58 protein-coding genes, 1 tRNA gene and 1 pseudogene (2 of these 60 only partly in view) are annotated in these 56,695 nt (G+C 61.9%); 9 read left to right on the top strand and 51 right to left on the bottom strand.

Translation table 11 applies throughout. The features are described 5' to 3' along the window. Window positions 1-1,790: the 3' portion of a PepSY domain-containing protein gene (locus SB756_RS10375; RefSeq protein WP_410910788.1), read on the top strand. The gene continues 766 nt to the left of window position 1, outside the view; 1,790 of the gene's 2,556 nt are visible here — the last part of the coding sequence; its start codon lies off the left edge, out of view; it ends in the stop codon at window positions 1,788-1,790. Window positions 1,791-1,919: 129 nt separating this feature from the next. On the opposite strand, the gene SB756_RS10370 is transcribed toward SB756_RS10375, so the two are convergent. From SB756_RS10370 to trmJ, 21 genes are all read right to left on the bottom strand, one after another. Continuing rightward, the gene (locus SB756_RS10370; RefSeq protein ID WP_410910787.1) at window positions 1,920-2,711 is read right to left on the bottom strand and encodes an amidohydrolase; all 792 of its coding nucleotides are present in this window, start codon (window positions 2,709-2,711) and stop codon (window positions 1,920-1,922) included. Then, a complete protein-coding gene (locus tag SB756_RS10365) occupies window positions 2,699-3,847 on the bottom strand; it encodes a pyridoxal phosphate-dependent aminotransferase (RefSeq protein ID WP_410910786.1) in 1,149 nt (382 codons plus the stop codon). The genes SB756_RS10370 and SB756_RS10365 overlap by 13 nt, the downstream gene beginning before the upstream one ends. A gap of 211 nt (window positions 3,848-4,058) precedes the next feature. Continuing rightward, window positions 4,059-5,522 (bottom strand): ribosome biogenesis GTPase Der, encoded by a 1,464-nt coding sequence (der, locus tag SB756_RS10360; protein ID WP_016501390.1) that lies wholly within the window; start codon window positions 5,520-5,522, stop codon window positions 4,059-4,061. Between the two features lie 116 nt (window positions 5,523-5,638). After that, complete coding sequence (bamB, locus tag SB756_RS10355) at window positions 5,639-6,781, bottom strand: outer membrane protein assembly factor BamB (protein ID WP_003248513.1); 1,143 nt, start codon at window positions 6,779-6,781, stop codon at window positions 5,639-5,641. Beyond that, window positions 6,782-7,423, bottom strand: coding sequence for a tetratricopeptide repeat protein (locus tag SB756_RS10350; protein ID WP_016501391.1), 642 nt, complete (start codon window positions 7,421-7,423; stop codon window positions 6,782-6,784). 39 nt (window positions 7,424-7,462) lie between these two features. Further along, window positions 7,463-8,752, bottom strand: a complete 1,290-nt coding sequence (hisS, locus tag SB756_RS10345) for a histidine--tRNA ligase (RefSeq protein WP_049274109.1) — start codon at window positions 8,750-8,752, stop codon at window positions 7,463-7,465. 25 nt (window positions 8,753-8,777) lie between these two features. Beyond that, window positions 8,778-9,887, bottom strand: a complete 1,110-nt coding sequence (ispG, locus tag SB756_RS10340) for a flavodoxin-dependent (E)-4-hydroxy-3-methylbut-2-enyl-diphosphate synthase (RefSeq protein WP_410910785.1) — start codon at window positions 9,885-9,887, stop codon at window positions 8,778-8,780. A 3-nt stretch (window positions 9,888-9,890) separates the two neighbouring features. Beyond that, window positions 9,891-10,916: a RodZ domain-containing protein gene (locus SB756_RS10335; protein ID WP_410910784.1), complete on the bottom strand. Its 1,026-nt coding sequence runs from the start codon at window positions 10,914-10,916 to the stop codon at window positions 9,891-9,893. Then, the gene (gene pilW / locus SB756_RS10330; protein ID WP_341797618.1) at window positions 10,913-11,674 is read right to left on the bottom strand and encodes a type IV pilus biogenesis/stability protein PilW; all 762 of its coding nucleotides are present in this window, start codon (window positions 11,672-11,674) and stop codon (window positions 10,913-10,915) included. Before pilW ends, SB756_RS10335 begins: the two co-directional genes overlap by 4 nt. Before the next feature lie 14 nt (window positions 11,675-11,688). Further along, window positions 11,689-12,834: a 23S rRNA (adenine(2503)-C(2))-methyltransferase RlmN gene (rlmN, locus tag SB756_RS10325; RefSeq protein ID WP_016484976.1), complete on the bottom strand. Its 1,146-nt coding sequence runs from the start codon at window positions 12,832-12,834 to the stop codon at window positions 11,689-11,691. Between the two features lie 28 nt (window positions 12,835-12,862). Next, window positions 12,863-13,288: a nucleoside-diphosphate kinase gene (ndk, locus tag SB756_RS10320; RefSeq protein ID WP_033701183.1), complete on the bottom strand. Its 426-nt coding sequence runs from the start codon at window positions 13,286-13,288 to the stop codon at window positions 12,863-12,865. An 88-nt stretch (window positions 13,289-13,376) separates the two neighbouring features. Next, on the bottom strand, window positions 13,377-13,577 hold the full coding sequence (iscX, locus tag SB756_RS10315; RefSeq protein WP_003248529.1) for a Fe-S cluster assembly protein IscX: 201 nt from the start codon (window positions 13,575-13,577) through the stop codon (window positions 13,377-13,379). Window positions 13,578-13,587: 10 nt separating this feature from the next. Then, complete coding sequence (fdx, locus tag SB756_RS10310; protein ID WP_016501396.1) at window positions 13,588-13,929, bottom strand: ISC system 2Fe-2S type ferredoxin; 342 nt, start codon at window positions 13,927-13,929, stop codon at window positions 13,588-13,590. A 3-nt stretch (window positions 13,930-13,932) separates the two neighbouring features. Further along, a complete protein-coding gene (gene hscA, locus SB756_RS10305) occupies window positions 13,933-15,795 on the bottom strand; it encodes a Fe-S protein assembly chaperone HscA (RefSeq protein ID WP_410910783.1) in 1,863 nt (620 codons plus the stop codon). A gap of 42 nt (window positions 15,796-15,837) precedes the next feature. Next, entirely contained in the window at window positions 15,838-16,359 is a 522-nt protein-coding gene (gene hscB / locus SB756_RS10300) for a co-chaperone HscB (RefSeq protein WP_016501398.1), read from the bottom strand. An 8-nt stretch (window positions 16,360-16,367) separates the two neighbouring features. Then, a complete protein-coding gene (gene iscA / locus SB756_RS10295; RefSeq protein WP_016501399.1) occupies window positions 16,368-16,691 on the bottom strand; it encodes an iron-sulfur cluster assembly protein IscA in 324 nt (107 codons plus the stop codon). 32 nt (window positions 16,692-16,723) lie between these two features. After that, window positions 16,724-17,110 carry a Fe-S cluster assembly scaffold IscU gene (gene iscU, locus SB756_RS10290; RefSeq protein ID WP_003248539.1) on the bottom strand — a complete coding sequence of 129 codons (387 nt, stop codon included), beginning with the start codon at window positions 17,108-17,110 and terminating at the stop codon, window positions 16,724-16,726. 46 nt (window positions 17,111-17,156) lie between these two features. After that, complete coding sequence (locus SB756_RS10285; RefSeq protein WP_016501400.1) at window positions 17,157-18,371, bottom strand: IscS subfamily cysteine desulfurase; 1,215 nt, start codon at window positions 18,369-18,371, stop codon at window positions 17,157-17,159. A gap of 46 nt (window positions 18,372-18,417) precedes the next feature. Continuing rightward, complete coding sequence (gene iscR / locus SB756_RS10280) at window positions 18,418-18,909, bottom strand: Fe-S cluster assembly transcriptional regulator IscR (protein WP_008092572.1); 492 nt, start codon at window positions 18,907-18,909, stop codon at window positions 18,418-18,420. A gap of 179 nt (window positions 18,910-19,088) precedes the next feature. Next, entirely contained in the window at window positions 19,089-19,874 is a 786-nt protein-coding gene (cysE, locus tag SB756_RS10275) for a serine O-acetyltransferase (RefSeq protein ID WP_016501401.1), read from the bottom strand. Window positions 19,875-19,877: 3 nt separating this feature from the next. Then, window positions 19,878-20,633: a tRNA (cytosine(32)/uridine(32)-2'-O)-methyltransferase TrmJ gene (gene trmJ, locus SB756_RS10270; RefSeq protein ID WP_043196986.1), complete on the bottom strand. Its 756-nt coding sequence runs from the start codon at window positions 20,631-20,633 to the stop codon at window positions 19,878-19,880. A gap of 151 nt (window positions 20,634-20,784) precedes the next feature. Between trmJ and suhB the strand changes: the two genes are divergently transcribed. Next, entirely contained in the window at window positions 20,785-21,603 is an 819-nt protein-coding gene (gene suhB, locus SB756_RS10265; RefSeq protein ID WP_012270588.1) for an inositol-phosphate phosphatase, read from the top strand. A 169-nt stretch (window positions 21,604-21,772) separates the two neighbouring features. Here suhB and SB756_RS10260 read toward each other — a convergent pair whose 3' ends face one another. The 6 genes from SB756_RS10260 to queA all read right to left on the bottom strand — a co-directional run bounded on the left by SB756_RS10260 (window position 21,773) and on the right by queA (window position 27,839). Then, entirely contained in the window at window positions 21,773-22,315 is a 543-nt protein-coding gene (locus SB756_RS10260) for a glycine zipper 2TM domain-containing protein (protein ID WP_026034597.1), read from the bottom strand. 121 nt (window positions 22,316-22,436) lie between these two features. Continuing rightward, window positions 22,437-23,345, bottom strand: coding sequence for a protein translocase subunit SecF (gene secF / locus SB756_RS10255; RefSeq protein ID WP_016484966.1), 909 nt, complete (start codon window positions 23,343-23,345; stop codon window positions 22,437-22,439). 10 nt (window positions 23,346-23,355) lie between these two features. Next, the gene (gene secD, locus SB756_RS10250; protein WP_410910782.1) at window positions 23,356-25,218 is read right to left on the bottom strand and encodes a protein translocase subunit SecD; all 1,863 of its coding nucleotides are present in this window, start codon (window positions 25,216-25,218) and stop codon (window positions 23,356-23,358) included. A 63-nt stretch (window positions 25,219-25,281) separates the two neighbouring features. After that, window positions 25,282-25,617 (bottom strand): preprotein translocase subunit YajC, encoded by a 336-nt coding sequence (gene yajC, locus SB756_RS10245; protein WP_016484964.1) that lies wholly within the window; start codon window positions 25,615-25,617, stop codon window positions 25,282-25,284. Window positions 25,618-25,659: 42 nt separating this feature from the next. Then, window positions 25,660-26,775 carry a tRNA guanosine(34) transglycosylase Tgt gene (tgt, locus tag SB756_RS10240; RefSeq protein WP_410910853.1) on the bottom strand — a complete coding sequence of 372 codons (1,116 nt, stop codon included), beginning with the start codon at window positions 26,773-26,775 and terminating at the stop codon, window positions 25,660-25,662. A 14-nt stretch (window positions 26,776-26,789) separates the two neighbouring features. Continuing rightward, window positions 26,790-27,839, bottom strand: a complete 1,050-nt coding sequence (queA, locus tag SB756_RS10235; protein WP_049274126.1) for a tRNA preQ1(34) S-adenosylmethionine ribosyltransferase-isomerase QueA — start codon at window positions 27,837-27,839, stop codon at window positions 26,790-26,792. A 107-nt stretch (window positions 27,840-27,946) separates the two neighbouring features. Between queA and SB756_RS10230 the strand changes: the two genes are divergently transcribed. After that, window positions 27,947-28,031: transfer RNA gene (locus tag SB756_RS10230), tRNA-Leu, on the top strand. 74 nt (window positions 28,032-28,105) lie between these two features. On the opposite strand, the gene SB756_RS10225 is transcribed toward SB756_RS10230, so the two are convergent. Continuing rightward, window positions 28,106-28,603 (bottom strand): RidA family protein, encoded by a 498-nt coding sequence (locus SB756_RS10225; RefSeq protein WP_063426328.1) that lies wholly within the window; start codon window positions 28,601-28,603, stop codon window positions 28,106-28,108. Between the two features lie 79 nt (window positions 28,604-28,682). Beyond that, window positions 28,683-30,098: an NAD(P)/FAD-dependent oxidoreductase gene (locus tag SB756_RS10220; RefSeq protein WP_016501409.1), complete on the bottom strand. Its 1,416-nt coding sequence runs from the start codon at window positions 30,096-30,098 to the stop codon at window positions 28,683-28,685. 434 nt (window positions 30,099-30,532) lie between these two features. Between SB756_RS10220 and SB756_RS10215 the strand changes: the two are divergent. Further along, a pseudogene (locus tag SB756_RS10215) lies at window positions 30,533-30,643 on the top strand (effector protein); the annotation flags it as partial. Between the two features lie 15 nt (window positions 30,644-30,658). Here the strand turns inward: SB756_RS10215 and SB756_RS10210 are convergent. Then, the gene (locus tag SB756_RS10210) at window positions 30,659-31,081 is read right to left on the bottom strand and encodes a bleomycin resistance protein (protein ID WP_096425602.1); all 423 of its coding nucleotides are present in this window, start codon (window positions 31,079-31,081) and stop codon (window positions 30,659-30,661) included. A 342-nt stretch (window positions 31,082-31,423) separates the two neighbouring features. On the opposite strand from SB756_RS10210, the gene SB756_RS10205 reads away from it, so the two are divergent. Then, complete coding sequence (locus SB756_RS10205) at window positions 31,424-32,071, top strand: trypsin-like peptidase domain-containing protein (protein ID WP_341798855.1); 648 nt, start codon at window positions 31,424-31,426, stop codon at window positions 32,069-32,071. A 152-nt stretch (window positions 32,072-32,223) separates the two neighbouring features. Beyond that, window positions 32,224-32,703: a GNAT family N-acetyltransferase gene (locus SB756_RS10200; protein WP_341797614.1), complete on the top strand. Its 480-nt coding sequence runs from the start codon at window positions 32,224-32,226 to the stop codon at window positions 32,701-32,703. Between the two features lie 10 nt (window positions 32,704-32,713). Here the strand turns inward: SB756_RS10200 and SB756_RS10195 are convergent, their stop codons facing one another. Continuing rightward, window positions 32,714-33,010: an addiction module antidote protein gene (locus SB756_RS10195; protein ID WP_341797613.1), complete on the bottom strand. Its 297-nt coding sequence runs from the start codon at window positions 33,008-33,010 to the stop codon at window positions 32,714-32,716. A 320-nt stretch (window positions 33,011-33,330) separates the two neighbouring features. Here SB756_RS10195 and SB756_RS10190 point away from each other — a divergent pair, with 320 nt between their 5' ends. Beyond that, the gene (locus tag SB756_RS10190) at window positions 33,331-34,224 is read left to right on the top strand and encodes a bestrophin family protein (protein WP_063426321.1); all 894 of its coding nucleotides are present in this window, start codon (window positions 33,331-33,333) and stop codon (window positions 34,222-34,224) included. Between the two features lie 36 nt (window positions 34,225-34,260). On the opposite strand, the gene phnE is transcribed toward SB756_RS10190, so the two are convergent. From phnE to SB756_RS10170, 4 genes are read right to left on the bottom strand one after another with little or no spacing between them, the layout of a single operon-like run. Then, on the bottom strand, window positions 34,261-35,028 hold the full coding sequence (gene phnE / locus SB756_RS10185; protein WP_410910781.1) for a phosphonate ABC transporter, permease protein PhnE: 768 nt from the start codon (window positions 35,026-35,028) through the stop codon (window positions 34,261-34,263). Next, entirely contained in the window at window positions 35,025-35,852 is an 828-nt protein-coding gene (locus SB756_RS10180; RefSeq protein ID WP_410910780.1) for a PhnE/PtxC family ABC transporter permease, read from the bottom strand. Before SB756_RS10180 ends, phnE begins: the two co-directional genes overlap by 4 nt. Continuing rightward, complete coding sequence (locus SB756_RS10175) at window positions 35,846-36,655, bottom strand: phosphonate ABC transporter ATP-binding protein (RefSeq protein WP_019438899.1); 810 nt, start codon at window positions 36,653-36,655, stop codon at window positions 35,846-35,848. The genes SB756_RS10180 and SB756_RS10175 overlap by 7 nt, the downstream gene beginning before the upstream one ends. After that, a complete protein-coding gene (locus SB756_RS10170; RefSeq protein WP_410910779.1) occupies window positions 36,652-37,506 on the bottom strand; it encodes a putative selenate ABC transporter substrate-binding protein in 855 nt (284 codons plus the stop codon). Before SB756_RS10170 ends, SB756_RS10175 begins: the two co-directional genes overlap by 4 nt. Window positions 37,507-37,632: 126 nt before the next feature. Between SB756_RS10170 and selD the strand changes: the two genes are divergently transcribed. Then, entirely contained in the window at window positions 37,633-38,667 is a 1,035-nt protein-coding gene (selD, locus tag SB756_RS10165) for a selenide, water dikinase SelD (RefSeq protein WP_341797609.1), read from the top strand. Then, window positions 38,667-39,779, top strand: coding sequence for a tRNA 2-selenouridine(34) synthase MnmH (gene mnmH, locus SB756_RS10160; protein ID WP_410910778.1), 1,113 nt, complete (start codon window positions 38,667-38,669; stop codon window positions 39,777-39,779). Before selD ends, mnmH begins: the two co-directional genes overlap by 1 nt. 123 nt (window positions 39,780-39,902) lie before the next feature. Here mnmH and SB756_RS10155 read toward each other — a convergent pair whose 3' ends face one another. The 16 genes from SB756_RS10155 to hmpA all read right to left on the bottom strand — a co-directional run. Beyond that, window positions 39,903-40,289 carry a lysozyme inhibitor LprI family protein gene (locus SB756_RS10155; RefSeq protein ID WP_049274139.1) on the bottom strand — a complete coding sequence of 129 codons (387 nt, stop codon included), beginning with the start codon at window positions 40,287-40,289 and terminating at the stop codon, window positions 39,903-39,905. 20 nt (window positions 40,290-40,309) lie between these two features. After that, window positions 40,310-40,849 carry a hypothetical protein gene (locus tag SB756_RS10150; RefSeq protein WP_341797606.1) on the bottom strand — a complete coding sequence of 180 codons (540 nt, stop codon included), beginning with the start codon at window positions 40,847-40,849 and terminating at the stop codon, window positions 40,310-40,312. 67 nt (window positions 40,850-40,916) lie between these two features. Next, window positions 40,917-43,442, bottom strand: coding sequence for a TonB-dependent siderophore receptor (locus SB756_RS10145; protein ID WP_410910777.1), 2,526 nt, complete (start codon window positions 43,440-43,442; stop codon window positions 40,917-40,919). A gap of 73 nt (window positions 43,443-43,515) precedes the next feature. Then, window positions 43,516-44,490 (bottom strand): FecR family protein, encoded by a 975-nt coding sequence (locus tag SB756_RS10140; RefSeq protein WP_410910776.1) that lies wholly within the window; start codon window positions 44,488-44,490, stop codon window positions 43,516-43,518. After that, a complete protein-coding gene (locus SB756_RS10135; RefSeq protein ID WP_341797603.1) occupies window positions 44,487-45,014 on the bottom strand; it encodes a sigma-70 family RNA polymerase sigma factor in 528 nt (175 codons plus the stop codon). Before SB756_RS10135 ends, SB756_RS10140 begins: the two co-directional genes overlap by 4 nt. 56 nt (window positions 45,015-45,070) lie before the next feature. Beyond that, a complete protein-coding gene (locus SB756_RS10130; RefSeq protein WP_016501424.1) occupies window positions 45,071-45,634 on the bottom strand; it encodes a GNAT family N-acetyltransferase in 564 nt (187 codons plus the stop codon). 194 nt (window positions 45,635-45,828) lie between these two features. Next, window positions 45,829-46,212, bottom strand: coding sequence for a YkgJ family cysteine cluster protein (locus SB756_RS10125; RefSeq protein ID WP_016501425.1), 384 nt, complete (start codon window positions 46,210-46,212; stop codon window positions 45,829-45,831). Window positions 46,213-46,338: 126 nt separating this feature from the next. After that, window positions 46,339-47,466: a hypothetical protein gene (locus tag SB756_RS10120; protein ID WP_410910775.1), complete on the bottom strand. Its 1,128-nt coding sequence runs from the start codon at window positions 47,464-47,466 to the stop codon at window positions 46,339-46,341. 118 nt (window positions 47,467-47,584) lie between these two features. Further along, a complete protein-coding gene (gene alaC, locus SB756_RS10115) occupies window positions 47,585-48,793 on the bottom strand; it encodes an alanine transaminase (RefSeq protein ID WP_063426301.1) in 1,209 nt (402 codons plus the stop codon). 335 nt (window positions 48,794-49,128) lie between these two features. Then, entirely contained in the window at window positions 49,129-50,016 is an 888-nt protein-coding gene (gene cyoE / locus SB756_RS10110; protein WP_016484944.1) for a heme o synthase, read from the bottom strand. Window positions 50,017-50,027: 11 nt separating this feature from the next. Next, on the bottom strand, window positions 50,028-50,360 hold the full coding sequence (cyoD, locus tag SB756_RS10105; RefSeq protein ID WP_410910774.1) for a cytochrome o ubiquinol oxidase subunit IV: 333 nt from the start codon (window positions 50,358-50,360) through the stop codon (window positions 50,028-50,030). Then, window positions 50,360-50,986, bottom strand: a complete 627-nt coding sequence (cyoC, locus tag SB756_RS10100) for a cytochrome o ubiquinol oxidase subunit III (protein ID WP_016484942.1) — start codon at window positions 50,984-50,986, stop codon at window positions 50,360-50,362. The genes cyoD and cyoC overlap by 1 nt, the downstream gene beginning before the upstream one ends. 3 nt (window positions 50,987-50,989) lie before the next feature. Further along, window positions 50,990-53,008 carry a cytochrome o ubiquinol oxidase subunit I gene (gene cyoB, locus SB756_RS10095; RefSeq protein WP_016501429.1) on the bottom strand — a complete coding sequence of 673 codons (2,019 nt, stop codon included), beginning with the start codon at window positions 53,006-53,008 and terminating at the stop codon, window positions 50,990-50,992. A 3-nt stretch (window positions 53,009-53,011) separates the two neighbouring features. Beyond that, complete coding sequence (cyoA, locus tag SB756_RS10090; RefSeq protein WP_016501430.1) at window positions 53,012-53,956, bottom strand: ubiquinol oxidase subunit II; 945 nt, start codon at window positions 53,954-53,956, stop codon at window positions 53,012-53,014. Between the two features lie 559 nt (window positions 53,957-54,515). Beyond that, window positions 54,516-55,022, bottom strand: coding sequence for a disulfide bond formation protein B (locus SB756_RS10085; RefSeq protein ID WP_341797601.1), 507 nt, complete (start codon window positions 55,020-55,022; stop codon window positions 54,516-54,518). 502 nt (window positions 55,023-55,524) lie between these two features. Then, on the bottom strand, window positions 55,525-56,695 hold the 3' portion of the coding sequence (gene hmpA, locus SB756_RS10080) for an NO-inducible flavohemoprotein (RefSeq protein WP_341797600.1). The gene runs 8 nt beyond the window's last position; 1,171 of the gene's 1,179 nt are visible here — the last part of the coding sequence; its start codon lies off the right edge, out of view; it ends in the stop codon at window positions 55,525-55,527.

Genomic DNA, 56,695 nt, shown 5'->3' with positions numbered 1-56,695 from the left:
ACGACGCCATCTGGGCCAACCTCAAAGACGCCGCAGGCCCAGGCCTTGCCGCCTACAACCTGCGCCTGCCACCGGTTGGCGGCCAGCCGGCCAACCTCTTCTACCTGCTGGACAGCGCCGATCACCCGCGCGCCTTCAACACCCTGGAACTGGACCCGGCAACCGGCCAGGTGAAAAGACACGACCGCTACTCCGACAAATCCTTCAAGGCCCAGCTGCTGCAGAGCGTCTACGCGCTGCACGTGGGCGAATACTTCGGCCTGCCGGGGCGCATCATCGTCACCATCGCCAGCTTGACCATGCCACTGTTCTTCGTCACGGGCTGGCTGCTATACCTCGACCGCCGCCGCAAGAAGCGCCAAGTCCGCGCAGCCCGTGGCAACGTCGCCACCGGCACCGGCAGCGGCGACAGCTGGCTGATCGGCTTTGCCAGCCAAAGCGGCTTTGCCGAACAACTGGCCTGGCAAAGTGCCGGCCAGTTGCAGGCAGCCGGCCTGCCGGTGCAGGTTCGCGCACTGGCCGCACTGCGTGAAGACGACCTGCGCCAGGCCCGCCGCGCGTTGTTCGTGGTCAGTACTTTCGGCGACGGCGAAGCACCCGACAGCGCCCGCGGGTTCGAGCGCAAGGTGCTCGGCCAGCCTTGGGCGCTGAACAACCTCAACTACGCCCTGCTCGCCCTCGGCGACCGACAGTACCCGCACTTCTGCGGCTTCGCCCGTCGCCTGCAGGCGTGGCTGGGGGAGCGCGGTGCCAGCAGCGCGTTCAGCCCGGTGGAAGTGGACAACGCCGACCAGGCCGCCCTGCAGCAGTGGCAGCAGGAGCTGGCGCAACTGACCGGCGCCCAGCCAGTGGCCGCCTGGCAGCCGCCAAGCTTTGGCAACTGGTCACTGGTGCGTCGCGAACTGCTCAACCCGGGCAGCCAGGGCCAGCCGGTGTACTTGCTTGGCCTGCTGGCTGAAGAGCCTGCCAGTTGGGAAGCCGGCGACCTGGTTGAAATACTGCCGCTCAATGGGCAGCCACGGATCGACGCGTTCCTCAAGGGCATGGCGCTGGACGCCAGCGCCCCGGTACAGGTGAATGGCCTGGGCGAAACACTTGCCCAAGCCCTCGCTGGCCGCCAGTTGCCGGCGCGCCGTGATCACCTGATCGGCTTGCAGCCGCAAGCGCTGGTAGACGCCCTGGTGCCGATCGGCAGCCGCGAATACTCCATCGCCTCAATCGCCAGTGACGGCGCGCTGGAGCTGATCGTGCGACAGGAGCGCCATACCGATGGCAACCTGGGCCTGGGCTCCGGCTGGCTCACCGAATACCTGCCACTGAACGGCACGCTGAGCTTGCGCCTGCGGCGCAACAGCGGCTTCCACCTGCCGGAGACCGCAGCACCGATGATCCTGATCGGTAACGGCACCGGCCTGGCCGGCCTGCGCAGCCTGATCCGCGCACGGGTGAATGCTGGCGAACAGCGCAACTGGCTGCTGTTTGGCGAGCGTAACCGGGCGCATGACCTGCTGTGTGGTGACGAGCTTCAAGGCTGGCTGCAGAGCGGCGACCTGGCACGCCTGGACCTGGCGTTCTCGCGGGATCAGGCCGAGAAAGTGTATGTGCAGGATGTGTTGCTGCAGCAAGCCGAGGAATTCAAACGCTGGGTGGCGGATGGCGCCTGTGTGTATGTCTGCGGCAGCCTGCAAGGGATGGCTGCGGGGGTGGATGCGGCGCTCAACGGCATGCTTGGTGAAGCCGCTGTGCAGCAGTTGATCGAGGATGGGCGGTATCGGCGGGATGTGTACTGATCATCCATTGATGTAGCCGGTGCTGGCCCTATCGCCGGCAAGCCGGCTCCCACAGGTACAGCACTGGGCCCGAGGGCAGTGGGTTACCTGTGGGAGCTGGCTTGCCGGCGACAGGGCCGGTACAAGCTGTCAGTGTAAATCGAAGGTATCGGCATCCAGGTTGGCCGGGAACTTGGCCCTGTACGCCGCCAGTTCCGACGCACTCAGCACGGCGGTAAACACCCCGTCTGCCTCGCCTGCACTGAGCAGGCTCTCGCCCTGGAAGTCCAGCACCTGGCTGTCGCCCGAATAGGCAAAGCCCTTGCCGTCCGTGCCCACCCGGTTCACCGCTGCCACATAGCACAGGTTCTCGATGCCCCGCGCCGGTAGCAGACGGTTCCAGTGCTGGCGGCGCGCAGCCGGCCAGTTGGCGGTGTACAGCAGCAGGTCAGTGTCCTGGGCGTCACGGCTCCACACCGGGAACCGCAGGTCGTAGCAGATCAGCGGGCGAATTCGCCACCCCTTGAGCTCGAACTGCACCTGGCGTTCACCGGGGGTGTAGTGCTTGTGCTCACCGGCCATGCGGAACAGGTGGCGCTTGTCGTAGTGCAATATCTCGCCGTCCGGCCGCGCCCATAGCAGGCGGTTGCGGTGGCTGCCATCGGCGGCCTGGATGATCACGCTGCCGGTGATCACCGCGTTGTACTTCTTCGCCTGGGCCTTCAGCCATTTGTAGGTCGGGCCATTCTCCGGTTCGGCCAGGCTTTCGGAGTCCATCGAAAAACCGGTGGTGAACATCTCTGGCAGGATCACCAGGTCCACCTCCCCTACCTGCTCCAGCAACACCTCGAAGTGTGCATAGTTGGCCTCGCGGTCGTGCCAGGCCAGGGTGGTTTGCACCAGGGCGACTTTCAGGTTGGGCAGTGTGCTCAGATCGCGCATAGTCGTTCCGCTGCCTGACGCAGCGTCTCCTCACGTTTGGCAAAGCACAGGCGTACCAGGCGTTGCTCGGGGATGGGTTGCTGGTAAAACACCGATACCGGGATGGTCGCCACACCGTGCTCACGGGTGAGCCATAGCGACATGTCGACATCGTTCAGGTCCGGGCGGATCTGCGAGTAGTCCACCAGCTGGAAATAAGTGCCCGCCGTGCGGGTAAAGTTGAAACGCGAGCCTTCCAGCAAGCCGCAGAACAGGTCGCGCTTGGCCTGGTAGAAGGCCGGCAGCTCATCGATATGCTCAGGGTGCTCGGCCATGAAATCAGCCAGGGCGCATTGCAATGGCGTCACGCCACAGAAGTTGACGTACTGGTGCACCTTGCGCAGCTCTGCGCTCAACGCCGGGGGCGCGATCACGTAGCCGGTCTTCCAGCCGGTAACGTGGTAGGTCTTGCCGAACGAACTGACCACAAAGGCACGTTGATACAACTGCTCGTAGGCCAGCACGCTGGCGTGGCGAACGCCGTCGTAAACCAGATGCTCGTAGACCTCATCGCTGATGAGGTAGATATCGCGGTCGGCAATCAGCGTTGCCAACTGCTCAAGGTCTTCGCGAGTGATCAGAGCGCCGCTGGGGTTGTGCGGCGAATTGAGGATGACCATGCGGGTGCGCGGGCTCAGGGCATCACTGAACTTCTGCCAGTCGATACGGAAGTCGCCGTCGCTCAGTTGCACATGCACACAGCGGCCACCGGCCAGTTCCACCGACGGCTCGTAGCTGTCGTAGCACGGGTCGAAGACAATCACCTCGTCACCGGCGTGGACCACCGCCTGGATGGCACAGAAGATCGCCTCGGTAGCCCCGGGGGTGATGGTCACTTCCTGGTCGGCATCCACCTGTGCGCCATACAGTCGCGCCACCTTCGCCGCCACTTGCTGGCGCAAGGCCGGCAGGCCGGTCATTGGCGAATACTGGTTGTGCCCGGCAGCCACATGCCGGCCCACTGCATCGAGCAGGGCCTGCGGGCCGTTGAAATCAGGGAAGCCCTGGGACAGGTTGAGCGCGCCGGTCTGCACGGCGAGCTGGGACATGGTGGTGAAGATGGTCGTGCCGACATTCGGCAGTTTGCTGCGGATCATGGAGCCCTCTTTCCTGGGGTGTATCCGGCACGGGGTGGAGACCGAGCATAGCGGATCAAGCAGTCAGGAAAAAGGTTGAAACAATAGGGGGATTGCTTTGGATCAAAGGGCCTCTTCATGGGTGAACCCGCTCCCATTGGTGCTGCACAATATTCAAAATCTGTGGAGGACCTGTGGGAGCGGGCAAGCCCGCGAAGAAGCTGACGCGGAATCAGCGCTTGTCGCGGCGCTTCTTCTCAGCCTTCTTGTGGTGCGACATCAAGCGGCGCTTCTTGTTGACCTGGCGGTCGGTGAGGGTGTTCTTCTTGCCCTCGAACGGGTTCTCACCACCCTTGTACTCGATGCGGATCGGCGTACCGACCAGCTTCAGCACCCGGCGGTAGGTGTTTTCCAGGTAACGCGAGTACGACTTGGGAATGCTCTCGGTCTGGTTGCCGTGGATCACGATCAGCGGCGGGTTGGCACCACCAAGGTGGGCATAGCGCAGCTTGATGCGGCGGCCGTTGACCAGCGGTGGCTGGTGCTCGCTGACAGCATCTTCGAGGATCTGCGTCAGGCGGCTGGTTGGCCAGCGGGTCACAGCCGAGGTGAATGCGGCCTGCACCGACTTGTACAGGTTGCCTACACCGGTGCCGTGCAAGGCGGAGATGAAGTGGATGTCGGCGAAGTCGACGAAGAACAGCCGGCGCTCCAGTTCGGTCTTCACGTAGGCGCGCTCACCCGGCTCCATGCCATCCCACTTGTTCAGCGCGATGACGATGGCGCGGCCGGCTTCGAGGGCGAAGCCCAGCAGGTTCAGGTCGTGGTCGACCACCCCTTCACGGGCGTCCATGACGAAGATGACGACGTTGGCGTCCTTGATCGCCTGCAGCGTCTTGACCACCGAGAACTTCTCGACCTCCTCGTGGATCTTGCCGCGCTTGCGCACCCCGGCGGTGTCGATGAAGGTGTACTTGTCACCATCACGCTCGAACGGGATGTAGATACTGTCTCGGGTAGTACCCGGCTCGTCGTAGACCACCACACGCTCTTCGCCGAGCATGCGGTTGACCAGGGTCGACTTGCCGACGTTCGGGCGGCCGATGATGGCGATCTTGATGCCATCCTTCTCGCTCGGGCCAGGAATGCGCACAGCCTCCTCGCCTTCGGCGACGTTCTGGTCGAGGGCTTCTTCCTCGGCATCACGTGGCAGGTGGCCGAGCACGGCTTCCATCAGGGCGCTGATACCACGGCCCTGGGAGCCCGCCACCGGAATGGCGTTGCCCATGCCCATCGGCGAGAACTCGGCGCGGGCAACATCGGGGTCGATGTTGTCGATCTTGTTGGCGACCAGAATCGCCGACTTGTTGCGCTTGCGCAGGTGCTCGGCAATCATCTGGTCAGCGGCGGTCATGCCGGCGCGGGCATCGACCAGGAACAGCACATAGTCGGCTTCTTCGATGGCCATGAGCGACTGCTCGGCCATTTTTTCGTCCATGCCTACTTCGTCACCGGTAATACCGCCGGTGTCGATCAGGATGAAGGAACGACCCTGCCAGCTGGCATCACCATACTGGCGGTCACGGGTCAGGCCCGACAGGTCACCCACGATGGCATCGCGGGTTTTGGTCAGGCGGTTGAACATGGTGGATTTGCCGACGTTCGGGCGGCCCACCAGGGCAATTACGGGAACCATCGGCTCTCCACTCTCGAATTCTTGAAAATGCAAAGGCCGCTGCAAGGCAGCGGCCGGAGTTTGGGCGGCGTGTCCTACGCCGCGGCTTGAAGCCCGCCAAGGCTTCAAGCATAGCTTCAGCGGATGGTCAGTGCCTCGAGCTTGCCGCTGTTGCCAAAGACATAGATGGTGTCGCCGACCACAAGTGGGCGGGCGCGCAGGCCATCGCTATCGATACGTTCACGGCCGACGAAGCGGCCATCCACCTGGCTCAGCAGGTGCAGGTAACCCTCAAAGTCACCCACAGCCACGTAGCTGCTGAACACTTCAGGGGCGGTCAGCTGGCGGCGAGCCATGCTGTCGTTGCTCCACAGGGCGCTGGAAGAGCGCTCATCCACGCCTTCCACGGTACCCGAAGCTTCGCTGACGTAGACGTTACCGAAGCCCTGGGCGACGCCCACATAGCTGGAAGCATCGCGCTGCCACAGCTCGCGGCCGCTTTCCAGGTCCAGGCCCGCTACACGGCCCTGGTAGGTGCTGACGTACAGGGTACCACCAGACAGCAGCAAGCCGCCGTCGATATCAACCACACGGTCCAGCTCGGAACGGCCCTTCGGGATGGCCACGCGGCTTTCCCACACCGGCACACCGTTGTTGATGTCCACCGCCACCACCTTGCCGGTGGACAGGCCGGCGACGGCCAGGCGGTTGGTGGCGATCGGAGCACCGGTACCACGCAGGGTCAGTACGGCCGGGGAGTTCTCGTAGATCCAGCGGCGGTCGCCAGTGGCGGCATCCAGGCCGATCAGGCGATCGTCCTGGGTCTGCACCACCACCACATCACCGTTGTTGGCAGGCGGGGCCAGCACTTCGCTGGTCACGCGCGAGCGCCAACGCTCTTCACCGGTGCTAGAGTCCAGGGCAATGACTTCGCCCTTGAGGGTGCCGAGCATGACCAGGCCGTAGCCCACGCCGACAGCGCCGGAAACCTGCAGCTCCAGGTCCTTCTTCCACACCACGTCACCGGTGATGCGGTCGAGGGCGAAGACTTCGCCATTGACGTCGGAGGCGTAGATACGGTCGTTTTCGATGGCCGGTACCAGGGTGTTGTAGGTCTCACCCTGGCCGTCACCGATCGAACGGCTCCACTGCTTCTTCAGCACCACTTCCTCGGTGAACTTGGTCAGCTCGGCCGGGGGCAGTTCCTTCTTGCTGTTGCTGCTGCAACCGGCGGCCAGTACGGCCAGGGTCAGCACTGCTGCATGTTTCCAACCGATCACTTACGCGTCCCCTTTAGCCAGGTCATCCAGCTTCAATTGCAGGCCACCGACCGCCGCCTCATCGGACAACGCAGCCTTGGCTTTTTCGTAAGCGCTGTGCGCGTCGTCGGCGCGACCCAGCTGTACCAGCAGGTCACCCTTCAACTCTTCACGGCTGGCCAGGAAGGCTTTGTCGGCGTCGCCGTCGAGCAGCTTGAGGGCATCCTCGGCCTTGTTCTGGGCGGCCAGCACGCGGGCCAGACGCTGGCGCGAAATCTCGCCCAGGGTCACGTCGGCCGGCTTGTCCAGCACGCCTTTGAGCTCGGCAGCGGCGTCGTCGAGCTTGCCGCTCTCGACCGCGACCTTGGCCACGAACAGGCTGCCGTACTGGGCATAGGCGGTACCGCCAAACTCGCTCTTGAGCTTGCCGGCCAGTTCCGCAACCTTGGTGGCGTCTGGCTGGCCAGTCGGCGTCAGGCTGGTTTCAAGCAACGCCTGATACAGCTGCGAGGCACCTTGCGACTGGTTGTTCTGGTACTTGTGCCAGGTATTCCAGCCCAACACCACCACGCCTGCCAGCAATGCGCCAGTCAGCAGCGGCTTGCCGTTGCGGTTCCACCAGTCCTTGACCCCTGCCAGGTCATCATCATCGGTACTCGACACCCCAATACTCCTTTTCGCCTATTCGCTTGTTGAACCGCGTTACGCTTGCGCGATCGCAGTTTCCAGGTGCTCTGCCAGAGCATCCCAGGCAATGTTCTGTTGTTCGCCCTGGCCACGCAGGGGCTTGAAGCCGATTTCTTGCCTGGCCAGTTCCTCGTCACCGAGGATCAGGGCGAACAGCGCCCCGCTCTTGTCGGCTTTCTTGAACTGGCTCTTGAAGCTGCCACCGCCCGCGTTCACCGCCAGGCGCAGGCCCGGCAAACGGTCGCGCAGGGTTTCGGACAGGCGCAGGCCAGCCAGCTCGGCCTGCTCGCCAAAGGCGCACAGGTAGACGTCGATCTGGCGGTTGATGGACTCCGGCACCTTGCCCAGGGTTTCCAGCAGCAGGATCAGGCGCTCGATACCCATGGCGAAACCGACGCCAGTGGTCGGCTTGCCGCCCATCTGCTCGACCAGGCCGTCGTAGCGGCCACCGGCGCACACGGTGCCCTGGGAGCCGAGCTTGTCGGTGACCCACTCGAATACGGTCTTGCTGTAGTAGTCCAGGCCACGCACCAGCTTGGTATTGATCACGAACGGAATGCCGGCGGCGTCCAGGCGGGCCTTGAGGCCCTCGAAGTGCACGCGCGAGGCTTCGTCCAGGTAATCTTCCAGCTTCGGCGCACCCACCAGCACCGCCTGGGTGTTCTGGTCCTTGCTGTCGAGGATGCGCAGCGGGTTGCTCTTCAAGCGGCGCTGGCTGTCTTCGTCCAGTTGCTCCAGGCGCGCCGAGAGGAACTCGACCAGCGCGTCACGGTAGCGCGCGCGGGCTTCGCTGGTACCCAGGCTGTTGAGCTCCAGCTTGACCGCGTCCTGGATGCCCAGCAGGCCCCAAAGGCGCCAGGTCAGCATGATCAGCTCGGCATCGATGTCCGGGCCATCCAGGTTGAACACTTCCACGCCAATCTGGTGGAACTGCCGGTAGCGACCCTTCTGCGGGCGCTCGTGGCGGAACATCTGGCCGATGTACCACAGTTTCTGCACCTGGCCGTTGCCGGTGATGCCATGCTCCAGCACGGCACGTACGCACGCGGCGGTGCCTTCGGGGCGCAGGGTCAGCGAATCGCCGTTGCGGTCCTCGAAGGTGTACATCTCTTTTTCGACGATGTCGGTCACTTCACCGATCGAGCGCTTGAACAGCTCGGTGAACTCGACGATCGGCGTACGGATCTGGCTGTACCCGTAGGTATCCAGCAGACCGGCCACGGTGCCTTCGAAGTAGCGCCACAGTGGCGACTGTTCTGGCAGGATGTCGTTCATGCCACGGATGGCTTGCAGCGATTTGCTCACGAAAAGTCCTTACGAATTCTGTGTGTCAGCCACGGGCGATCAGCGCCGCGTCGGCTTCGACCTTTTCGGCCGCTTTCTGACGGATGAGCCTTTCCAGCTCATCGACCAGGTTGTCATTGGTCAGTTTCTGCGCCGGCTTGCCGTCGATGTAGATCAGGTTCGGCGTGCCGCCGGTCAAGCCTACATGGGCTTCCTTGGCTTCACCCGGGCCGTTGACCACACAACCGATCACCGCCACGTCCAGCGGCACCAGCAGGTCTTCCAGGCGCCCTTCCAGCTCGTTCATGGTCTTGACCACATCGAAGTTCTGCCGCGAGCAGCTCGGGCAGGCGATGAAGTTGATGCCACGCGAACGCAGGTGCAGCGACTTGAGGATGTCGTAGCCGACTTTCACTTCTTCGACCGGGTCGGCCGCAAGCGAGATACGGATGGTATCGCCAATGCCCTCGGCCAGCAGCATACCGAGGCCGACGGCGGATTTCACCGTCCCTGAACGCAGGCCACCGGCTTCGGTGATGCCCAGGTGCAGCGGCTGCACGATCTGCCTGGCCAGCAGCCGGTAGGCTTCGACGGCCATGAACACATCGGATGCCTTGACGCTGACCTTGAAGTCCTGGAAGTCCAGGCGGTCGAGGTGCTCGACGTGGCGCAGGGCCGACTCCACCAGCGCCGCCGGGGTCGGTTCGCCGTACTTCTTCTGCAGGTCCTTTTCCAGGGACCCGGCGTTGACGCCGATGCGGATCGGGATGCCACGGTCGCGGGCAGCATCGACCACGGCGCGTACACGGTCTTCGCGGCCGATGTTACCCGGGTTGATACGCAGGCAATCGACGCCCAGTTCGGCCACGCGCAGGGCGATCTTGTAGTCGAAGTGGATGTCGGCGACCAGCGGCACGCTGACCAGTTGCTTGATCTTGCCAAACGCCTCGGCCGCGTCCATGTCCGGCACCGAAACCCGCACGATGTCCACGCCGGCATCGACCAGGCGCTGGATTTGCGCCACGGTGGCGGCGACATCGTTGGTGTCGGTGTTGGTCATGCTCTGCACCGCGATAGGTGCATCACCACCTACCGGCACATTGCCGACCCAGATTTTGCGGGATTCGCGACGTTTGATCGGAGATTCGCCGTGCATGACTTACTGTCCCAACTTCAGGCGAGCAGTCTCGCCACTGGTGAACGGGGCAACATCGACGGCCTGGCCGTTGTAGCTGACCTGGGCGCCACGGGCAAAGCCCAGGCGCACCGCGAACGGCGGCTTGCCGGTCAGCTCGAGGTTGTCCCCCTTGCGCTTGACGGCGCTGAACAGCACCTTGCCGTTGCCATCGGAGACCTGGGTCCAGCAATCGGCGGTGAACTGGATGGCGACCTTGGCGCTGCCTGCCGGTACTGCGGCGGGCTCGGCAGCGGCCACGGCGGCTGCAGGTGCTGCTGGCGCAACGGCGGCCGGTGCAGGGGTGGCCGGTGCGACCGGAGCAGGCGCTACGCTGGCTGCGGGTTGCGCAGGCACCTGCTGGGCGGGTGCGGGTGCAGCAGCCGTTGGCGCCGGGATTGCCGGGGCCTGTTCGGCGGTAGCGGCAGGCTGTTCGGCAGTGCCCTGCTCCAGTGCCAGCGGCGCGCTCTCAGGCTGCTGGCCAGCGGTAACAGCCTGATCTTCAGGCTCGTCAAGCGGGTGAATCTGAGTGGTGCCGTCGGCGCTTTCGACTTCGACGTGCTCCAGGGCCATCTTGGCCAGGTCCTTGCCACGCAGGCTGCCCTGGTCCTGCCACCAGACGAAGCCACCGCCGACCACGGCCACCAGCAACAACAGGCTGACGCCGCGCAGGATGTTGTGCGACAGGCGTACCGGCTCTTCGATGCGCCCCAGCGAGTGCACATCGCTGCCTTTGGCGTGGGTACCGGTGTAGCGGTCGAAGGCTTCTACCAGGGTGGCCTGGTCAAGGTCCATCAACTTGGCATAGGCGCGGATATAGCCACGGGCGAAGGTATGCCCGGGCAGCTTGTCGAAGGCGCCGGTTTCCACATGGTTCAACGAACTGACAGTGAGGTTGAGCTTGCGGGCCACCTCGGCTTGAGACCAGTCCCGTTTCTCACGGGCCAGGCGCAAAAGCTCACCGGGGTTCTGGCCAGGCGCTACTGCTACTTCGGGATGCGCGGCGTTCATCGTTGCTCCGACAGGTATTGCTGATATTCCGGCGTACCGGGATAAAGTCGTTGTAATTGCTGGCCCAGCTCGGCCAATGTGCCCTGCTCGTCGAACACCCTGGCAAGGCGGCTACCCAGCAGCAGGCTACGGGCATCGTGGTCGCTCAGCTGGCTGAAACGATCGTAGTAGTCCCGGGCCGGCACATAATGCCTGTTTTCGTAGGACAACTCAGCCATTTCCAGCAACGCTTTCGGTTGCCGCTGGTTGAGTTGCAACGCTTTGAGCAGATACGCGTGCGCCGCCTCGCGGCTATCGAGCTTGAGGGCGGTCAGGCCCAGGTTCTCGTACACGCGTGAGCGCTCAGGATACAGGGTATCGCTACTGGCCAGGCGAAACATCTGCTCGGCCTCGGCAAATCGCCCCTGAGCATAAAGGAAACTGCCGTAATTATTGCGAATTCGCGTGTCGCCCGTGCGGGCCTGCAAGGCTTTGCGAAAATGCGCCTCCGCCAGTGGCGGCTCACCTTCGGCCTGGAACACCAGCGCCAGGGCGGCATGTGCGTCGGCATCACGGCTGTCCAGGGCCAGGGCCTTGCCCAGCGGCGCCTTGGCCTGCTCGGTCAAACCCTGTTGCAAATAACCCAGGCCAAGCTGCACATAAGCACGCCCCGCATCCGCCCTGCCCTGGCGGCTGGCCAGGGGGTCGCCCGCGCCGCCCGACACGCAGCCGGCCAGCAGCAAAAGCGCAAGGATCGACAGCGCAGCGCGCAGGCTCATGGGCTAAGTCCCGGTCAGTGGCTGGCGGCGCTGTCTTGCAGCTCGACGTCCGCGGAAAGCTGGCGTACGGCGATGTAGCGCTCGCTGCGACGGGTGCGGTCGTTGACCTGGCCGACCAGCTGGCCACAGGCGGCATCGATGTCCTCACCACGGGTGGTACGGGTGGTGACGTTGAAACCACCGTGGTGCAGCAGGTCCTGGAAGCGACGAATGGCGTTGTTGCTCGGCCGCTCGTAGCCCGAATGCGGGAATGGGTTGAACGGGATCAGGTTGATCTTGCACGGCACATCGCGCAACAACTCGATCATCTGCGCGGCATGCTCGGGCTGGTCGTTGACGTCCTTGAGCAAGGTGTACTCGACGGTGAGCACGCGCTTGCCACCCAAGGTGGACATGTAGCCCATGCACGACTCCAGCAGCACTTTCAGCGGGTACTTCTTGTTGATAGGTACCAGTTTGTTGCGCAGCTCGTCGTTCGGTGCGTGCAGCGACAGGGCCAGCGACACGTCGATGTGCTTGGCCAGTTCGTCGATCATCGGCACCACGCCCGAGGTGGACAAAGTGACGCGACGCTTGGAAATGCCATAGCCCAGGTCATCCATCATGATTTTCATGGCAGCGATGACGTTGTCGAAGTTCAGCAAGGGCTCGCCCATGCCCATCATGACCACGTTGGTAATCGCGCGGTCGACTTTGGCAGGAACGGTCCCGAAGGATTTGTTGGCAAGCCACACCTGGCCGATGACTTCAGCGGCGGTGAGGTTGCTGTTGAAGCCTTGCTTGCCGGTGGAGCAGAAGCTGCAATCCAGGGCACAGCCGGCTTGCGACGATACGCACAGGGTGCCGCGGTCGTCGGTAGGAATGTAGACGGTCTCGACGCAGCTGCCGGAGGCAACGCGGATCACCCACTTACGGGTGCCGTCGGCGGAAATGTCTTCACTGACCACTTCCGGTGGGCGAATCTCGGCAACGGCCTCAAGCTTTTCGCGCAAGGCCTTGCCTACGTTGGTCATGGCCGCAAAGTCGGACACGCCAAAATGGTGAATCCATTTCATCACCTGGCCGGCACGGAAGCGCTTCTCCCCGATTGAGTCGAAGAATTGTTCCATTTCCGGCTGGGTCAGACCCAACAGGTTGATTTTGCCAGTAGATGTCGTCATGGATTCACCCTCACCCGTAAGCTTTCGCTTAGCGAGTGGTTACCTCGGTAGCAGCGAAGAAGTAAGCGATTTCGCGAGCAGCAGCAGCTTCGGAGTCCGAACCGTGAACGGCGTTGGCGTCGATCGACTCGGCGAAGTCAGCACGGATGGTACCGGCAGCAGCTTCTTTAGGGTTGGTAGCGCCCATCAGCTCGCGGTTCAGAGCGATGGCGTTTTCGCCTTCCAGAACCTGAACAACAACCGGGCCGGAAGTCATGAAGGCAACCAGGTCACCGAAGAAGCCGCGCTCGCTGTGCTCAGCGTAGAAGCCTTCGGCTTCGGCTTTGGACAGTTGCTTGATTTTCGAGGCAACGATTTTCAGGCCGGCGTCTTCAAAGCGAGTGGTGATCTTGCCGATGACGTTTTTGGCAACTGCGTCAGGCTTGATGATCGAGAAAGTACGTTGAACAGCCATGGAAAACTCCAGAATATGAGTGTTACGAAAAATTAAACCCGCGAATTATACGCGGGTTTCAGGGGATTGCCTAACCTGCACATGACGCTTAGTCGGCTTCGTCGATCCAGGCGGCCTGGATTGCCTCAAGCACTTTCTCACCGCCGCGTGACGGATCGTCGCTGAACTCTGGCAATGCCAGCACCCAGCGATGCAGGTCCACGAAATTCACATAACGAGGATCGACCTCAGGCTTGCTTTCTGCAAGCTGGATGGCGATCTCAAGTACATCAACCCATTTCAGACTCATGTACAAGACCTCAGTGCGGCGCTTCGGCAGCGTGGTTGAGCGAATACTTGGGGATCTCGATGGTCAGGTCGGTATCCCCCACGACCACCTGGCAACCAAGGCGCGACTGCGCTTCCAGGCCCCATGCCTTGTCCAGCATGTCCTCTTCCAGCTCGTCGGCTTCTTCGAGCGAATCGAAGCCCTTGCGCACGATGCAGTGGCAAGTGGTGCAGGCCTTGACGCCGCCGCAGGCGCTTTCCATCTCGATGTGATGGTCGTGGGCCAGCTCCAGGATGTTGGTCCCGGGCTCGACCTCCACGGTCAGCCCTTCTGGGCAGAACTTCTCATGCGGCAGGAATGTCACCAGCGGCATCGGTTACTCCTCGATCTCATTCAGGTTGCGCCCGGCCAGTGCGGCTTTGACCGTCGAATCAAGGCGACGGGCGGCAAATGCGTCGGTCACCTGCGACAGACGCTTGGTCTGTTGCTCGATGGCTGCGCCATCGGTGCCGGCCAGCAAATCACGTAGTTCTTGCATCTGGAATGCAATGGCGTCGCGCTCGTCGCTGCTAAGCAGGCGCTCACCGTCGGCGTCCAGGGCGCCCTGTACCGCTTCGAGCAAGCGCTCGCCGTCCACCTGGTGCTCACGCAACTGGCGGGCCTGCTTGTCGGAACCTGCGTGTTCGAAGGAATCCTTGAGCATGCGGGCGATTTCGCCGTCGGTCAGGCCGTAGGACGGCTTGACCTGGATGCTGGCTTCCACACCCGAACCCAGTTCCCGGGCGGCAACGCTGAGCAGACCGTCGGCATCCACCTGGAAGGTGACGCGAATTTTTGCAGCCCCGGCAACCATCGCTGGAATGCCGCGCAGCTCGAAGCGCGCCAACGAGCGGCAGTCGCTGATCAGCTCGCGCTCGCCCTGCAGCACGTGGATCATCATGGCCGACTGGCCATCTTTATAAGTAGTGAATTCCTGGGCACGCGCCACAGGAATGGTGGTGTTGCGCGGGATCACTTTCTCCATCAGCCCACCCATGGTCTCAAGACCCAGGGACAGCGGGATGACGTCAAGCAGCAGCAGTTCACCGCCTTCGCGGCGGTTCCCTGCCAGGGTATCGGCCTGGATGGCGGCACCGATGGCGACCACCTGATCAGGGTCGATCGAAGTCAGCGGCGTGCGGCCAAACAGTGTACCGACAGCCTCACGCACACGCGGTACGCGGGTCGAACCACCGACCATGACCACCGCACCTACCTCCTCAAGCTCGACACCGCTGTCGCGCACGGCGCGGCGGCAGGCCTTGAGGCTGCGGGCGATCAGCGGCTCGATCATGGCATCGAAGACCGCCCGGCTGAGCTCGCCCTGCCAGGCACCGTGACTGACGCTGACCACGTCAGCGTCGGTCAGGGCTTCCTTGGCGGCGCAGGCAGCCTGCAACAGTTGGCGCTGGGTACCCGGGGAGAGGTCGGAGGACAGGCCGGCCTGCTCGATGATCCAGCCAGCAATGGCGTGGTCGAAGTCGTCACCACCCAAAGCGGTATCACCGCCAGTGGCCAGCACTTCGAACACACCAGCAGTCAGGCGCAGGATCGAAATATCGAAAGTACCGCCCCCCAGGTCATAGATGGCCACCAGGCCTTCGGCATTCTGGTCCAGGCCGTAGGCAACGGCAGCGGCAGTTGGCTCGTTGAGCAGGCGCAGCACATTCAGGCCGGCTAGCTTGGCCGCATCCTTGGTCGCTTGGCGCTGAGCGTCGTCGAAATAAGCCGGCACGGTGATCACCGCGCCTACCAGGTCACCGCCCAGGGTCGCTTCGGCACGCTCACGCAGCACCTTGAGGATGTCAGCGGACACTTCCACAGGGCTCTTCGGCCCTTGGACGGTGTCGATGAACGGCATGTGCGATTCACCGCCAATGAAGCGGTACGGCAGCTGCTCACCCAATTGCTTGACGTCGGCCAGGCCGCGCCCCATCAGGCGCTTGACCGACAACACGGTGTTCAGCGGGTCACTGGCGGCCGCCTCACGCGCAGCCTGGCCGACCTCAGTGTGGTCAGCCAGGTAGCGTACCGCAGAGGGCAGAATGACGTTGCCCTGCGCATCGGGCAGGGGTTCGCTGCGACCGCTGCGTACGGCAGCGACCAGAGAATTGGTGGTACCCAGGTCGATACCAACCGCCAGGCGGCGCTGGTGCGGCTGAGGGCTTTGACCGGGTTCGGCGATCTGCAGTAGGGCCATGCTTATCTGAATACCTTAGGCGTCATCACGGGCAACGCCGGGTTAATCGTCGAGGCGCTCTTCCAGTTGGCGCACTTCTTGGGCGAGCTTGTCGAGGAACTGCATGCGGCGCATCAGGCGCTCGGCCTTGTCGCGCTCGGCAGGCACATCCCAGCAGGCGGCGAAATCCTCGTTCAGCGTGTCCTGTGCACCTTTGAGGCGCTTCTTGAACACGGCAACACCATCGAGGTCGGCTTCATCCTGCAGCTCTTCAAGCTCTTCGCGCCACTGCATTTGCTGCAGCAGGAAGTCGGGGTCGTGGACCGTGACCTCCTGGGGCACTTCGTGGCCGCCGATGGCCAGCAGATAGCGGGCACGGCGCGGCGCACTGCGCAGCGTCTGGTAGGCGTCGTTGAGGGCCGCGGACTTCTCCAGCGCTACCCGCTGCTCACGCTCGGAAGCGTCGGCAAAGCGGTCAGGATGGACCTCGCGGGCCAGCTCGCGGTAGCGAGTGGCCAGTTTGTCGAGGTCCAGCCGAAAGCACGGCTGGAGATCAAACAGAGCGTAATGACAAGGAGTACCCACAGCCAGCCTCAGACGTTGAAGCTTTCGCCGCAGCCACACTCACCGCGCACGTTGGGGTTGTTGAACTTGAAGCCTTCGTTCAACCCTTCCTTGACGAAGTCCAGTTCGGTGCCGTCAAGGTACACCAGGCTTTTAGGGTCGATGATGACCTTCACGCCGTGGTTCTCGAACACCTGGTCTTCGCCCGCCACTTCGTCGACGAACTCCAGCACGTAGGCCAGGCCCGAGCAGCCGGTGGTGCGCACGGCCAGGCGAATGCCTTCGCCCTTGCCGCGCCCCTGGAGGGAACGCCGCACGTGGTTGGCGGCGGCTTCTGTCATGCTGATAGCCATCAGAACTCCTTACCTCTTACCTTGCAGGCGACTTAGATCAAGCCTTTTTTCTGCTTGTAATCGCGAACGGCTGCCTTGATGGCATCCTCGGCGAGTACCGAGCAGTGGATCTTCACTGGCGGCAACGCCAGTTCTTCCGCCAGCTGGGTGTTCTTGATGGTTTCGGCTTCGTCCAGGGTCTTGCCCTTCATCCACTCGGTGGCGAGGGAGCTGGAAGCGATGGCCGAACCGCAGCCGTAGGTCTTGAACTTGGCGTCTTCAATGACGCCCTGCTCGTTGACCTTGATCTGCAGGCGCATCACGTCACCGCACGCTGGAGCACCGACCATGCCGGTACCGACATCCGGGTCCTCGGCATTCATCTTGCCGACGTTGCGTGGGTTTTCGTAGTGGTCGATGACCTTTTCACTGTATGCCATGGTGCAATTCCTTCCTCATCAGGGAGCCGCTCTTGCCGGCGACTGCTTAGTGGGCGGCCCACTCGATCTTGGAGATGTCAACGCCGTCTTTGTACATGTCCCACAGCGGCGACAGCTCACGCAGTTTGTTAACGGCCTCGCAGACTTTCTGCGCGGCGTAGTCGACTTCTTCTTCGGTGGTGAAGCGGCCGAAGGAGAAGCGGATCGAGCTGTGCGCCAGCTCGTCGTTGCGGCCCAGAGCGCGCAGTACGTACGACGGCTCGAGCGAAGCGGAGGTGCAGGCCGAACCGGACGATACGGCGATGTCTTTCAGCGACATCAGCAGCGACTCGCCTTCGACGTAGTTGAAGCTCAGGTTCAGGTTGTGCGGCACGCGAGCGGTGCTGCTGCCGTTGACGTACAGCTCTTCGAGGTCCGAGACCTGCTTGAAGAAGCGGTCGCTCAGGGCCTTGATGCGCACGTTTTCGGCGGCCATTTCCTGCTTGGCAATGGCGAACGCTTCGCCCATGCCGACAATCTGGTGGGTCGGCAGGGTGCCCGAACGCATGCCGCGCTCATGGCCACCGCCGTGAATGATGGCTTCAAGGCGTACACGCGGCTTGCGGCTGACGTACAGCGCGCCGATGCCTTTCGGGCCGTAGACCTTGTGCGCCGAGAACGACATCAGGTCGACTTTCAGCTTTTGCAGGTCGATTTCGACCTTGCCGGCCGACTGGGCGGCGTCGACATGGAACAGCACGCCGCGCGAACGGGTCAGTTCACCAATGGCGGCGATGTCGTTGATCGAGCCGACTTCGTTGTTCACGTGCATCAGCGAGACCAGAATGGTGTCATCGCGCAATGCTGCCTCGACCTGGGCCGGGGTGACGATGCCGTCTGCGCCTGGCTCGAGGTAGGTCACTTCGAAACCTTCACGCTCGAGCTGGCGAGCGGTATCCAGGACCGCCTTGTGCTCGATCTTGGAGGTGATGATGTGCTTGCCCTTGGTCTGATAGAAGTGCGCGACGCCTTTAAGTGCGAGGTTGTCGGACTCGGTGGCACCGCTGGTCCAGACGATTTCGCGCGGATCGGCGTTGATCAGTTCGGCAACCTGGCGACGACCGTTCTCGACCGCTTCCTCGGCCTTCCAGCCGAAAACGTGGGAGCGCGAGGCCGGGTTACCGAAGTTCCCGTCGACCAGCAGGCAGTCGGCCATTTTCTGGGCCACACGTGGGTCGACCGGGGTGGTCGCGGAGTAATCGAGGTAGATCGGCAACTTCATTTGTCTCTCCTATCAGGCGGTGGCGTCGCTCGTCGTCCCTGGGGGATCAATCGACGGCGGACGTCTCAATCTTGTCCAGCTGGGCGGTTCGGCCTGCGACACGACGCAGGTCCTGGCGCTGGGCAACTTCCTGCACCTCACGGCGCATGACGAGGTCGGCCAGGCTGATGCCGCTGAGGAATTCATGGATCTGCTGACTGAGGTCACACCACAGGTGGTGGGTCAGACAGGTATCACCGGCATGGCAGTCCCCGAGGCCCTGGCAACGGGTAGCATCGACCGATTCGTTGACCGCATCGATGACCTGGGCCACCTGGATGGTTTCCATGCCCCGCGACAGCTGGTAGCCACCACCTGGACCGCGCACGCTGGAGACCAGGCTGCTGCGGCGCAGCTTGGCGAACAGCTGTTCCAGATAAGAGAGGGAAATGCCCTGGCGCTCGGAAATGTCGGCCAAAGACACCGGCCCATGCTGCGCGTGCAACGCCAGGTCGAGCATGGCAGTCACGGCGTATCGGCCTTTGGTAGTCAGTCGCATGGCTATTGGGTACCACGGGAGTTTCGGGATGTGTGCGAGTATGCGATTCCCGAGCATTTAAGTCAACTATTAGACCTACTGCTTTAGTCGGGTTTGCGTCGGGGAGGCGGGCGCGATTGTAGCAGACGAGGGGCGTGAGCACACGCCCCGTATGTCACCAGGGTTTCAGCGCGGCGCAATCAATGCGACTGAGTGTCGCGCTGGGCCACCTGGGCAACCTCGGTGAAATCATCTTCCGGCAGAGCCGGCAGCTCCTTGGCGCAGTAGTCGCTACCCATCTTGGTCAGGGCGCCACACATGCCCTCCAACCGCTCGTCGACGGCCTGCAAGTGGTCGAGCATCTGGCCGATGGCTCGCGCCACCGGGTCAGGCATGTCGCCACTGACACCGTAGGCATCGAAGCCGATCTTCTCGGCCATGGCCTTGCGCTTGGCCTCGACTTCGGTGTCCTCGCTCTTGACGATGATCCGCCCCGGGATACCCACCGCCGTGGCGCCGGCCGGTACAGCCTTGGTCACCACCGCATTGGAGCCGATCTTGGCCCCGGCGCCGACGGTGAACGGGCCCAGCACCTTGGCCCCCGCCCCTACCACCACGCCGTTTTCCAGGGTGGGGTGGCGCTTGCCTTTGTTCCAGCTGGTGCCGCCCAGGGTCACACCCTGGTAAAGGGTGACGTCGTCGCCGATCTCGGCGGTTTCGCCAATGACGATGCCCATGCCGTGGTCAATGAAGAAGCGCCGGCCGATGGTGGCACCGGGATGGATCTCGATACCGGTCAGCCAGCGGCCGAAGTTCGACACCAGCCGGGCCAGCCACTTGAAATCACGTTTCCACAGGGCATTGCCCAGGCGGTGCAGCCAGATGGCATGCATGCCCGGGTAGCAGGTGAGCACCTCGAAGGCATTGCGCGCAGCTGGGTCACGGTGGAATACGCTTTGAATATCTTCACGCAGGCGTTCGAACATCTGTCAGTCCTTCCGTTTATGCGGCTCGCCACGGACCACTTTCTGGGTCTCGGTGAGGATGCCGCGCAAAATGCTCATTTCCGTACGCTCGACCGCCACCCGCCCATACAGCCGGCGCAGGCGCGGCATCAGGTGCTTGGGTTTTTCGGGGTCGAGGAAGCCGATGCCCACCAGGGTTTTCTCCAGGTGGTCGTAGAACAGCTCCATTTCGTCCATTGTCGCCAGCTCGCTGGCGTCAACCTTCTCGACTTTGCCCGGCGCCTCACCGGCAGCCAGCGATGCCATGCGCACCTCGTAAGAGAGCACCTGCACAGCGGCCGCAAGGTTCAGCGAGCTGAAGTCGGGGTTGGAGGGAATGTGCACGTGGAAGTGACATCGCTGCAGTTCTTCGTTGGTCAGGCCGGCGTGTTCGCGTCCGAACACCAGGGCGATCTCTTCACCCCCCTTGGCGTGCTCCACCGCCTTGGCGCCGCACTCGCGCGGGCCAATCAACGGCCAGGGGATGCTGCGCTCGCGGGCGCTGGTACCCATCACCAGGTTACAGCCGACCAGCGCCTGTTCAAGGCTGTCGACCACCTGGGCGTTATCCAGCACATCGTCGGCGCCCGAGGCGCGGGCACTGGCTTCCAGGGCGGGGAATTCTTTCGGCTGCACCAGCACCAGGCGCGACAAGCCCATGTTTTTCATGGCACGCGCAGCGCCGCCGATGTTGCCGGGGTGGCTGGTATTGACCAGAACAACACGAATATTTTGCAGCAAGGTGTTGTGCTCACAGATGCAGGAATCAGGGCCTTCGATCTTACAGAACCGACAGACGTAACGCCATGAAAGCAAATGTGACACTTCTGCCGACAAACTTTTCTGCTAGAATAATCGGCTTTCTTCTTTAACATCTCCAGGTGACCCGCCCATGCAGCCTATGCTGAATATCGCCCTGCGCGCCGCTCGCAGCGCCAGTGAACTGATTTTCCGCTCCATCGAACGCCTGGATAGCATCAAGGTGGACGAGAAAGAGGCTAAGGACTACGTTTCCGAGGTTGATCGTGCCGCCGAGCAGAAGATCGTCGACGCGCTGCGCAAGGCCTACCCGAACCACTCCATCCAGGGTGAAGAGACGGGCATGCACGCGGGCACCGGCGAAGAAGGTAAAGACTACCTGTGGATCATCGACCCACTGGACGGTACCACCAACTTCCTGCGCGGTATCCCCCACTTCGCCGTCAGCATCGCCTGCAAATACCGTGGTCGCCTTGAGCACGCCGTGGTGCTCGACCCGGTACGCCAGGAAGAATTCACCGCCAGCCGTGGCCGTGGCGCCCAGCTCAATGGCCGTCGCCTGCGTGTCAGCTCGCGCACCAGCCTGGAAGGCGCCCTGCTGGGTACCGGCTTCCCGTTCCGTGATGGCCAGATGGCCGACATGGACAACTACCTGGGCATGTTCCGCGCCCTGACTGGCCAGACCGCCGGCATCCGCCGCGCCGGCTCCGCCAGCCTGGACCTCGCCTACGTAGCCGCCGGCCGCTTCGACGCCTTCTGGGAGTCGGGCCTGTCCGAATGGGACATGGCAGCTGGCGTGCTGCTGATCCAGGAAGCCGGTGGCCTGGTGAGCGACTTCAACGGTGGCCACGACTTCCTCGACAAAGGCCACATCGTTGCAGGCAACATCAAGTGCTTCAAGGCCGTGCTGACCGCAATCCAGCCGCACCTGCCAGAAAGCATGAAGCGCTAAGCGCGAATTGCCAGAAAGCAAAAAGCACCCCTCGGGGTGCTTTTTTTATACCTGACAGCTGTGTATTGCCTGGTCTGGCCTCTTCGCGGGTGAACCCGCTCCCCCAGCGATCGCATTACAGATGTGGGATCGGGTTCACCCGCGAAGAGGCCAAACTAGGCGACATTGATTACTGGGCAGCTTCGCTCAGGATCAGCTTGCCATTCTTGTCCAGCGGAATGGTGGACCCCGGCTCGCGGTCCATCTTCACCTTGCCTACCTGATCACCGATGGAATAGGTCACGTTGTAACCCACCACCTTCTCGCTGATGTCATTGACCGTATTGCAGCGGGTTTGCGTGGTGGTGTAGGTGTCACGCTGCTGCATGCCTTCCTGCACCTTGTTACCGGCATAACCACCACCGACCGCACCGGCTACGGTAGCGATCTTCTTGCCAGTACCACCACCAATCTGGTTACCCAACAAGCCACCTGCCAGCGCACCGACCACGGTACCGGCAATCTGGTGCTGGTCCTTGACCGGCGCCTGACGCGTCACGGCCACGTCCTTGCATACTTCACGCGGGGTTTTCACCTGCTGCTTGATCGGCTGCACGTCCGTCACCTGGGCGACTTCGGGGCCTTTGTTCACCAAGCTGTAGGTCGCCACAGCACCTCCGGCTGTTACACCGACAGCACCCAGTACCGCACCCACCAGCATTGATTTGTTCACGTGAACCTCCTGATCGTACCAGCGGGCATTAACCCGCGCTTCTCCCAGCCTTGGAGCAAAAAAAAAGGCGCGAGTTCAACACTCGCGCCTTTTGGTCGCCGCACGGCGTAGGGAAAAGGCCTTACGGGCGCTCGTCCACACCTTCAGCCTTGACTGGAGGGATCAGGTCTTCGCTGTTCAGGTTCAGCCAGATCAGTACCACGTTGGCGATGTAGATCGACGAGTAGGTACCGGCCATGACACCGATGAACAGGGCCAGCGAGAAGCCGAACAGGTTGTCGCCACCGAAGAACAGCAGTGCGGCAATGGCCAGCAAGGTCGAAACCGAGGTAGCGATGGTGCGCAGCAGGGTCTGGGTGGTCGAAACGTTGATGTTCTCGATCAGCGAAGCCTTGCGCATGACGCGGAAGTTTTCACGCACCCGGTCGAACACGACGATGGTGTCGTTCAGCGAGTAGCCGATGATCGCCAGCACCGCCGCCAGCACCGTCAGGTCGAAGGTAATCTGGAAGAACGACAGGATACCCAGGGTGACCACCACGTCGTGGATCAGCGAAACGATCGCACCCACGGCGAACTTCCACTGGAACCGGAAGGCCAGGTAGATAAGGATGCCGCCCAAGGCCATGAGCATGCCCATGCCGCCCTGGTCGCGCAGCTCTTCCCCCACCTGCGGGCCAACGAACTCGACACGCTTGAGCGTGGCCGGGTTGTCGCCGCCAGCCTTCTGCAGGGCAGCGGCTACCTTGTTACCCAGCTGCGGGTCATCGCCCGGCATACGCACCAGCAGGTCGGTGGTAGCGCCGAAGCTCTGCACCACGGCCTCGTGGAAGCCGGAGTCGACCAGCTCGGCACGCACCGCCTTGAGGTCAGCCGGGCGCTCGTATGTCAGCTCGATCAGCGTACCGCCGGTGAAGTCCAGGCCAAAGTTGAGGCCCTTCTGCCACCAGCTGAACAGCGCCAGCACGGTGAGGAGCACGGTAATGGCGAACGCAACATTGCGCACGCCCATGAAGTTGATGGTTTTCATCGCAGCTCCCTCAAACCCACAGCTTCTTGATGTCACGCCCGCCGCAGGTCAGGTTGACCATTGCGCGGGTCACCATGACGGCGGTGAACATCGAGGTGAAAATCCCGAGGGACATGGTAACCGCAAAGCCTTTGACCGGGCCGGTACCCATGGCGAACAGGATGCCGCCGACCAGCAGGCTGGTCAGGTTGGCGTCGATGATCGCGGTGTAGGCGCGGTTGAAGCCTTCGTGGATGGCGCGCTGTACCGACATGCCGGCTTTCAGCTCTTCGCGAATACGCGAGAAGATCAGCACGTTGGCGTCCACCGCCATACCCATGGTCAACACGATACCGGCAATACCCGGCAGGGTCAGGGTGGCACCGAGCAGCGACATCAGCGCCAGCAGCAGCACCATGTTGCCCGCCAGGGCGATGGTGGCGATCACGCCAAAGCCGCGGTAGATGGCGATGATGAACAGCGAGACGAACAGCATGCCCCACAGCGACGCATCGATACCCTTGGTGATGTTGTCGGCACCCAGGCTTGGGCCAATGGTACGTTCTTCAGCGAAGTACATCGGCGCGGCCAGACCACCGGCACGCAGCAGCAGGGCCAGCTCGGACGATTCGCCCTGGCCGTTCAGGCCGGTGATGCGGAACTGGCTGCCCAGTGGCGACTGGATGGTCGCCAGGCTGATGATCTTCTTCTCTTCCACGAAGCTTTGTACGGCAACGTCCTTCTCGACGCCGTCGACGGTCTGCTTCACGTAGCGGGTGACCGGCTTCTGCTCGATGAAGATCACTGCCATGCTGCGGCCGACGTTGCTACGGGTAGCACGGCTCATCAGCTCGCCACCGTGGCCATCCAGGCGGATGTTCACTTGTGGGCGACCGTGCTCGTCAAAGCTGGCCTGGGCGTCGGTAACCTGGTCACCGGTGATGATCAGGCCGCGCTCGACCGGCGCAGAACGGCCGCCTTCGCGGAACTCGAACACTTCGGTAGTGGCCTTGGACGCACCCGGCTCGGCACCAAAGCGGAACTCCAGGTTGGCGGTTTTACCGAGGATACGCTTGGCTTCGGCAGTGTCCTGCACGCCCGGCAGCTCGACCACGATACGGTTGGCGCCCTGGCGCTGTACCAGCGGCTCGGCCACGCCCAGCTCGTTGACACGGTTGCGGACGGTGGTGAGGTTCTGCTTGATCGAGTATTCGCGGATCTCGGCAACTTTTGCCTGAGTCAGCGCCAGACGCAGCACGGCGAGGTCGTTGCGCTCGGTGGTGGTCAGGTCGAAATCATTGAAATTCTTGCGGATCAGGGCACGTGCCTGTTCGCGGGTAGCATCGTCAGCGAAGCCCAGCATGATGCCGCCATCCTGCTGAGGCAGGCTGCGGTAGCGGACGCGCTCTTTGCGCAGCAAGGTCTTGACCTCGCCTTCGTAGACTTTCATGCGGGCCGTCATGGCCTTGTCCATGTCCACTTCCAGCAGGAAGTGCACACCACCGGACAGGTCCAGGCCCAGCTTCATCGGGCTTGCACCCAGGCTGCGCAGCCATTGCGGGGTAGTTTGTGCCAGGTTCAGGGCCACGACGTAATCATCGCCCAGTGCCTTGCGCACCACATCCTTGGCTGGCAGCTGGTCTTCCTGGTTGGTCAGGCGGATCAGCCCGCTGCCCTTCTCACCCAGGCTAACGCCCTTGACGGCGATCTTGGCATCGACCAGCGCCTTGCTGACGCGATCGAGGTCGGCCTGGTTCACCTGCAGCGCCGAACTGGCACCGCTGATCTGTACCGCCGGATCATCCGGGTAGAGGTTGGGAGCGGAATAAATGAAACCGACCACCAGTACCAGCACGATCAGTGCATATTTCCACAGAGGGTATTTGTTCAGCATCACGCCGCCCGTTCAAGACGCGGGGCGCTTTGCGCGCCCCGACTGGAAAATAAAACCGGTAACTCAGATAGCCTTGAGCGTACCTTTTGGCAGGGTTGCCGCGATGGCGCCCTTCTGGAACTTCAGCTCGACAGTGTCGGAAACTTCCAGCACCACGAAATCATCGGAAACCTTGACGATCTTGCCGGCGATACCGCCGTTGGTGACAACTTCGTCACCTTTCTGCAAGTTGCCGAGCAGGTTCTTCTGCTCTTTGGCACGTTTGGCCTGTGGACGCCAGATCATCAGGTAGAAGATGACCAGGAAACCGACCAGGAAAATCCACTCGAAACCGGTACCGGCTGGGCCAGCGGCAGGTGCTGCAGCGTCCGCGTATGCGGCGGGGATGAAGAAGCTCATTGGGCACTCCTAATGTAATTTTCTAATAATGGATGCAGACAGTCAGTCCAAAGGCGGTACAGGAAGCCCGCGCTTGGCGTAGAAGGCGTCGACGAAGGCGGCCAATTTACCCTGTTGAATAGCCTCGCGTAAACCGGCCATCAAGCGCTGGTAATGGCGCAAGTTGTGGATGGTATTCAGCATGCTGCTCAACATTTCGCCGCACTTGTCCAGGTGATGGAGATAGGCACGGGAGAAGTTGGTGCAGGTGTAGCAGTCACAGGTCGGATCCAGCGGCGATTCATCGTGGCGATGAAACGCATTGCGGATCTTGATCACCCCTGTATCGACGAACAGATGGCCGTTACGCGCGTTACGCGTAGGCATCACGCAGTCGAACATGTCGACGCCGCGGCGCACACCCTCAACGAGATCTTCCGGTTTGCCTACCCCCATAAGGTAACGAGGTTTGTCAGCAGGCATCATGCCCGGCAGGTAATCCAGCACCTTGATCATTTCGTGCTTGGGTTCGCCCACCGACAGGCCGCCGATGGCCAGGCCGTCGAAACCGATGTTTTCCAGGCCTGCCAGCGAGCGCATGCGCAGGTCCTGGTACATGCCGCCCTGGACGATGCCGAACAGCGCCGCCGTGTTGTCGGCGTGGGCGTTCTTCGAGCGCTGGGCCCAGCGCAGCGACAGCTCCATGGAAGTACGTGCCACGTCGTGCTCGGCCGGGTACGGGGTGCACTCGTCGAAGATCATCACCACGTCCGAGCCCAGGTCGCGTTGCACCTGCATCGACTCTTCAGGGCCCATGAACACCTTCGAGCCATCGACTGGCGAGGCGAAGGTCACGCCCTCTTCCTTGATCTTGCGCATGGCGCCCAGGCTGAACACCTGGAAGCCACCGGAGTCGGTGAGGATCGGGCCTTTCCACTGCATGAAATCGTGCAGGCCGTTGTGCTTCTTGATCACCTCGGTGCCCGGGCGCAGCCACAGGTGGAAGGTGTTGCCCAGGATCATCTCGGCGCCAATGGCCTCGATATCGCGTGGCAGCATGCCCTTGACCGTGCCATAGGTGCCCACCGGCATGAACGCCGGGGTTTCCACCGTGCCGCGTGGGAAGGTGATGCGACCACGACGGGCCTTGCCGTCGGTAGCCAGCAGTTCGAAGGACATTCGACAGGTGCGACTCATGCTTGATCCTCGGGGCCGCGTGGCGCCGGATTGCGGGTGATGAACATGGCATCACCGTAACTGAAGAAGCGGTACCCGTTCTCGACCGCCGCCGCGTAGGCAGCCATGGTCTCGGGGTAACCGGCGAACGCCGAGACCAGCATCAGCAGCGTGGACTCCGGCAGGTGGAAGTTGGTGACCAGGGCATCGACCACATGGAACGGCCGGCCCGGGTAGATGAAGATGTCGGTGTCGCCGCTGAAGGCCTTGAGCACGCCATCGCGCGCCGCGCTTTCCAGCGAACGCACGCTGGTGGTGCCGACCGCGACCACCCGGCCGCCACGTGCGCGGCAGGCCTCGATGGCATCGACCACATCCTGGCCCACTTCGAGCCATTCTTTATGCATGTGGTGGTCTTCGATCTTGTCGACCCGCACCGGCTGGAACGTGCCCGCGCCCACGTGCAGGGTAACGAAAGCCCGCTCCACACCTTTGGCAGCAATTTTTTCCAGCAGCGCTTCGTCAAAGTGCAGGCCCGCAGTGGGCGCGGCAACCGCACCGGCGCGCTGGGCGTACACGGTCTGGTAGCGCTCACGGTCGGCGCCCTCGTCGGGGCGGTCGATGTAGGGCGGCAGCGGCATATGGCCGACGCGGTCGAGCAATGGCAGCACCTCTTCGGTGAAACGCAGCTCGAACAGCGTGTCATGGCGCGCGACCATTTCGGCCTCGCCACCACCATCGATGAGGATCACCGCGCCCACTTTCGGCGCCTTGCTGGCACGCACATGGGCCAGCACCCGGTGGCTGTCGAGCACCCGCTCGACCAGCACTTCCAGCTTGCCCCCGGAGGCTTTCTGGCCAAACAACCGCGCCGGGATGACCCGGGTGTTGTTGAACACCATCAGGTCGCCGGGACGCAGGTACTCGAGCAGGTCGGGGAATTGCCGGTGCGCCAGCGCGCCGGTCGGCCCATCGAGCACCAGCAGACGGCTGCCATGGCGCTCGGCCAACGGGTGGCGGGCGATCAGGGAATCAGGGAGTTCGAAGGAAAAATCGGCGACGCGCATGATGATGTTCGGTTCGGCAGGGCCGGGAAGTTTAGCCCAATGTGTGAAAATTGACCATGAAAGCCGATTGACCGACTAGCGGCACCTCTCTATACTGCGCGCCACACGCCCTGATGGCGGAATTGGTAGACGCGGCGGATTCAAAATCCGTTTTCGAAAGGAGTGGGAGTTCGAGTCTCCCTCGGGGCACCAAAATCCGGAAAAAACCGACCTTATGGTCGGTTTTTTTGTGCCCGACGATTTTGTCGGGCTGGGCCAGGGTCCTCTCAGGGACGAACCGCTGTCACTTCGATCTCAACCCGCCAGGCGGGGTGCGCCAGGCCTGCAATCTGGAACGCCGAGCGCGCAGGTAGCACCGGCTGCTTGGCGGCTGGCCCGAAGAACTGGGTGTAGCCGGCCATGAAACCGTCGAAATCCATCTTGCCGCCGTTCTCCGGCCCGCCCACCAGGAATACCTGCATCTTCACCACGTCAGTCAGGCCAAGACCCAGCGCTTTCAGCTGCTGCTGGATGCTTTCAAGCACATTGATGGTTTGTGCCTTGGTATCACCGTAGGCTTCCAGCGAATCCTTGGGCGCGTCGGGATGGATCACCGACGGGACGGAACCGCTCAGATAGACGATCGACTTCCCGGCAGGAATCTCTACTGCCGAGGAGATAGGGAAACTACCTGCGCCATGGCGCACGATATCTTGTGCATGAACGCTGCCGGCACCGGCTAATCCCAACGCCAATGCAGCAACGGTCTTGAACGCGAATTTCATATTTCTCTCCTGATGGTTACACAAGAATGTACACGCACCGGTGATGCGTGTACGGGTCATTCCATTGCGGTATGTGTGCTTAGAATCGATACAAACTGAAGGGTTTAGGGTCCAGCACCGGCGCCTTTCCAAGCAGCAGGTCTGCCGTCAGCTCGGACGACACCGGGCTTTCCGTCATACCCCAACCGGTGGCGGTGTTGATGACCAGGCCAGGGTACTCATTGACCTGCGAAATGATCGGGTTCTCATCCGGGGCGATGGCCATGGCACCGCTCCACTGATCGATCAACTTCGCATCCTGGAAGGCAGGGAACTCGACCTTGAGCTTTTCCAGAGATGCATCCAGCTCTGGAATATCCGGGGCCGCCGTCATCAGCCTGTTTTTCTCGAAGGGCGATACCTCGTCCAGCCTCCACTGGGTGGGCTGAGTGAACGAATCAATCAGTTGCTTGTTGAGTGAGATGTGCACCGGGAAGTCGGGAATGGCCAGCAATGGCAGGTATTTATAGCCATACATGAACGATTCTTTGACCACCGGGGCAACGACGACGCGCGGTGAGGTGGCGTATGTACCGTCGGCCTGCTCGCGGAAGTAGATGTTCCCTGGCAATGCAACGTTGCCCCCCGGTGCACGGGGTGCCGCGCTGATGATTTGCTGGGACTGGTAGGCCGGCAAGGTAGGCACATCGACGCCCAGGTTCTGCATGAACAGCCTGGACCAGGCGCCGCCTGCCACGACCACGCGAGAAGTGCTGATGGCGCCCTTCTCGGTCACCACATCGGAGATGACGCCTGCCTGGGTTTCCAGACCCCTTGCGGCGCAGTGGGTGTAGATGCGCACACCCATTTTCTTGGCGTACTCCGCCATGACAAACGATGCGCGCTCGGCGTCCAGGCTACCGGAGTCTTCCTCGAAACCTGCAATTTTCCAGCTCGATGATGCACCGCGCAGCCGCTGTTCGAGTTCATTCCCCTGAATGATCCGAGTCTTGAAGGGGTTGTCCGCTGCTACTTCCCGGCTTTTGACATCAATCCACTTTCTGACGCTTTCCAGGTCTTCTTCATCGAAAGGAACTTCGACCCGGCCCTGTGTGCGATAGCTGGTATCTGCACCCACTTTGGCGTTCATCTCGCGCCACCGTTGTTTGGCAAGATGGTGCAACTGGAACGTCGCATCAGGCATCTTGTAGGTCATGACCTGACCATAGAACCTGCATGACTGCTCGCCGGCAATATCACCTTTTTCAACGACGACTACCGAGAGGCCACGCTCGACAAGATTGATCGCGGTCATGAGCCCCAGAATACCAGCGCCAACAACTACCACGTCCGCCTGCTTGGGAAGTGCACCTTCCGTGCCTTCTACAAAACCAAACCGCGGTTTGCCGGGGATCAACCGGCCTTCGCGGGTCAGCAAGGGGGTCAGAATGCCTGCGCCACCTGCAATGGCCACGACGCCGCCGCCGATCAAAAACTTACGCCTCGTCATTCCCATGACACTTTCCTTTCCTGGTAAACGGTGTGGGGTCATCAGTTCAGGCGGAGAGTCACCTACTTGGCCGCCAGCCGCCGCGGTCAACTTTCGGCCACCGCGTCAGGCTGATGGTTAAAATTGAAGGGCGGCTATTTTGTTGATGACCCGCTTCGGGAAAAAGCGCTGTGGGCAAATACTTAGTTCAGCCATTTTGAAACTATCGTGCAAGGGACATAAATAGTTGATATAGCGACACTCAACACTCGAAAGAGAGAAGTTAGTCCGGGCGAAGATACTGGATTAGTTCCGAAAGTGCGCGGAGGCAATAAGCGCCGCAAATTCAATAACTGTGTGGGTGTATAGCGATATGTGGCGACACTTCATTGCCACATATTCAGTGTGGACAAAGGCATCAGCATCTGACGGTGGTAGATCTGTCCAATGCACAGGGTGGCATCGAGCGGATCGGCACGGATTTGCAGAGCCTGTTCAGGTTCAGTGAGCACCAGACCCAGATGGATACCCTTTTCGAGACCATCGAGCGCAACCTGGGGTCAATTTTCCGTGGATCCGCCCTTGGCTCAGGCGCTCTTCACGCCGAGATCTTCAGCAAACCGAAGCAGGTAGCCGTCCGGGTCTTGCACCAGGAAATTGCGCTGGCCGACCAGCATGCCGCCCTGGCGGTACCAACACTCTTCAATCGGCTTTCTGATGCTATGCCCCGCAACCCCCAGCGACGCGACCAAGGACAGTGCATCAGCGCATTCGATCGACAGGTTGATGCCTCGACCATACGGCGGCTCCAGCGGGCCGACCCGCCAGGGTGACTCACTCTGCCAGTCCTGCTCCAGCATCAGCTGGCTGCCACCAAAGGACAGGAAGGCAAAATGCTCTTCTGGCCGGTCGTATTCAATCTTGAAGCCGAGTACGCCGCAGTAGAATGCCAGGCTGCGAGGTAGATCAGAAACGATCAGCTCGGGCACCAAGGGATTTAGCTTAAACAATGTTCTGATTCCTTTCAGGGTAAGTCGACTGGCAACTATGAACAGGTCGCCCTGAAAAAGGTAGCTTGTCAGTGTGATAGCCCAATGCAGCCCAATGCAGCTCACACCCATCAGATCCGCCCGAAAAAAATCCCTCCACTTTGACGCCGCCCCAATGGCTCTGGGACCTGTAGCCATACCTGCATTCTATTGGCCGCCGTCATGACTAACACTTAAGCTGTCATTCGTCGGGTATATGCCGAAAGTATTGCCAGCGTAATGGCACTTAGCCATAGTTGCGCTCCCATTTCTCCACACCCTGTGTGACACATGAAAACAATCGCGCCCTGCATGGCGGCAATGATGCTGCTCAGTGGGTGCAATGGAGTGCCAACGTCGTACGTTTCAGACCCCGTCTACAGCCAGGCTTTCGTGGTCACTTCCGGTGCACCGCTGCCGATGTTGCTGATGGCCAGCGCCATCCAGTGGAACGAGGATTACGCAGTAACCGCCAAACACACCCCCTTCCTGCGCAACGTGGTCCACGAGGGCCTCGGTGACGTAGTGTTCTTCAAGCACAAGGCCAGCAGCGTGCCGCACTGGCGCCAGTACGTGCCTGGGGAAGCCGTGACGGCGGTGGGTTTCAACAGTTTCATGATGCCAATGCAGGGCAAGGGCCATGCCCTGTCGTCACTGGTACGGCTTGAAGGTACGCCTGGCAGCGTCTTCTACTCAGTGCATGACGGCCCGATCACCAAGGGTATGTCGGGTGGGCCGGTGTTTGCCGATGACGGCAAGGTGGTGGGCATCAACGTGGCCATCATCCCCACCAGCGAGATCGACGCCGGCAAGCGGCCGGACCTGGCCGGCAAGGACCGCATCAGCGTGTTCATGTCGTTCAGCGAAATCGACAAGGAATGGCGGCGTTACCAGTACCTGCTGGCGCACAAGGCCAAGCCCCAGGCACCGGCTTCGGTCAAAGGCTACGTGGCGGTGGCCGCCAAGCCGTGAATCGGGTCGCGGTATTGGATGGAAAGCGGCCTATGATGTGAGGCTGATGGCCTCTTCGCGGGTAAACCCGCTCCCACAGGGCCTGCACAGGATTTGAGCCTTGTGCAGTACCCGCGAAGAGGCCGTGCCAACCAACGCGAGAAGGACCTGCCATGCACCTGACCCACCGCCCCATCCGGCCTGAAGACATCCCCGTCATCTGCAGCTTCCCGCAGAACCCGGACGAACTGTTCTACATGTTCCCCAAAGCCACCTACCCCCTCACCCCCAACCAGCTGAGCGACGCCATTGCCCAACGCAGCGGCTCCACGGTAGTGGAAGGTAACGGCGCTGTCCTGGCCTTCGCCAATTTCTACAAAGCCGAACATGGCGGCGTATGTGCCCTGGGCAACGTAGTGGTGGCCCCCAGCGCCCGCGGCCTTGGTGTAGCGCGTTATCTGGTAACGGCAATGATCGACCTCGCCCGTCAGCAGTACAGCGCTCGGGAGGTCTGGGTGTCATGCTTCAATCACAACACCGCCGGCCTGCTGCTTTATCCACAGCTGGGCTTCACACCGTTCGGCATCGAGGAGCGGCAGGCGTGGGACGGCACGCGGGTAGCGTTGGTGCAGATGAAGCAAATACTGACTTAACCGAGCTGGATCAGCGGGTCATTGCATGTGGCTGAACGAGAAGGTCCACCCCCAGAGCACGAATGACCCTCAATACAGTGTCAAAACGAGGCTTCGCGCCAGGGCTCAGCGCCTTGTACAGGCTTTCTCTACCCAGCCCACTCTCCGTAGCAATATTTGTCATGCCTCGTGCACGAGCGATATGTCCAAGTGCTCGAATGATTTCCTCGGTATCGCCATCTGATAGCACCTGGCTAAGGTATTCACTGATTGCCTCATCGCTGCTCAACAAGGCTGCCATATCAAACGGGATCAATTTTTCGCTCATTTCATCTCCTTCAGCAGCTTTCTGGCTTTGAGGATATCGGCGGCCTGGGTGGCAGTAGCCAAGCGGCAAAGCTTTTCGTCTGTTCAACGAGAAACATCAAGTGGTCACCCAATCGTATCCTTATGGATACACCTATTCAAGGATTGAAGCGACCCACTCTGTCGTTTTTGAGCTGAATCAGGAATTCAGGCACATCTGACAGGCTGGTCGGATTTTTCCCTTCGTTTCAGCTACAAAATCCCTTGCAACATTCAACCCTCGAACCTTCGACGAGCCTCGGCGTCCCATCCTGCATCCCCCGCGTTTCGAGGTGCCCCCGCGTGAAAGACATCATCACCCGCAAGTACCGCCTGGCCGTGAAGACCATCGGCTACATCGGCTGGTCGCTGTTCTGGCTGCTGATCTGGGATGTGCTGGTCACCATCGACTTCATGCTGTTCTTCAACAGCAAGTTCACCCTGCCGCTGATCCCATTGACCTTGCTGGGCTCGGCGCTGGTGGTGCTGGTGAGTTTTCGCAACAGTAGCGCCTACAACCGCTGGTGGGAGGCACGCACGTTGTGGGGGGCGCTGGTGAACGGGTCGCGCAGCTTCGCCCGGCAGACGCTGACCCTGATCGACGACCCGGATGATGGCCTGAACCCGGTCAAGGCCACCCTGCTGCGCAGGCATATCGCCTATGTGAACTGCCTGGCGGCGCACCTGAAGGGTGAACGCTGCCCGGACGAGCTGATGGCCTTCATCCCGCCTGCGGAGTTCGAGCGGCGCAACCGTTCGAATAACTTCGCCAATGACATTCTCGGCGGTTCAGCGGCCTTGCTGGCGCGGGAATACCAGGCCGGGCGGCTGGACAGCATCCGCCTCGCACGGCTGGAGTCGACGCTGGTGGACCTGTCCAATGCCCAGGGTGGCATGGAGCGGATCGCCAACACGCCGCTGCCCTACCCTTATGTGTATTTTCCGCGGCTGTTCATTACTTTGTTCTGTTTGATCGTGCCGGTGGGGCTGGTGGAATCGCTGGGTTGGTTCACGCCGCTGGCATCGACGGTGGTAGGGTTCATGCTGCTGGCCATCGAGCGGATCGGCACGGACTTGCAGAGCCCGTTCAGGTTCAGCGAGCATCAGATCCAGATGGATACCATATGCGAGACGATCGAGCGTAACCTGGAGTCGATGCAGCGGGAGGCGCAGTGTGCCGAGGCTGTAGACGCCTGAGAGATGTCGGGGCTGCATTGCAGCCCGGGCTTTCCGTCAGGCCCGCACATAGCGCTGGCGCAACACGTCACTCAACACATCCACCAGCAACACCAGCACCAGCATCCCGATGATCACCGTGCTGGCCTGGGCCTCCTGGAACAGGCTCAAGGTGGTGTACAGCATCTGCCCCAACCCGCCCGCCCCGACGAATCCAAGCACGCTGGCCATGCGGATGTTGTTCTCCCAGCGGTACAAGCTGTAGGCCAGCAACTGCGGCCACAGGTTGGGCAGGGTACCAAAGCAGAACGCCGCCACTTGGCTGCCCCCCTGCAAACGGATCGCCGCCGCCGGCTCTGGCGGTGCGTTCTCCAGCGCCTCGGCAAACAACCGCCCCAGCACGCCAGCGGTGTGCAACGCCAAAGCCAGGGTACCGGCATTCGGCCCCAGCCCAGCCGCCAGCACAGTCAGCGCAGCCCACACCAGTTCAGGGATGGCCCGCAGTGCATTCAGCAACAACCGCGCCGCGCCCTGCAACGGCCAGCCGAAGCGCCCCGCCGCCGGCAGCGCCAGCAACATCCCCAGTACCATCGCCAACAAGGTGCCCAGGCCAGACATGGCAAGGGTCTCCAGCGCCCCACGCCACACTGCCTTCAGGTGATCGGTAGACAGGTCCGGGTGCAGGAAGCGCCCGGCATACTCGCCCATCTGCCCCAGCCCGCCGTTGCCTACCAGTGCGCGCAGGTCCAGCTCCAGGTAAGCAAACGAGGCCACCACCGCCACCGCGATGGCGCCAAGCAGCAACAGGTTGATTGCGCGGTTCATGCCAGCCTCCAGCGCAGCAGGCGGCTGAGTAGGTCGGCCAGCATCACCAGCAGCAAGAACGTAAGCAGCATGCTCGCCACTTGCGCACCATCGAACATGCGCATCGACAGGTCGATCTGCTGGCCCAGCCCGCCGGCACCGACAAAGCCCATCACCACCGAAGCCCGCACCGCGCACTCCCAGCGGTACACGGTGTATGACACCACTTCCGATGCAGCATTGGGCAGGATGCCGTAGAAAAACGCCGCCAGCCGGCCACTGCCCGCCTGCAACAAGGCATGCGCCGGGCGCTGGTCGACCGACTCGAATATTTCGGCGTAAACCTTGCCGAGCATGCCACTGTAGGTGATGGCGATAGCCAGTACGCCCGCCGTCGGCCCCAGCCCCACGGCGCGCACGAACAGCAACGCCCAGACGATCTCCGGCACGCTACGCAGGAAAATCAGCAGCCCGCGCACCGGCAGACGCAACAGTCGCGACCAGAACCCGGCCCGCCCGCCGCGTGAAGCAGCACGCAAGGACAAGGCACGGCTGGCCAACAAGCCAGCCGGGATCGCCAACAACAACGCCAGCGCCATGCCGGCAGTCGCCACGGCCAGGGTCTGCAAGGTGGCTTCATAGAGCAGTGCAAGAAAATCGGCATCATGTGCCGGCGGCCAGAAGGCGCTGGTAAAGCTGGCAATCTGCTGACGGTTGTCCGCCTGCAACAGCACCCCGGGGTTCAGTTCGCTTGTCAGGATAGCCGGCCACAGTACCGCTACCGCCAACAGGGAAAGCAGCAACCGCGGCAGCAGCGCGGGGTCGCGGGCGTCGGCCTTCAGCATCGCGGAATCTGCACGGTCAGGGTCGGCCCCTGGGTTGGCGGCGGAGCCAGTTGTTCGTTGGCGTATAGCGCGTCCAGCAGTTGCTCGGTGACCGCTTCGGCCGGGCAGTCGAACACAACCTGCCCTTCCCGAATGCCAATCACCCGCGGAAAATGCGCCAGCGCCAACTCTACGGCGTGCAGGCTCGCCACCAACGTCACGCCAGTGGCCTGGGCATGGCGATTGAGCAAAGCCAGGCTGTGGTCGGCCAACACCGGATCCATGGCCGACACCGGTTCGTCGGTCAGCAGCACCTGCGGACGCTGGTACAACGCCCGAGCAATGCCCACCCGCTGCAACTGGCCACCGGACAACTGCCCACACTGCACGAATAGCTTGTCGGCCAGGCCCAGTTCAGCCAACACCTGGCGCGCCCCCGGCACATCGCTGGGATACAGCAGGTTGAGCAAGCCGCGCAGCGTACCCCACTGCCCCAGGCGACCCGCCAGCACGGCGGTCACCACCCGCTGACGCGGTGGCAAAGGCGGCGACTGATGCACCAGGCCAACCCGCGCACGCAGTCGCTGGCGTGCCCTTGCCGACAGTGCCCAAGGTTGCTCGCCAAGCAACTCCAGGCGCCCACTGCTGGGCTGGATGGCCGTGGCCATCAGGTGCAGCAAGCTGGACTTGCCCGCCCCCGACGGCCCGATGATGGCGACACGCTCGCCCTGCGCGATACGCAGGCTCACCGCGTCAAGCGCGCGTACCTGGCCATGGCGCAGGCTGGCACCGTGCAGATGAATTGCCGCATTCGAAGCTGTCACTTGAGCAGGCCGGCCTCGCGTGCAGCCTGTTCGGTGCCCTTGTAGTTCTCAGGCTTGGTCTCGATGAAGCGGCTGGCGGCCTGCAGGTCAAGGATCGCCTTGTGCTCCGGGTTGCTCGGGTCGAGGTCCAGGAAGGCTTTCTTGATTTTCTGTTTCAACGCCGGGTCCATGTTGCCGCGCACGGTCCAGTTGTAGTCGAAGTAGGTTGGGGTGGTGGCGAACACCTTCACCTTGGTGGTGTCGACCTTGCCTGCATCCACCAGCTTTTGCCACACGCTGGCGTTCAGCACGCCACCCTCGACCTTGCCAGCCTGCACCCAGGCCACGGTGGCATCATGGGCGCCAGAATAGGCCACGCGGCTGAAGTACTCTTCAGGCTTGATATTGTCCTGCTTGAGCATGAAGTAACGCGGCATCAAGCTGCCCGAAGTAGACGAGATGGAACCGAAGGCAAACGACTTGCCCTTCAGATCGCTCAGGCTCTTCACGTCGGGGTTGGCGGTGATGAACTTGGACGTGAATTGTGCGTCCTGCTCACGCTGTACCAGTGGCGTGGCGGTCGTGTCCTTCAGGTGCACCTGAACGAACGTGAAGCCCCCCAGCCAGGCCAGGTCGAGACGGTCTGCGGCCAGCGACTCCACCACCGCCGGGTAGTCCGCCACGGGTACGAACTTCACCTCCATGCCCAGTTGCTTGGCCAGGTACTCACCCAGTGGCTTGAATTTGCGCTGCAGCTCGGTCGGCGCTTCGTCGGGGATGGCGCTGACCCGCAGGGTTTCAGCGGCCTGTACGACAACGGCACAGCAAGACAGCACGAGGCCGGCGGCGAGCGCCAGGGGGCGTTTGAGCATGGGTGTTCTCCGGTTCAATAGCGGGGAAGTGCCGACAAATCCGCCGACATCGGGAATTATAAGAGGCAAGGGCCCAAAGGCCAGCTTTGCTACAATCGCGCAACAATTTGACCTGCTGAGGTACACATGAGCGAGCCGATTCGCCTGACCCAGTACAGCCATGGTGCCGGCTGTGGCTGCAAGATTTCCCCCAAGGTGCTGGACGTGATCCTCGCCGAAAGCGGCACCCAGGCCCTGGACCCTAAACTGTGGGTCGGCAACGCGTCACGTGACGATGCAGCAGTGTACGCGCTGGACGAAGAGCGCGGTGTGGTCTCGACCACCGACTTCTTCATGCCGATCGTCGATGACCCGTACGACTTCGGCCGCATCGCCGCCACCAACGCCATCAGCGACATCTACGCCATGGGCGGCGACCCTCTGATGGCCATCGCCATTCTTGGCTGGCCAGTCAACGTGCTGCCACCGGAAGTGGCCCGTGAAGTGATCCGTGGCGGCCGCGCCGTGTGCGCCGAAGCCGGTATCCCGCTGGCGGGTGGCCACTCCATCGACGCCCCCGAGCCAATCTTCGGCCTGGCCGTCACCGGTGTGGTCAGCAAGCGCCACCTCAAGCGCAACGACACCGCCACTGCAGGCTGCCAGCTGTACCTGACCAAGCCACTGGGCATCGGCATCCTCACCACCGCCGAGAAAAAGGCCAAGCTACGCCCGCAGGACCAGGGCCTCGCCCGCGACTGGATGTGCACCCTTAACACACCTGGCAGCCGCTTCGGCAAACTCGACGGGGTCAAGGCCATGACCGATGTCACCGGCTTCGGCCTGCTCGGCCACCTGGTCGAGCTGGCCGAAGGCAGCGGCCTCACCGCGCACCTGGACTACGCCGCGGTACCGCGCCTGCCCAGTGTCGACCACTACCTGGCCGAGGGCTGCATCCCCGGTGGGACCCTGCGCAACTACGACAGCTACGGGCACAAGATCGGCACCCTCACTGACGACCAGAAGCACCTGCTGTGCGACCCGCAGACCAGCGGGGGCCTGCTGGTGGCCGTTACCCCGGAGGGTGAAACCGACTTCCTCGCCGTGGCTGCCGAACTGGGCCTGCAACTGTCGCCTATCGGCAAGCTGGTCGAGCGACAGAGCCACGCGGTCGAGGTGATCTGATGCGCCCCGACTGCACCGACTTCCGTCAGCTGTTCCTCGACGACGTGCCGATGATGGACATGCGCGCGCCGCTCGAATTCGCCAAAGGCGCCTTCCCTGGCGTGGTCAACCTGCCGCTGATGAACGACCAGGAGCGGCAGAAGGTCGGCACCTGCTTCAAACAGCAAGGCCAGGCGGCCGCCATCGTCCTGGGTCACCAGCTGGTCAGCGGCGCCACCAAGCAGGCGCGGATGGATGCCTGGGTAGCGTTTGCCCAGATCCACCCGCAAGGTTACCTGTACTGCTTCCGGGGCGGCCTGCGTTCACAGATCGTGCAGGGTTGGCTGCGCGATGAAGCAGGCATCCAGTACCCGCGTGTCAAAGGTGGCTACAAGGCCATGCGCACCTTCCTGCTGGAAACCACCCAGCAGGCGGTGGCGCAATGCGATTTTGTGCTGGTGGGCGGTTTGACCGGTACCGGCAAGACCGATGTGCTGCACCAGCTGGACAACGTGCTCGACCTGGAAGGCCACGCCAACCATCGCGGTTCCAGCTTCGGCAAACGCGCCACCGCGCAGCCGGCGCAAATCGACTTCGAAAACCAGCTGGCCATCGATGTGCTGAAAAAGCGCGCCCGCGGCTGCGAGCAGTTCGTGCTGGAAGATGAAGGCCGCATCGTCGGCAGCTGCACGGTGCCACTGGAGTTGTATCAGGGTATGCAGCAGTACCCGCTGGTGTGGCTGGAAGACAGCTTCGCCAACCGCGTGGAGCGCATCTTGCGCGACTACGTGGTCAACTTGAGTGCCGAGTTTATCTCCGTGCATGGCGAAGAGGATGGCCGCCGGTTGTTTGCCGAGCGCATGCTGCAAAGCATGGCCAACATCTGCAAGCGCTTGGGTGGGGAGCGCTATCAGCGGCTTTCGCAGATCCTGCGCCTCGCCCTTGAAGCGCAACAGCGCAGCGGCGCGGTGGACCTGCACCGGGGCTGGATCGAAGGCTTGCTCAACGAGTATTACGACCCGATGTATGCCTACCAGCGTGCAGCCAAGGCAGAGCGTATCGAGTTTGCCGGGGATGCCGTGGAAGTGCGCGAATACCTCAAGGCCCGGGCGCTGCGCGAGCCTCGCCAGTAAAAGCGGGGCCGCTTCGCGCCCCATCGCCGGCAAGCCAGCTCCCACAGGTTGAGTGCCATCTTCTGCCTGTGAGCTGTACCTGTGGGAGCTGGCTTGCCGGCGATGGGGCCGGGACAGGCAACCTCACTGCCCGGGGCTGAGCACCCGTTCCAGCTCCGCCGCCCGGTCGCGGGTCATGTCCATCATGCATGACCCTCCCTCCAGCTGCGCCATCGTCCCGCCACTGGCCTGCACATGAAACTGGCAATTGCCATCGCGGTAGGCAAGCCATTTACGCTGCACATCCCGCAAGCTTTTCTGCTGCCCGGCATCCAGCTTGCCCATCAGCTGCTTGTACACCCGGTTCAGACGCTGGTCCTGCACGTGTGTCTCGGCCTGGATGCACTCGCTCATGGCCACGGTGCTGGAGGCCTTGTCCATGCACTTTCCGTAGGCCGGCGTGTAATCGTCCGCCACGGCCAGCGGCAAAACGCAGGCCAGTGCCAGGCCTGTCAGGCAATGCTTGATCATGCAAACCCTCCTTGCGGGTATCAAAACGACTGCGGTTGTTCCGGCGGCATCAGTACCTTGCCTGGGTGGAAGCGCAGCGATGGCATCTGCGTGGCTGAATAAAGCGCCACGCCCAGCGCCGCAATCAACGCCACATCCAGCCAGTTCCAGCCCGGCATGTCGTCGGCGCTACGTGCCTTCCAGCAATGCCAGGCCTGCCCCAGGCAGAACACCCCGATGGCCGCCAGCCACAGATAGAAACCAGCACCAAAACCGGTCAGGTCGTGAAACTCATAACTCTGGTTGTCGGGCAGGCGGGTGATGCCGAAGCTGCTGGCTGCCAGGTACACCGCCGCCAACCCGGCCAGCAATGCCAAGCGGCGGAACCGCCGATGGGCAAGGATGGCCAGGGCCAGCAGCGGGTTGGCAAACCATTGGTACAAACCGAAGGGCATGCCCCATGGCCCGTACAGCAACATCTGCAAGGCCGGCATATGACGCTCGCCGCTCATCAGCGCGCCATCGAAGAACAGGGCGAGCAAATACAGCAGCAGGCTGATACTCAGGTAGAAAGCGGGCAAAGGGGATTCCTGAGAGAAACGGGACAGCCTACGACCTTAACCCAGGCCCTGCCCCGCTTCCAAACCCTCAATAGGTGCCGCGCAGGGTCACCATGAAGTTGCGTGGTTCACCATAGTAGTTGCCATAGGTCGAAGTACCCACGGTTTCGTAGTACTTCTTGTCGAACAGGTTGTTGCCGTTGAGCGTGACGTTCCAGTGATCATCGACACGGTATTCGACCAACGCGTTCCAGATCGCATAGCCGCTCTGGTCGAAGTCGAACGGTACGTTTCGCTCAACCAGCGCGCCGCTGCTGTCGTAGCGATTCACTGTACCGCTCATGTACGTGGCGCTTTGCACCTGCACGCCGCCGCCAACCTTGAAGTCGCTGAGGATACCCGGCAGCCGGTAGGTGCTGTACAGCTTGAACAGGTGCTTTGGCATCACCGTGCTCAGCGGTGCATCGGCGCTGCGGTTACGGTTCAGGTTGAAGGTGTAGCCCCCCACCAGCATCCAGTCCGGCAGCAGCTCGCCAGACAGCTCCATGTCGATGCCCTTGCTCACCACCTTACCGTTGGACACATAGCAGCAGCTGCCCGAGAAGCCGGCATTGGTGGCCAGGAAGTTCGGGTCTTGCACCGCTTCGTTTTCGCGGGTGCTGTAGTACAGCGCCACGCTGGCGTTGAGTGCGCCATTGAACAACTCACCCTTGAGGCCGGTTTCGTAGGTTTTGCCGGTCATGGGCTCAAGCGGCGCACCGCTTTGCGCAGGGCCGCTGATTCGGCTGGACTGCGGTTTGTAGATTTCCGAATAGCTGACGTATGTCGACCATTGATCGTCAAGGTCGTAGACCAGGCCACCGAACGGGGTGACCTTCGTGCCTATACGCTGCTCCGGGCTGGAGATACTTGCTGGCGAGGTCAGGTTGTTGGTGTAGGTCTGCCAAAAGTGGAAACGCTGTGCACGCGCCCCGACAATCAGGTGCAGGGGTTCAGCCAGCTGCAAACGCAGGCTGCCGTACAGGCCGTACTGGCGTTGCGAGTTGGGGCTGTAGTCGCGCTTGTAGTCACGCCCGTTGCCGGGGTCGTCGAACGCTGAGCTGTCGGGGTCGAATACGTTGGCCGGCGCGCCCGAGGCGGCATAAGGCGCAGTGCCCAGCCACCGACTGTCGATCTTCTGGTAGTCGGCACCGAAGACCACTTCATGGTCCAGACCAAAGGCCTGGAAGTGGCCAGAGACGTTACCGTCATACAGGTGCTGCTCGTTCTCCTGGCGGGTCGAGGTGCCGTACCAGGTCGCCCCGCTATTGGTCACCGGGTCTACTGCATTCAGGGTGGTCGCCGTCTTGAACAACCCAAGGTCCCACGTGTTGGTGTAGCTGAGGTTGAGCTTCCAGTCGTCGTTGAATCGGTGGTCCACCTTGGCGAAGTACTCGCGCGCGGTGGCGTCGAGGTAGGCCCAATTCTTGGTCAGGCCGGTATGCCGTGGCAGGTTCAGGTCAGCACCATTGCTGTAGCGCGGCACCGCGCTATTGCTGCCGGTTTCGTGGGATTTGTTGTAGCGAGCACCGAAGGTGAGCATGGTGTCGTCCGTAACGTCCGCCTCCAGCACGCCATACACCAACGGCCGCTCGGTGGCGCGGTTGTCGGTGAAATACTGGCGATCGGTGTTGGACATCACCAGGCGTCCGCGCAGGCGGCCATCCCAGCCTAGCGGGCCGGAGAGGTCGAACTCCTGGCGGTAATTGTCCCAGGTGCCGGCCGACAGGGTCATCTTGAGCTGGTTGTAAGCAGTCGGCCGCTTGCGAACCATGTTGATGATGCCGCCCGGGTCGCCCGAGCCGCCATACAGCGCCGCGGTACCGCGCAGCACCTCGATATGGTCGAACTCGGCCAGCTCGAAGATGTTCGACGAATAGAACGAGCCCATCGCGGTCCCCAATGCCTGTGGCGCAGCGCCGTCGATCTGCAGGTTCTGGATGCTGAAGCCGCGTGAAAGGAAGTCTTGGGTGCGGAAGGTGGTGCTCTGGGTGACGATGCCCGGCGTTACTTTCATCGCCTGGTTGATGTCGGTCAGTTGCTGATCTTCGATCAGCTGTCGGGTCACCGTCGATACCGATTGCGGCGTCTGGCGCAAGCTGGTCGGGGTCTTGGAGCCGACGCTGATCAGGCCTGGGGCATACGAGCCGGTGTTCTCGGTACTTTCGCCCATGCCTTGGCCGGCCACGGTAGTAACGCCCAGTTCCATCGGGTCACCCGCCACGGCCACCTGCGGCTCGGCCACCAGCCGGTAGCCGTTGTCGCTGCGCTTCACCCGGTAACCACTGCCAGCCAGCAACACGGCAAAACCGCTGTCCACCGAATACAGACCGTGCAGGCCACTACTTTGCAGCCCGGTCAGCGCTTCGGGGGTGAAGGCCAGCGACACGGCGGCTTGCTGGGCATAGCTGCCAAGCGCCTCGGCCAGGTTGCCGGCGGGCACGTCGAAGCTACGGCGGGCGGCCTCCTCGGCCACGGCCGGCAGGGCTGCAATGGATAGGGCCAGCCCGGCGCAGGACAGGCGCAAGGCCAGGGCTAGCGGGCTGAGGACGGGGTGGCCAGGGAATCGGCGCATGGTGGATCGGCTCCTTGTTCTTGATCGGTTGGCCTCTTGTTTGACGGGCCACTGCGCAGAAGCGGAACCACCTTTATCGATTTTCTCGCGGGGCTGGCTCGACCGTGGTCCACCAGCGGCCAACACCGCCGATACGAATCGGCAACGCCTCGGCCAGCAGGCGCAGGGCGCGCTCGCTGTCATCCAGCGGCAGCACCGCCGAAACCTTGATGGCCTGCATGGCCTGGCGGTCGAAGCGCAGCACGCCGCGCCGCTGTTGCGACAACGCGTCCAGCACCTGATCGAGCGGCACGCCTTCGGCCACCAGTTGGTGGTGCTGCCAGGCCCGGTCTACCCGCGCCGGGTCGATGGCCGGCAGCGGTCCAAGCCCGTCACGTGCCACCCAGGCGCGTTCACCACGCCCGGCGACCAACTCATCACCGGACACCGCACTGCGCGCCTCGACCCTGGATTCGAGCATGGTCAGCTCGCTGCGTGCGTGACCTTGGCTGACCACGAAGCGCGTTCCCAGCGCCTTGAAGCTGCCCTCATCGGTTTGCACCACGAACGGCCGCGTCGGGTCATGGCTGACATCCACCAGCACCTGGCCATGCAGCAGGCGGATGCGCCGCTCGCCAGCGCTGAACTGCACATCCACGGCAGAATTGCCCGCCAACGTCAGCTGTGAGCCATCTGCCAGGGTTTCGCTATGCCACTCGGCCGGCGCGGTGTGCAGGTCGGCCAACCAGTCCGTTGGCGATACGCCGGCAAGCGGCAAGCCGCCCAGCAACGAGGCCGCCAGCACCAGGCCGAACAGGGTGCGCCGCGCACCCGAGCGTGGCGTCGAAGGCTGTAACCCGGCGCGCAACCCGGCGCCCACCGGCCCGCGTTGCTGGCGCAGCGCCTGGACCTGGCTGATCACCCCCTGCATGCGGCGCAAGGTGGCGCCGTGGCGCGGGTCGGCCTGCAGCCAGGCCTCAAGTTCGCACGCATCAGCGGCATCCAGTTCGCCTTCGCCCAGGCACAGGGCCCACTCGGCAGCCTCCTGTTCGATGCGGGACGGGTTCACGGTGCGGCAATGTCCAGCGTGCGGTGGCAGTGGATAAGCGCTTGGGCCAGGTACTTGCGCACCATGCGCGGGGAAATCTGCAGACGCTCGGCAATCTGCACCTGGGTCAGGTCGTCCAGGTAGTAACCCACGAACGCTTCACGTGCATTTACATGCAGGCCTTCGAGCAGGAAGGCGATCTGCTCCAGCGCCTCAAGGGTGATGAGGATGCTCTCGGGGGACTGGTGCCCTTCCAGTGCCTCGGCAGCCTGGGCCAGTTCGCTGAGGTAGGCCGCTTCGATCTGCTGCCGGCGTACCCGGTCGATCAGCAGGCGGCGCGCCGTAGTGCTGAGGTAGGCGCGTGGCTCGCGCATGCCCAGCAGGGCATCACGCGAAGCCAGGATGCGCACGAAGGTGTCCTGGGCCAGGTCGGCTGCGCTGTGAGAGCAGCGCAGCTTGCGGCGTAGCCAGCTGAACAGCCAGCCGTGGTGCTCGCTGTACAGCTGTTCAAGCGGGTACGGGCTGGTTGAGTCGGCTACGGGCATGGGGTACCGGGACACAAGTGAGAATTGTTCCCGAATAGTAGCTATTCGCCGTAAGACTATGCAACAGGTGGTTCAAGCAACAACCCGTAGATACCCGAGTCGGACAGCTCGCCGGCCACGCACCAGCGCGCCCGCAGGGTGCCTTCCAGCACAAAGCCCTGCCGCTCGAGTGTGCGCGCCGAGCCCTGGTTACGCGGGTCAATCTCCCCTTCAAGGCGGCGCATGTGCAGGGTGTGGGCGAGGTAGTCGATGAAGCAGGTCAATGCTTCGTCCATGTAGCCCCTGCCCTGCACGGCACTGGCCAGGCAGTAGCCGATTTCGCCGCGGCGGGACACATCGTCAATATTGAACAGCTGCACCATGCCGATGAGCTCGCCGTTATCACGGCGATACATGCCGAGCTTGAGCTGGTCGCCATTGGCATAGGCTTCGCGGTCGGCGGCCAGGGCGCTTTCGGCTTCGGCCAGGTCTTGCCAGGGGGCATGGTGCCAATAACGCATGACCTCGGGGTCGGCCATGATCGCCAGCCATTGCGCAGCATCGGCATGGCGCATGGGGCGCAAGTGCAGACGCGGGCTGTCGAGGCAGAGGTCACTGGGGAAACTGCGGGGTGGGGTCACGCCGGATCTCCTGTCCATTGCTGGGGAGATGACAGTTTAACGTCAAGTGCAGGGTTCAGGCATCCCGGGGCTGCTTTGCAGCCCATCGCCGGCAAGCCAGCTCCCACCAGGCCACCACAAAACCTAAGCCTTGTGCAGTACCTGTGGGAGCTGGCTTGCCGGCGACAGGGCCAGCCCAGGCGAGCATAAAGGGTTCAGGCCACCTCAGCCCCATCATCCGGCCAATGCGGCTCGTTGGCGCCTGGCGGCGTCAGTGGTGGCAGCCCATACGCCGCCCGCGCATCGTCGCAGCTGGGGTTATGCACACCCCCCTCCCACGATGCTTCGAATTCGCGGCAAGGGCTGGAGCGGTTGGCGTAAATGGTACAAGCGACTTCCTTGCCGATCTCGCCTTCAAGGCTGACGCAGCGGCAGGGCTTGGCATCGGTGCCGATCATGGCAACGCGGGTGGGGTTGATCTGTACCACCAGGTCGTCCGGCACAACGCCCCCGGCAGACTGGCATTCGCCCCAGAAGAAAGACACACGGAAGTACCCGCAGCAGGCGCCGCAGTCAAGGCAAGGGTTATATTCAGACATGATGCCACGGAGGGAAGGTTGTTGTTATCGGGGTTGGCCCGCGGCGCCATTCTCAATCGAACCCGGGGCGGCTGGATAGAGGGTGCATGCAAAAAAATTTGCCACTGATCCGGCCGCCCGCTTCGTTCAGCGCAATGCCTTGTAGGTGGAGACATCCCAACGCTGCAAGGCAAGCCCTTCGGTCGGGTCATAGTCATCACCACACACCTTGCTGAACTGCGTACGGTCCTCGCCGCAATGCACCAACCGGTCATGCTTCTGACCCTCGGTCAGCACTGTGTAGGATTTGACGCGCATGGCTTGGTACTGCGCTTCGGCTGCGGCCATGGCTTGGTGACACTTCATCAACTGGCTGTCGTTCAACGCCAGCTGCCTGCCCAGTTGAACCCCCCAGCGGGTCAGGCAGACTTCAGCGAAATGTCGCACGATCAGCCCGGGCTCCTTGAGCACCGTGCCGTCGCTTGCACCATCTACCGATGCGTTGCCGACCAGCGTGGCATGACGCCCGGGCATCGGATAAATACAGATTTGCGTGCCACTGACGACTGACGGGATCACGCAGGCAAACCCTTTGGAACGCTCATCCCGCGAGTAGAAGCCGACATATTCACGCACGTTTTCCGCCAGTGCGATGCGCTCGGCTTGCACATTGCCGACACCAGGCACCGGGTCGATCGCAAAGATATTCACCGGTACGTTTCGCAATACCGGGTCTTTCGCCATGGCGTTGGCCAGCATGTGGCAGCTGATGCCGCCCCGGCTCCAGCCCACCAGGTTCACCTGGGTCGGAATGCGCGGTTTGCGGAACATGCTGATGATGCGCTCTTGCAACTCTTGCGGCGTTGGGTGGCGGTCACCGTAGTCGTAGGTACGCCAGAACCACGAGGCCGTGGATGACACTTCCGGAACAGGTACGCCAGCATCCTTCAGCCGCCCGTACTCTTCCTCGCTCAGCTTGGTGCGCTGCCAGTTGCTTTCGCCTTTGATCACCTGCAGCACGTGGTTGACGTTTTCTTCCCAGCCGCTACCGAACAACTGGCCGGTCCAGTTGAAGTAGCCGCCGGGCTCTACGAACAGCTTGTCATCCTGAAGGTTGCCGCTGCCGGGACCGTCAACGGCAATCCAGTGGGCGAATTCGCGGCCCTGGTCGTTGGCGGCCAGGGTCGAAACCAGCTCGCCGTTCCAGAAGTTGGGGTTTGCATCGTCGAAGCGATGCGAGCCGGTGCCGCAGAAGTAGGCGGTGAACACACTCATGGGGAGGGATCTCTTTGGTGAGAAATGAGTGCTGAAGATAGGTAGGCTGATCGGTGAAACGCAGGCGGAAAGCTCGCCCTGCTGGAAAATCGAGGGGCTGCTTTGCAGCCCCGGTTGCTTATTTGCGGGCCACCCCGTCAGCCCGGAACATCTGCCGGATGCCGCGAATGGCCTGGCGTATGCGGTCCTGGTTCTCGATCAGGGCAAAGCGCACGTGGTCATCGCCATACTCACCAAAACCGATGCCCGGCGACACGCACACCTTGGCCTCAGCCAGCAGCTTCTTGGAAAACTCCAGCGAGCCCATGTGTGCATATTGCTCAGGGATCTTCGCCCATACGTACATCGATGCCTTGGGGTTCTCGACCATCCAGCCCAGCTCGTGCAGCCCTTTCACCAGCAGGTTGCGGCGCTGGCGGTACTGCTCGGCAATGTCACGGACGCATTGCTGGTCACCTTCCAGCGCCGCAATGGCAGCGACCTGCAGCGGGGTGAAGGTGCCGTAGTCGTGGTAGCTCTTGATCCGGGCCAGGGCGTTGACCAGCTCGGGGTTACCGACCATGAAGCCGATCCGCCAGCCCGCCATGTTGTAGCTTTTGGACAGGGTGAAGAACTCCACCGCAATGTCCTTGGCGCCAGGCACCTGCATGATCGACGGGGCTTTCCAGCCGTCGTAGACAATGTCGGCGTAGGCCAGGTCATGCACCACCAGCACGTCGTACTGCTTGGCCAGGGCCACCACGCGCTCGAAGAAGTCCAGCTCCACGCACTGGGCGGTCGGGTTGGACGGGAAGCCGAGGATCATCATCTTCGGCTTGGGGATCGACTCGCGAATGGCCCGCTCAAGCTCGTTGAAGAAGTCCACACCCGGCACCAGCGGCACCGAACGCACCTGGGCACCGGCGATCACTGCGCCGTAGATGTGGATCGGGTAGCTGGGGTTGGGCACCAGCACCGTGTCGCCCTGGTCGAGTGTGGCCAGCATCAGGTGGGCCAGGCCTTCTTTCGAGCCGATAGTTACGATGGCTTCGCTTTCCGGGTCGATGTCAACCTCGTAGCGTTCCTTATACCAGTTGGAGATGGCCCGGCGCAGGCGCGGGATGCCGCGAGAGGTGGAGTAGCCGTGGGTGTCTTCACGCTGGGCGACCTGTACCAGCTTCTCGACGATGTGCGGCGGGGTGGCGCCATCGGGGTTGCCCATGCTCAGGTCGATGATGTCCTCGCCACGGCGGCGGGCGGCCATCTTGAGCTCGGCAGTGATGTTGAAGACGTAAGGGGGGAGACGATCGATGCGCGCAAAGCGGCGCGGCGAACCTGGGTTGGCCATGGCTTCCTCTGAGGACGTAAGCGCCCGGAACCGTCCGAGCGACGCTGGCCGATGTGGCGGCCTGAGACAGAAGATAGTGCCGAAACATGATTCCTGTAAAGGGCAAAATCCTGTTTTTCTAGATCTTTTTAGAAGTATTTTTTGAAAATACAGGATTTATATTTTGCTGTGATGGCCTCTTCGCGGGCTCGCCCGCTCCCACAGGGTTACTCACAGCCCTTGGGACCTGCGCCGTACCTGTCGGAGCGGGCAAGCCCGCGAAAGGGCCGGCACAGAAAAACGCCCACAAAAAACCCCGGCACATGGCCGGGGTTTTCGTGAAACAGGCAGCAGTATCAGCGTGCGTAAGTCATCAGCACGTCCGCAGCAGTCTGGCTGTCCACGCCCATCATCACGCTCAGAGCGGTGACAGTGAGGATGGAGAAGCCGAACACCTTGCGGGCCCACTTGCTGTCGTCCTCGGCCTTGTAGCCACCCCAGGCCATGTACAGCCAGTACAGGCCCATGGCAGCTGCCACGGCCAGGTAGCCGAGGCCGGCGTAACCGCCGAGGGTGAGCATCAAGGTGGCGAGCACGAAGGCCAGCACGTACAGCACGATCTGCTTCTTCGCCGCGAGGATGCCACGTGCCACCGGCAGGACCGGAATGTTGGCAGCGCTGTAATCCTTGAAGCGGAAGATTGCGATGGCAAAGCTGTGTGGCATCTGCCACAGGCTGAACATCACCAGCAGGGTTACCGCAGCCAGGTCGAAGCTGTTGCTAACGGCGCAGTAGCCGATCACCGGAGGCATGGCACCCGAAAGGCTGCCGACCAAGGTGCCGTGCACCGATTTACGCTTCAGCCACAGGCTGTAGAAACCGACATAGACAATGAAGCCTACAGCTGCGCAGAACGCCGACAGTGGGTTGGCCTGGACATACAGCAGGCTGAAACCCGCCACCCCGAGCAGGGTGGCGTAGATCAGCGCGAGGGGCAGCGACATGCCGCCCTGCACCATGACGCGGTTCTTGGTGCGCTCCATCTTGTGGTCGATGTCACGGTCGATGCAGTTGTTGAACACGCATCCGGACGCAACCACCAGCGAAGTACCGATCACCACCGCCAGGAACAAGGCGAAATCCACATGGCCCTTCGAGGCAAGGAAGAAACCGCCTGCCACGGAAAGCACGTTACCGAAAATGATCCCCGGTTTGGTGATTTGGATAAAGTGCTTAACGGACATGCAGTCTTACCTCACTTGGCCATCATTTCGATGTGGATGTTGAACATGATCCACAGCGACAGGCCGACCAGCAGTGCAATTACCAGCACGGTGAACAGGAACGTCGACACGTTGTTGCGTTGCTCTTTCGAGCGGTCCATGTGCAGGAAGTACACCAGGTGTACCACTACCTGGATCACGGCCATGGCAACAATGATCAGAACGGTCAGGTTCTTCGGCAGGCTGGCATTCATCGCCAACGCGAACGGGATCGCGGTCAGGATGATCGACAGGACAAAGCCGATCATGTACGACTTGACGCTGCCGTGGTTACCTTCGTGATGAGTGTCGTGTGCGCTAGCCATTACAGAACCCCCAGCAGGTAGACGACGGTGAATACGCAGATCCAGACCACGTCCAGGAAGTGCCAGAACAGGCTCAGGCAGCTCATGCGGGTCTTGGCGGTCGGCGTGATGCCATGCTTGTTGATCTGGTACATCATGATTGCCATCCAGATCAGGCCGGCAGTCACGTGCAGACCGTGGGTACCTACCAGGGCGAAGAACGCCGACAGGAAGCCACTGCGCTGCGGGCCGAAGCCCTCGCTGATCAGGTGATGGAATTCATAGATTTCCATCGCGATGAAGCCTGCACCGAACAGGAAGGTCACAGCCAACCAGCCCAGTACGCCAGCTTTCTTGCCATCGAACATCTTCAGCATGGCGAAGCCGAAGGTGATCGAGGACAGCAGCAGGAACAGCGTTTCAACAGCTACGAAATCGAGCTGGAAGATGTCATGACCCGACGGGCCGCCGGCAAAACTGCCGGACAGCACCGCGTAGGTGGCGAAGAGCGACGCAAACAGGATGCAGTCGGTCATCAGGTACAGCCAGAAACCCAGTACGGTCATCTGGCCCGAGTCGTGGTGGTGGTCGTCATGCCCATGGTCGTGACCATGAGCAGCGCCGCCGTGCATTACTTGACTGGACATTGATTACACCCGCTCAAACGATTCGACACGTGCGCCGGCAGGCAGAGCACCTGCTTTGGCCAGCGCTTTCATACGCTCGCCTTCGATGCGCGCCACTTCTTCGGCCGGAACCATGTAGCCCTGGTCGTCACGTGCAGCGTGGCGAACGAAGACTGCGATGGTTGCCAACAGGCTCGCGCCCACCAGCCACCAGATGTGCCAGATGAAGGCGAAGCCGAACACGGTCAGGAACAGACCCATGAACAGACCGGTGGAGGTGTTGCTCGGCATGTGGATCGCTTCGTACTTGGCCGGAACCTTGTACGCCACACCGGCTTCCTTGGCTTCGTGCCAGGCGTCCAGACCAACTTTCTCAGGCATGTGAGCGAAGTTGTAGAACGGCGGTGGCGACGAAGTGGACCACTCGATGGTACGGCCGCCCCATGGGTCGCCAGTGACGTCCATGTTGTCTTTGCGGTCGCGAACCGACACGTAGATCTGGATCAGCTGGCAAGCGATACCGAACAGGATCAGCACGGCGCCGACAACGGCTACGTACAGGTAGGGTTCCCACAGTGGGTTGTCGGAGTGGTTCAGACGACGGGTCATGCCCATGAAGCCCAGGGCGTACAGCGGCATGAACGCAACGTAGAAGCCCGACAGCCAGAACCAGAAGGCAGCTTTGCCCCACTTCTCGTTCAGGGTGAAGCCGAAGGCTTTCGGGAACCAGAAGGCGAAACCGGCGATGTAGCCGAATACCGCGCCACCGATGATCACGTTGTGGAAGTGCGCAATTACGAACAGGCTGTTGTGCAGAACGAAGTCAGCACCTGGAACGGCCAGCAGTACGCCGGTCATGCCACCGATGGAGAAGGTGACCATGAAGCCCAGGGTCCAGAGCATCGGTGCGGTGAAGCGCACACGGCCTTGGTACATGGTGAACAGCCAGTTGAACAGCTTCACACCGGTCGGGATGGAGATCAGCATCGTCGCCAGGCCGAAGAAGGTGTTGACGCTGGCGCCGGCACCCATGGTGAAGAAGTGGTGCAGCCATACCGCAAAGCCGAGGATGGCGATCGCGCCCGATGCGTAGATCATCGAGTGGTGGCCGAACAGGCGTTTGCCAGAGAACGTCGAGGTAACTTCCGAGAACACGCCGAAGGCCGGCAGGATCAGGATGTACACCTCAGGGTGACCCCACGCCCAGAACAGGTTGACGTACATCATCGGGTTCCCACCAAGCTCGTTGGTGAAAATGTGGAAGTCCAGATAACGGTCAACAGTCAGCAGAGCGAGTGCAGCAGTCAGAATCGGGAACGAAGCAACGATCAGTACGTTGGCCCAGGTGCAGGTCCAGGTGAAGATCGGCATGTCCATCAGCTTCATGCCAGGTGCGCGCATCTTCATCACGGTGACGAGGAAGTTCACGCCGGTAAGCGTCGTACCCAATCCGGATAACTGTAGCGCCCAGATGTAGTAGTCGACACCTACCCCAGGGCTGTACTGGATGCCTGCGAGCGGCGGATAGGCAACCCAGCCGGTCTTGGCGAATTCACCAACGCCCAGCGAGATGTTGACCAGCAGCACGCCTGCCAGCAGCAGGTAGAAGCTCAGGGAGTTCAGGAACGGGAAGGCAACGTCACGTGCACCGATCTGCAGAGGAACCGCGAGGTTCATCAGGCCGGTGAAGAACGGCATCGCCATGAAGATGATCATGATCACACCGTGAGCGGTGAAGATCTGGTCATAGTGTTCAGGCGGCAGGTAGCCTTCGGAGCCACCGGTAGCGGCAGCCAGCTGGGTACGCATCATGATGGCGTCGGCAAAGCCGCGCAGCAGCATGACCATCGCGACGATGATGTACATCACGCCGATCTTTTTGTGGTCGACAGTAGTCAGCCACTCGCTCCACAAGTAGGTCCACTTGCGGAAATAGGTGATAAGACCGACGACAGCGATACCGCCGAGCGCGATCATGGCAAGCGTCACCATGACTATCGGCTCGTGATAGGGTATCGCCTCCAGGCTTAGTTTACCGAACATCTCTTACTCCTCTGCACCGGCAGCTGGTTGCATACTCGATTCCACACCCTTGGTTGTGGCCAGATCTTTGCTGCCTGCTTCTTCGTGGACCGGCTTGCCGCGGTTCATGCCTTCGTACTTGTCGACGATGGACTGGAACAGCTCTGCTGGCGCCTCGCTGTACAGCGCGACTGGGTTGTATTCGCTAGGCTTGGCCAGAGCTTCGTACTCGGCTTTGCCCAGTTTCAACGGCGACTGCTTGACCTCGGCGACCCATGCATCGAAGTCGGCCTGGGAAGTGGCAGTAGCCTTGAATTTCATGCCGGTGAAACCAGCACCGCTGTAGTTGGCGCTGATACCGTCAAACACACCGTTTTCGTTGGCGATCAGGTGCAGTTTGGTGGTCATGCCGGCCATGGCGTAGATCTGGCCACCCAGGCCCGGGATGAAGAACGAGTTCATCACGGCGTCGGAGGTGACACGGAAGTTCACCGGGGTATTAGCCGGGAAGTTGATCTTGTTGACGGTGGCAATGCCCTGTTCCGGGTAGATGAACAGCCACTTCCAGTCCAGTGCGACCACGTCGATCTGAATCGGCTTCACGTCCGAGTCCAGCGGACGGTAAGGGTCCAGCTTGTGGGTGGAGTGGTAGGTGACGTAACCCAGGGCGATGATGATCAGGATCGGGATGATCCACACCGCGGCCTCGATCTTGGTCGAGTGCGACCAGTCAGGGGTGTAGGTGGCTGCCTTGTTGGAAGCACGGTACTTCCAGGCGAACGCCAGGGTCATGATGATCACAGGAATGACCACCAGCAGCATCAGGCCGGTAGCGATCAGGATCAGGTTCTTTTGCTCAATGCCGACCTGGCCCTTCGGGTCGAGCAGGGTCCAGTTGCACCCACTGAGTAAAAGCATGCCTAAAAAGGGCAATATGCCAAACAGTCTGGGGTAACGCTTTTTACTCATCTCACGACCTCTAGATCAGCTTGCTTCAATGCAATTTGTGTTTTGGTAGCCAACACTTCGTCCTGCCAAGTGAGGCATTTTGCGCCCGTACTCGCTCCTGCCTGGGGTCCGACTGCAGGACCTTGGCTTCAAGCGTGTTAGCGGTGCTTATGGTTTCGTAGGCAACAGGCCTGTACTTCAGACCAAGTCCATTTGGTGCGGGAAAACGCGGAGGGGGGTCCGCCCGGTATCGCCGTTGGGCGAAACTTGACGAAGTCAGCAAAAAGGAGCGCTGGGGCTTCCTTCAATCCTGCGACTCGCAAGCAGTGCCGAACGGAAATTGGGGGCGATTGTAGTGAGGTCGCCAACCCTTGACTATGACTTATTGAGCAACAGTCTTTTACAGAATGCGTAACAATGCTGCTCGATAATTCAACTTCGCGACAGTTTGTCGCACCCCGCTTGCTAGGCCTCAAAGCCGCATTCTGCAAGGCTTTGTGGTTGATCTGGATCAAGCGGTGAGCGACTTTTCCCTCTTCTCATGCGGTGTAAAAGACCACATGCAATTCAGGACTTTTGTCTAAGCCTGGCGTCGGTTGCGGTAGATCCCGAGCGGAACCAGGATGGCGGTCAGCACGAACGCCACGAGCGCCCATTGCGCCAGCGACAAGCCGAGAAGCGGCGGGTACGGCGTGCTGCAGAAGCCGTCGACCTGGAATGCCAGCGGCCAGAGTTTGGCCAGAGGCAGGTCGTCAACGATCGGCTGGAGGGTATCGATGCCACAGCTGACCATGGGGTTGGCGAGTATATACACATGGTTGCCGGCCGCAATGATTCCGCCAATTGCGCTTAGCACCACCAGTGCCTCGAAGAAGGTCAGGCTGCGGCGCCCGGGCATCGCCGCGGCGACAAAGGCGAATACGGCAATGAACAGCAGCGCGTAACGCTGCAGGATGCACAGCGGGCACGGTGCCTCGCCCAACACCACTTGCATATAGAGGGCGCCGCCGATCAGCGAGAGGCAGATCAGGCCCAACAGCACCAGAAAGCGCCGTTCCCGATTCAGGCGCGATGTTTGTTCGTTCATTGCCGGTTCCTTCGATGGATAGTGGCAGCGTGGTCCGCCTGCCTGAGCGCAAGTCTACACGCTGGGCAGGGCCTTTGAGCGTGCCGAGGAAGCAGCGTGATCGCACTGCGCAGGGCTATCCGGTGTGGCTGAGACCGGCTATCACAACGTCGGTTCAACGCTGGGCGGCAAAAAAACGGCAGCCCGGGTGCCGCGCAGGGGCAAGCCCCTCGACACCCGGGAGTGAAGGATACCGTGATTAAAGGAGGATTAAAGATGAAAGCGCAGCGCGCGGTTTCATCTTTCCTTTATATATAAGCAGGAAGGTGTGGTGCGACCCACCGGCTGGGATGAAAGGCCCGGGAATGGCTTGCACTCTCCCTGTAGGAGCGGCCTTGTGCCGCGAAAGGGCCGCAAAGCGGCCCCAGGGTCTCAGCTTCGCAGCTGATATTGCAGGGGCCGCTTTGCGGCCCTTTCGCGGCACAAGGCCGCTCCTACAGGTCAGCGCAGTACCTTCGGTGGATTACTCCAGGGCAGCCGCCGGCCCGAAGAACTCGTAGCGGCTCTGCTGCTCCGGCACACCCAGGCCCTTCAACTGGCGCTTCACTGCCGCCATGAAGGCCTTGGGCCCAAGGAAGTAGGCATCCACATCACGCTCCGGCGGCAGCCACTCGGCCAGCAGGTCCTCGCTCAGCAGGCCGATGGCATCGGCCTCAGCGCCACCCGCAGGCTCGGCATAGCAGTAGAAGCGCTTGAGCTGCGGATGACGCGCCGCCAGGCCATCGACCCAGTCACGGAAAGCATGCACCGCACCGTTACGGGCGCAGTGAATGAAATGCACCTCGCGCCGGGTCTGCAACGCCGCCTGCAACATCGCCAGGGTCGGCGTGATGCCCACGCCCCCGCTGATCAGCACCAGCGGCTTGTCGCTGGCAGCCAGGGTGAAGTCACCCGCAGGCGGGAACAGTTGCAGGGTATCGCCCACCACCAGCTCATCGTGCAGGTAATTGGAAACCTTGCCGCCCGCCTCGCGCTTGACGCTGATGCGGTACTCCTTGCCATCGCACAGCGCCGACAGGGAATAGTTGCGGCGCTGCTCGGCACCGTCGATGTCCAGCTTCAGGCCGATGTACTGGCCTGGCTCGGCCTTGAGCACCGGCTTGCCATCTACCGGGGCAAAGTAGAACGAGACGATCTCGCTGCTTTCCTGCTCGCGACGCACCAGGCGGAATTCGCGGGTACCGCGCCAGCCGCCCTCGGCCTCTTCCTTCTGTTTATAAAGGTTTTCTTCAGCACCAATCAGGATGTCGGCCAGCTGGCCATAGGCCGCGGCCCAGGCATCGATCACCGCGGGGGTGGCGATTTCCTTGCCCAGCACTTCCTCGATGGCGCGCAGCAGGCAGCTGCCGACGATCGGGTAGTGCTCCGGCAGAATCTGCAGGGCAACATGCTTGTTGATGATCTGCCCGACCAGGCCGCCCAACTGCTCCAGCTGGTCGATGTGGCGGGCATACATCAGCACGCCGTTGGCCAGGGCCCGCGGCTGGTCACCACTGGCCTGGTGGGCCTGGTTGAACAGTGGACGGACCTCGGGATACTCGTTGAGCATCATCTTGTAGAAGTGGGTGGTCAGCGCTTCGCCGCCGCTTTCCAGCAGGGGTACAGTGGCCTTGATGATTGCACGTTGTTCGGCA

The sequence above is a fragment of the Pseudomonas sp. SIMBA_068 genome (assembly GCF_046534705.1).
Classification (GTDB): Bacteria; Pseudomonadota; Gammaproteobacteria; order Pseudomonadales; family Pseudomonadaceae; genus Aquipseudomonas; species Aquipseudomonas putida.
Note: the sequence above shows the minus strand (reverse complement) of the source record. Positions and strands in the feature narration are given on the sequence as shown.

Coding starts and splice junctions, on each gene's coding strand:
- SB756_RS10370 (WP_410910787.1), bottom strand. CDS start 2,711: ATGCGCGATCTGAGCACACTGCCCAACCTGAAAGTCGCCCTGGTGCAA.
- SB756_RS10365 (WP_410910786.1), bottom strand. CDS start 3,847: ATGATCCGCAGCAAACTGCCGAATGTCGGCACGACCATCTTCACCACC.
- der (WP_016501390.1), bottom strand. CDS start 5,522: ATGGTTCCCGTAATTGCCCTGGTGGGCCGCCCGAACGTCGGCAAATCC.
- ispG (WP_410910785.1), bottom strand. CDS start 9,887: ATGCACGGCGAATCTCCGATCAAACGTCGCGAATCCCGCAAAATCTGG.
- SB756_RS10335 (WP_410910784.1), bottom strand. CDS start 10,916: ATGAACGCCGCGCATCCCGAAGTAGCAGTAGCGCCTGGCCAGAACCCC.
- pilW (WP_341797618.1), bottom strand. CDS start 11,674: ATGAGCCTGCGCGCTGCGCTGTCGATCCTTGCGCTTTTGCTGCTGGCC.
- rlmN (WP_016484976.1), bottom strand. CDS start 12,834: ATGACGACATCTACTGGCAAAATCAACCTGTTGGGTCTGACCCAGCCG.
- ndk (WP_033701183.1), bottom strand. CDS start 13,288: ATGGCTGTTCAACGTACTTTCTCGATCATCAAGCCTGACGCAGTTGCC.
- iscX (WP_003248529.1), bottom strand. CDS start 13,577: ATGAGTCTGAAATGGGTTGATGTACTTGAGATCGCCATCCAGCTTGCA.
- fdx (WP_016501396.1), bottom strand. CDS start 13,929: ATGCCGCTGGTGACATTCCTGCCGCATGAGAAGTTCTGCCCAGAAGGG.
- hscA (WP_410910783.1), bottom strand. CDS start 15,795: ATGGCCCTACTGCAGATCGCCGAACCCGGTCAAAGCCCTCAGCCGCAC.
- iscA (WP_016501399.1), bottom strand. CDS start 16,691: ATGGCTATCAGCATGACAGAAGCCGCCGCCAACCACGTGCGGCGTTCC.
- iscU (WP_003248539.1), bottom strand. CDS start 17,110: ATGGCATACAGTGAAAAGGTCATCGACCACTACGAAAACCCACGCAAC.
- SB756_RS10285 (WP_016501400.1), bottom strand. CDS start 18,371: ATGAAGTTGCCGATCTACCTCGATTACTCCGCGACCACCCCGGTCGAC.
- iscR (WP_008092572.1), bottom strand. CDS start 18,909: ATGCGACTGACTACCAAAGGCCGATACGCCGTGACTGCCATGCTCGAC.
- cysE (WP_016501401.1), bottom strand. CDS start 19,874: ATGTTCGAACGCCTGCGTGAAGATATTCAAAGCGTATTCCACCGTGAC.
- suhB (WP_012270588.1), top strand. CDS start 20,785: ATGCAGCCTATGCTGAATATCGCCCTGCGCGCCGCTCGCAGCGCCAGT.
- secF (WP_016484966.1), bottom strand. CDS start 23,345: ATGAAAACCATCAACTTCATGGGCGTGCGCAATGTTGCGTTCGCCATT.
- secD (WP_410910782.1), bottom strand. CDS start 25,218: ATGCTGAACAAATACCCTCTGTGGAAATATGCACTGATCGTGCTGGTA.
- yajC (WP_016484964.1), bottom strand. CDS start 25,617: ATGAGCTTCTTCATCCCCGCCGCATACGCGGACGCTGCAGCACCTGCC.
- tgt (WP_410910853.1), bottom strand. CDS start 26,775: ATGTCCTTCGAACTGCTGGCTACCGACGGCAAGGCCCGTCGTGGTCGC.
- queA (WP_049274126.1), bottom strand. CDS start 27,839: ATGCGCGTCGCCGATTTTTCCTTCGAACTCCCTGATTCCCTGATCGCC.
- SB756_RS10225 (WP_063426328.1), bottom strand. CDS start 28,603: ATGAAATTCGCGTTCAAGACCGTTGCTGCATTGGCGTTGGGATTAGCC.
- SB756_RS10220 (WP_016501409.1), bottom strand. CDS start 30,098: ATGGGAATGACGAGGCGTAAGTTTTTGATCGGCGGCGGCGTCGTGGCC.
- SB756_RS10205 (WP_341798855.1), top strand. CDS start 31,424: ATGCTGCTCAGTGGGTGCAATGGAGTGCCAACGTCGTACGTTTCAGAC.
- SB756_RS10200 (WP_341797614.1), top strand. CDS start 32,224: ATGCACCTGACCCACCGCCCCATCCGGCCTGAAGACATCCCCGTCATC.
- SB756_RS10195 (WP_341797613.1), bottom strand. CDS start 33,010: ATGAGCGAAAAATTGATCCCGTTTGATATGGCAGCCTTGTTGAGCAGC.
- phnE (WP_410910781.1), bottom strand. CDS start 35,028: ATGAACCGCGCAATCAACCTGTTGCTGCTTGGCGCCATCGCGGTGGCG.
- SB756_RS10180 (WP_410910780.1), bottom strand. CDS start 35,852: ATGCTGAAGGCCGACGCCCGCGACCCCGCGCTGCTGCCGCGGTTGCTG.
- SB756_RS10170 (WP_410910779.1), bottom strand. CDS start 37,506: ATGCTCAAACGCCCCCTGGCGCTCGCCGCCGGCCTCGTGCTGTCTTGC.
- selD (WP_341797609.1), top strand. CDS start 37,633: ATGAGCGAGCCGATTCGCCTGACCCAGTACAGCCATGGTGCCGGCTGT.
- mnmH (WP_410910778.1), top strand. CDS start 38,667: ATGCGCCCCGACTGCACCGACTTCCGTCAGCTGTTCCTCGACGACGTG.
- SB756_RS10155 (WP_049274139.1), bottom strand. CDS start 40,289: ATGATCAAGCATTGCCTGACAGGCCTGGCACTGGCCTGCGTTTTGCCG.
- SB756_RS10145 (WP_410910777.1), bottom strand. CDS start 43,442: ATGCGCCGATTCCCTGGCCACCCCGTCCTCAGCCCGCTAGCCCTGGCC.
- SB756_RS10135 (WP_341797603.1), bottom strand. CDS start 45,014: ATGCCCGTAGCCGACTCAACCAGCCCGTACCCGCTTGAACAGCTGTAC.
- SB756_RS10125 (WP_016501425.1), bottom strand. CDS start 46,212: ATGTCTGAATATAACCCTTGCCTTGACTGCGGCGCCTGCTGCGGGTAC.
- SB756_RS10120 (WP_410910775.1), bottom strand. CDS start 47,466: ATGAGTGTGTTCACCGCCTACTTCTGCGGCACCGGCTCGCATCGCTTC.
- alaC (WP_063426301.1), bottom strand. CDS start 48,793: ATGGCCAACCCAGGTTCGCCGCGCCGCTTTGCGCGCATCGATCGTCTC.
- cyoE (WP_016484944.1), bottom strand. CDS start 50,016: ATGTCCGTTAAGCACTTTATCCAAATCACCAAACCGGGGATCATTTTC.
- cyoD (WP_410910774.1), bottom strand. CDS start 50,360: ATGGCTAGCGCACACGACACTCATCACGAAGGTAACCACGGCAGCGTC.
- cyoC (WP_016484942.1), bottom strand. CDS start 50,986: ATGTCCAGTCAAGTAATGCACGGCGGCGCTGCTCATGGTCACGACCAT.
- cyoB (WP_016501429.1), bottom strand. CDS start 53,008: ATGTTCGGTAAACTAAGCCTGGAGGCGATACCCTATCACGAGCCGATA.
- cyoA (WP_016501430.1), bottom strand. CDS start 53,956: ATGAGTAAAAAGCGTTACCCCAGACTGTTTGGCATATTGCCCTTTTTA.
- SB756_RS10085 (WP_341797601.1), bottom strand. CDS start 55,022: ATGAACGAACAAACATCGCGCCTGAATCGGGAACGGCGCTTTCTGGTG.